This is a genomic window from Actinomadura sp. NPDC023710 (assembly GCF_040639875.1).
Classification (GTDB): Bacteria; Actinomycetota; Actinomycetes; order Streptosporangiales; family Streptosporangiaceae; genus Spirillospora; species Spirillospora citrea.
The window spans coordinates 56,891-104,162 of sequence record NZ_JBFAGB010000036.1; the positions used below are offsets into that span (position 1 = coordinate 56,891).

Consider the following 47,272-nt stretch of genomic DNA (forward strand, 5'->3'; position numbering starts at 1 on the left):
CGACGGCTACATCGACCGGATCCCCGAGGTCGCCGCCGTCTTCTCCCGTGAGGAGTCGTCATGACAGTGGAAATCCTGGACGGGAGCCTGCCGGTGGAACGCCCCGCGCCCGGCGGCGCCGCGGCCCCCGGGCAGCCGCCCGAACCCTCCATGGCCGACCCGTGCGCCGAACGGGTCCCGGCGGGCGACCTGCTGCGCGGCGGGGACGACCCGGGCCCGGCGCCCGAGCTGGACGTCTTCCTGAGCGGCCAGGTCTTCATGGACATGATCTTCACCGGGCTGCCGGGGCTGCCGCCGCCCGGGACCGAGATGTTCACCGAGGGCCTCGGCTCGGCGCCCGGCGGCGCCGCCAACATCGCGGTGGCGATGAGCCGGCTCGGCCTGCGGGTCGGGCTCGCGGCCCCGTTCGGCGACGACATGTTCGGCTCCTACCTGTGGCGGACGCTCGCCGAGCAGGAGGGCATCGACCTCGGGCACTCCCGCCGCATCAAGAACTGGCCCACCCCGGTCACGGTGTCGCTGGCCTACGACTCCGACCGCAGCATGGTCACCTACGCCAGGCCCCTGCCGGACCTCGACCCGGGCGAGACGGGCGACGCGGAGGCGGTGCTCGGCTCCCCGCCGCCGGCCGCACGCGCCTGTTTCGTCGACATCGAGCATCCGGTGCCGGGCTGGGCGAAGGAGATGCGGCGGGCGGGCGCCGCGGTGTTCGCCGACATCGGCTGGGACGCCACCGAGACGTGGTCCAGCGAGGTCCTCGACCGGCTGGAGCACGTGGACGTGTTCCTGCCCAACGCCGTGGAGGCCATGGCCTACACCCGCACGAGCACGCCGGAGGACGCCGCCCGCGTCCTCTCCGAGCGGGTCCCGGTCGTCGTCGTCAAGCGCGGCGGCGCGGGCGCCATCGCGATCGACTCGGCGACCGGCGAGGTCGCCGAGACCGACGCGCTGCCGGTGCGGCCGCTCGACGCGACCGGCGCCGGCGACGTGTTCGGCGCGGGGTTCCTGTTCGGGACGCTCGCCGGCCTCCCGCTTCTGGAGCGGCTGCGGTTCGCCAACCTGTGCGCGGGCCTGTCGGTCCGGCACCGCAGCGGCTCGCTCGGCGCACCGTGCTGGGGGGAGATCGCCGCGTTCGGCGAGTCCGGCGAGGTGCCCGAGTCCGTCCTCGAACCGTACGCCTTCGTCGTCGACTTCATCCCCGACTCGGCGACCGACACCGTCGTCCGGGCCGAGCCCACCCTTCGGGCCGACCACTAGCGCGCCGTCCCCGACCGGCGCGGACGCAGCAGGACAGAGAGCAAGAGGGAGCCGTAGGAATGCCGACACTGACGAGGAGAGGGGCGGCCGCCGCGGTCGCGGCCCTCGCGACCGTGCTCGCGGCGGCGTGCGCCCCGGGCTCGTCCGGCGACGAGCCGGAGACCAAGGCGCCCGCCGCGGTGAGCACCGACGTGGCCAAGGCCGGGAACGTGACCCTGACCGTCTGGGACCAGGAGGTCCAGGGCGGGCAGAAGAAGCAGATCGAGGCGCTGAACCAGCGCTTCGAGGCCAAGTACCCCAACGTGAAGATCAAGCGGGTGTCGCGGTCGTTCAGCGACCTGCAGAAGACGCTCCGGCTCGCGCTGTCGGGCGGCAGCCCGCCCGACGTCGTGGAGGCCAACCAGGGCTACGCGTCCATGGCGCAGTACGTCAAGGCCGGGATGCTCCTCCCGCTCGACTCCTACGACCAGGTCTACGGGTGGCGCAAGCGCTACCCCAAGGGCCTGACGGACCTGAACAGCGTCACCAAGGACGGCAAGCTCATCGGGTCCGGCAGCCTGTACGGCGTCTCCCTGAACGGCGAGATCGTCGGTCTCTACTACAACAAGGAGAAGCTCGCCAAGCTCGGTGTCCAGCCGCCGAAGAGCTGGGCGGAGTTCGACCAGGCGCTCGCCACGGCCAAGGGCAAGGGCGAGGTCCCGATCGCGTTCGGCAACCTGGAGAAGCTGCCCGCGATGCAGCTGTACGGCATCCTCCAGGACGGCGCCGCCGAGAAGGAGGCCGTCCGCAAGCTCGTGTTCGGCAGCGGCGGCTCCTGGACGGACGCCCCGAACGTCCAGGCGGCGCAGAAGCTCGGCGACTGGTCGAAGAAGGGGTACTTCACCAAGGACGCCAACGCCGTCAAGTGGGACGACACCCCCGTCAACTTCGCCAAGGGCGACGGCGTGTTCATGTTCGGCGGGACGTGGTGGGCGTCCGAGCTCAACGACAAGATGAAGGGCAAGGTCGGCTTCATGCTGCCGCCCCCGGCGCAGGCCGGGGCGCCGTCGGCGACGATGGGCGGCGAGAGCCTGCCCTGGTCGATCACCGCCAAGAGCAAGCACCCGGACGTCGCCGCCGCCTACATCAACTTCATCACCTCCCCGGAGGCGATGGACGTCTCGGTCGAGACCGGCAACCTGCCGGCGCTCGCCGCGCCCTCCAAGCAGCCGGCCGAGCCGCTGCTGAAGGAGGTGTCGACGGCGTGGGCCGAGCTGAGCAAGAACGACGGCATCACCCCGTACCTCGACTACGCGACGCCGACCTTCACCGACGCGTTCGGCGGACCGCTGCAGGAGCTCATCGCCGGGCGCAAACCGGCCGATGAGGTCATGAAGGCGGCCCAGGACGACTACTCCGCTTTCCAGAAGAAGAAGTAGGGATCGGCCATGCCCGCCTCCGTCCGCGCCTTGCCTGCGGCGCGGACGGAGGCGGGACGGCGCCGGACGCACGACCAAGGAGCCCGCACATGACGACCGTCGCGCGGCGAAAGACCTCCAGGCACAGGCGCGAGGCAGCGGCCCCGCACGCGGCCCGGCGGCAGGGCCGGCCCGTCTCCGGATCACCCGGGGAGCCCGGCCGGATCGGCTGGCTCTACACCCTGCCGGCCCTGCTGGTCTACGGGGCGTTCCTGCTGTGGCCGCTGGCGCGGGGAGCGCAGTTCTCCCTCTACCACTGGGACGGCCTGGGCGAGGCGACGTGGGCGGGGTTCTCCAACTACACCGCCACCTGGTCGGACCCGTCGCTGCGCGGCGCGTTCGGGCATCTGCTCGTCCTCATCCTGTTCTACTCCGTGCTGCCGTGCTGCATCGCGTTCGTCCTGGTCGGCGCCATGTCGCGGACGAAGATCCGCGGCCTGACGTTCTTCCGGACCGTGCTGTTCCTGCCGCAGGTCGTCGCGATGGTCGCGGTGGCCGTGGCGTGGCGGTGGGTGTACTCCACCGACGGGCCGGTCAACACCGTCCTCGGCTGGCTGCACGCCCTCGGCCTGCCGGACTGGCGGCGCGGCTGGTTCGGCGACTTCACCTTCGCGCTGCCCGCGGTCGGGGCCGTCGGGACGTGGGTGGGGATCGGCCTGGCGATGGTGCTGTTCCTCGCCGGGGTGCAGAAGATCCCGCGGGAGCTGTACGAGGCCGCGCGGATCGACGGCGCCGGGGCCGTCCGCGAGTTCTTCGCCGTCACCCTGCCGGGGCTGCGGCGCGAGCTGGCGGTGGCGCTCACGCTGACGACCATCATGGCGATCCGCAACTTCGACCTCATCTACATGGCCACCTCCGGCGGGCCGGGCGACGCGACGAAGGTGCCCGCCTACGAGGTCTACAACCGCACGTTCAACACCGGTGAGGTCGGCCTCGGCTGCGCGATCGGCGTCACGCTGGCGGTGCTGGCGTTCGCCGTCACGGCCGGCGTCCGGCGGCTCGTGGAAGGGAAGGACGCATGAACGTCCGGGCGGAACGGTTCGTCAACCACGCGATCCTGGTCGTCTTCTCGGTCATCGCGGTGTTCCCGATGATCGGGGTCGTCGCGCAGGCGCTCCAGTTGCCGCACGCGGACCTGTCCACGTTCGGCACGGCCTGGCGCGAGGGACACTTCGCCACCTACCTGCGCAACAGCTTCATCGTCACGACCGTCACCGTCGTCGTGGCCGCGGTGCTGTCGATCATGGCGGGCTACGCGCTCGGCACCATGCGGTTCCGCGGGTCCGGCGCGCTGTTCCTGCTGTTCGTGGCCGGACTGACGATCCCGACCGAGGCCATCGTGGTCCCGCTGTACTTCGACCTGAGGTCGGCCGGGCTCGACAACAGCTACGCCGGGCTCATCCTCCCGCAGGTGGCCATGTCTGTGGCGTTCGGCACGTTCTGGATGCGCGCCTACTTCCGCAGCGTCCCCCGGTCGCTGCTGGAGGCGGCCCGCATCGACGGCGCGTCCGGCTGGACGACGCTGTGGCGCGTGCTCGTGCCGGTCGGCCGCCCGGCCATCCTCACCATGGTGCTGCTGACCACCATGTGGACCTGGAACGAGTTCCTGCTCCCGCTGGTGATCGTCAACTCGGACGAGGGGCTGCGCACCGCGCCGCTCGGGCTGTCCTTCTTCCAGGGCACCCACAAGACCGACTACTCGCTGCTCATGGCGGGCGCGCTGATCATCGCCGCGCCCATCGTGATCGTCTATGTCTTCCTGCAGCGCCAGTTCATCGCAGGAATGCTCTCGGGGGCCGTCAAGGAGTAGGGAAAGAACAGGAGAGTTCATGCGAAGACTCGCCCTACCCGCAGTCCTGTCCGCCGCGCTCGCGGCCATGGCCGTCGCCCTCGCGGGTCCGCCCGCGCAGGCGGCCGACCCGGGCGGCGCCGGTTCCGCCGACGGTCGGCTCGACGTCCTGTTCGTCGGGGCGCACCCCGACGACGAGGCCGGCGCCCTGTCGACCCTCGGCCAGTGGAACGAGGACGCCAAGGCGAAGATCGGCGTCCTCACCGTCACCCGCGGCGAGGGCGGCGGCAACGCCTCCGGAACCGAGGAGGGCCCGGCACTCGGGCTGCTCCGCGAGAACGAGGAGCGCCGCGCCGTCGGCAAGGCCGGCGTCACCGACATCCACTACCTGGACAAGGTCGACTTCTACTACACGGTGAGCACGCCGCTCACCGCCGAGACCTGGGACCACGACAAGACCCTGGAGAAGGTGGTCCGGCTCGTCCGCGAGACGCGGCCGAAGGTGATCGTCACCATGGTCCCCGCGCCGCTCCCGGGCCAGCACGGCAACCACCAGCAGGCCGCCCGGCTCGCGACCGAGGCCTACTTCGCCGCGGCCGACCCGAAGTCCTACCCCGCGCAGCTCGGCCGTGAGGGGCTGCGCACCTGGGCGCCGGGACGCCTGTTCCAGACCGGCGGAGCATCGGGGCCCGTCGGCTCAGGCTGCGCCGCCAAGGGGACGCCGTCCGCCGCGGCGTCGGTCGCCTACGGCGTGTGGGGAGGACGCGCGTCCGCCCGTAACGGCGGCAAGACGTGGGCACAGGTGGAGCGCGAGGCCCAGCGGACGTACGTCAGCCAGGGCTGGGGCGGTTTCCCGGACGTCCCGTCCGACCCGGCCCAGATCGGATGCGACTACTTCCGGCAGATCCACAGCCGGGTTCCGTTCACGCTCGGGAACGCCGACCCGTCCGCGATGCTGGAGGGCGCGGTGCTGCCCGCGAAGGGCGGCCTCCCGCTCGGCAGCCGGTTCTCGCTGACGACGGACGCGTTCGGCGTGACCGCGGGTCGTCCCTTCAAGGTGACCGCGCACGCGAGCTCGCCCGAGCGGCTGCGGGCGGCGAAGGCGACGCTCGCGGTCCCGACGGGTTGGAACGTGACAGGCACCGGTGCGCTGGGGGCGGTCGGCCGCTCCGAGCGCACGGCGACCTTCACCGTCACGCCCCCGCCGGGCGTCAAGGCCGGGCGCGCGCAGCTCTCGGCGACGCTCACCGGCGGCGGCGCCGAGGGCCAGACGGCCACCTCCGTCGAGGTCCGGCCCGCCGTCACCGGCGTCCTTGAGCCGCTGCCCCGTGTTTCGGACTTCGACACCTGGGCGGACAAGACGGGCGTCCCGGCTCTGACGGGGCAGGTGAAGCGGGTCCTGACGCTGGCGTCCGGCGCGTCCCGCCAGGTGCGCGTGGACCTGTCCAACACGACCGCCTCGGCGCAGTCCGGCACGGTCAAGCTGGGCCTCCCCGCGGGCTTCACCGCCGACGCCGCGTCCAAGCCCTACACCCTCGACGCGGGCAAGACGGGCTCGGCCACGTTCACCGTCACCAACGCCGACAAGTCGCTGCCCACCTCCAACGAGGGCGGGACCGACGGCGACTACGACCTGACCATCACCACGACCTCCTCCGCGGGCGACACCGACGTGCAGAACGGCGCCCTGGAACTGGTCCCGGCGGCCGAACTGCCGAAGGCGTCGACCGCGCCGGCGGTGGACGGCAAGGAGTCGCCCGGCGAGTACCCCGGGCCCGAGCTGAACCTGTCCCGGCGCTGGGAGGGCTCGGCGTGCGAGTCCGCCGACGACTGCTCGGCCACCGGCAAGGTCACCTGGACCGACAAGGCGCTGCACGTGCTGGTCAAGGTCCGCGACGACAAGCAGGGGACGGTGCTCGGCGCCGACGACTGCAAGCGGCACTGGCGCACCGACTCGGTCGAGATCGGGATCGACCCGCGCGGCGACTCCGAGAACACCTCCACCACCTTCAAGACCGGAATCTTCCCCAAGATGTCGGACGGGAAGCCGTGCTTCGAACGCGACGCGGACGCGCGCCAGGGCCCCGGCGAGGAGACCGCGCCGGGCATGCGGGTCGCCTCGACGGTCGCCGATCCCTACGCCGGGTACGTCGTCGAGGCGGAGATCCCGTTCACGGCGCTGCCGACCGCGGTGGACCCGCGGCGCATGGGCCTGAACGTCTTCGTCTACGACTCCGACACCCAGGACAAGACCGGCCAGACCCGGATCGGCTGGTCGACCTGGGGCGGCGTCCAGGGCGACCCGTACCGGTGGGGCCTGGTGTCCCTGCCAGGCCACACCCCGCCGTCCGGCATGCCGACCACGCCCCCTCCGCCGGTCATGCCGACCGACGCGACGCGGTCGGTGAACGCGCCTGAGTCGATCATCCAGGCGGTGCGCACGGGCGTCCCGCTCGCCGCCGGACCCGCGGCGCCGCGCTCGGACACCGCGAGGATCGCCGGCCGGCCCGCCGTCTCCGGCGGCTCCACCACCGTCAGACTCCTCGCGACCGGACCGGGCACCGCGCACGTCCACGTGTGGGACGGAAGGCTGCTCGGCACCGAGCAGGTCGAGATCCGCAAGGCGGGCACCACGACCGTGACCGTGCCGGGCGCGACCGGCACCCTCACCGTGGCCTTCGAGGCGGCGAAGGGAGGAACGGCGAGCAGCGCCGTCCGCCTGGGCGGCTGATCCGACCCGCCGGGCCGGGGAGCGGAAACGCCCCCCGGCCCGGCGGCAGGACGCAGGAACACCGAGGCGCATTGAACTCCGTCCCGCCGGGGCGCGTATCCCCACGCGTAGATCGACACCCCGGAACCGGGAGGGTTCATGAGGCGCCGGAAGAGCGTGAGGAACAGTCGGCTGCGCACCGCGGTCACGATGACCGCGGTGGCCGCCGGATCTGCCGGGCTCGTCGCCGGCTCGCTGTACGTCGTGCACACCGAGGGACGGTCCGGCGGGCAGGAGGCCAGGCTCGCGGGCGACGCCCGGGCGGGCCGCGGGAAAGCCGCGCCCACGGGGCAGGCCGCCACGAAGGCCGCGAGGATCGCCGGCCGGCTCGGCGACCGCACGACCGGCGCCTACGTCGACTCGGCGGGACGCCCCGTCGTCACGGTCACCAACGCCACGGACGCCGCCGCGGTGCGCGCCGCGGGAGCCGTCCCGAAGATGACGCGGCGCAGCCCGGCGACGCTCAGGCGGGTGACCGGCGCGCTGCGCCGCTCGGTGTCGGACATCCCCGGCACCGGATGGGCCGTGGACCCCGCGACGTCCAGGGTCACGGTGTGGACGGACGCCACGGTCACCGGCACGCGGATGGCCGCCGTCCAGCGCACCGCCCGCCAGATGGGGGCGGCGGTCCGGATGGTCCGCATCCCGGGCAGCCTGCACACGCTAGCGCTCGGCGGCGACGCGATCTTCGGCCAGGGCGCGCGCTGCTCGCTCGGCTTCAACGTCAAGCGCGGCGGGCAGGACTTCTTCGTCACCGCGGGGCACTGCGGCAACGAGGTGCAGAACTGGGCCGCCGACCAGGAGGGCGCCGAGGCCCTCGGCACGACGGTGGAGAGCGACTTCCCCGGCAACGACTTCGCGCTCGTCCAGACCGAGCAGGGCGGGGCCGGCCAGAGCGCGGTCAACCTCTACAACGGCCAGGCGCAGGAGATCACCGAGGCCGGCGAGGCCGTGGTCGGCCAGCGCGTGTTCCGCAGCGGCAGCACGACCGGCGTCCACGCGGGCAGCGTCACCGCCACGGGCGCCACCGTGAACTTCGCCGAAGGGACGGTCACCGGCATGATCCAGACGACGGTGTGCGCGGAGCCGGGCGACAGCGGCGGACCCCTCTTCGCCGGCGGCACCGCGCTCGGCCTCACCTCCGGCGGCTCGGGCGACTGCCGGACCGGCGGCGTCACCTTCTTCCAGCCCGTCACCGAGGCCCTCCAGGTCTTCGGCGCCGAAATCGGCTGACCCCGCGAAAAGGAGGCCCAGGCCACATTCGGCCTGGGCTTCTTATTGCCGGCGGTATCGCCTGCGACACCTGAGCCGCGAATCGGATGACAACGAGCGGATCGGCTGAAAGGCTGTGCGCGCACCGTGTTCGGGGTGCCTTCAGGGACAGCGAGGAGGCGACGGTCGTGACCGTCTCAATGGTGAAGGGTCAGCGAATTTCGCTGGAGAAGCCCGGCGGTGCGCTCAGCATGGTCCGGATGGGCCTCGGGTGGGACGCGGTGAAGAAGAAGGGCTTCTTCGGCTCCCGGGAGCGGGAGATCGACCTCGACGCGTCCTGCGTGCTCTTCGCCGACGGCAACCTCGCCGACGTCGTCTACTTCGGCAAGCTGGTCAGCGACGACGGCTCGGTCCGCCACACCGGCGACAACCTCACCGGGGCGGGCGACGGCGACGACGAGTCCGTCATCGTCGACCTGGGCAGGCTGCCCGTGCACGTCACCTCGCTGGTGTTCACCGTCAGCTCCTTCAACGGGCAGACGTTCAACGAGGTGGAGAACGCCTTCTGCCGCCTGGTCAACGAGGCGGACGGCGGCGAGCTGGCCCGCTACACGCTGACCGGCGGCGGCGCCCACACCGCCATGGTGATGGCCCGCCTCTACCGGCACGGCGAGACCTGGAAGATGAACGCGATCGGGGAGCCCTGCCACGGCCGCACCTTCCAGGACATGCTGCCCACGATCGTCGGGCTCGCCTGACCGCCCATGGCCGAACTGTCGCCCGGCGCCAACGCACCGGTGCCCGCCCGGCGCGTGACCGCCACCGCGTCCTGCGCCGTCCCCGTCGATGTCAGCGCCCTGCTCGTGGGTCCCGGCCTGCGGGTGCGCTCCGACGCCGACCTGGTGTTCTACAACGCGCCCGAGGCGCCCGGCGTGCGCTGGTCCGGCGACGGCCGCCAGCGCGTCGAGGTCGACCTCGACGCGGTCCCGGCCGACGCCGCGGCGGTGCTGATCGCGGTCAGCCTCACCGGCGCGACGACCTTCGGCACGATGCCGCCGCCCCGGCTCGTCCTCACCTCGGGCACCGGCGACCCGCTCGTCGAGTTCACCGTCCCGGGTCTCGGCCCGGAGAGGGCCATCATCGGGCTGGAGCTCTACCGCCGCGACGGCCGCTGGAAGGTGCGGGCCGTCGGCCAGGGCTACGGCGGCGGCCTGGCCGAGCTGCTCGAAGCGCACGGCATCGAGGTGGACGACCCGGGCGAACCCGAGCCCGCCCCCGCCGTCGGCCCGCCCCCGCCGATCCCCTCACCCGCGGTCCCTCCGCCCGCGGTCCCTCCACCGGCGGTCCCTCCACCGGCGGTCCCTCCACCGGCGGTCCCTCCACCGGCGGTCCCTCCGCCCGCGAGCCCGCCGCCCGCGGATTCGCGGCCGGCGTCGCCGTCGGCCTCGGAGGTCGGCTATGTCGAGCGCTGCTGGCTCGTCTGGGAGGACGCGAGCCGGTCACTGGCGGCGTTCCACTCCTCCACCGAGCACGCGCTCGTCCTGCGCAACGAGGAGATCGCCGGACGCAAGCCGCCCGGCGGCTTCCAGCGGCTCATGGAGGCGGCCGACCAGCGGCTGCGCTCCGACGCCGCGCAGCTCCGCGACGAGCTGGCCCGGGTGGAGCCGCAGGTCACCCCGGAGGCCGCGCCCTTCGACGCGCCGGCCTGGCTCACCTGGCAGCCCCGCCCCGACCTGGCCGAGGGCATGCTGCTGGGCCGCCTGTCCACCGCCGAGCTTCCCGCCCTGCAGGTGCCGCTCGTCCTCCGGCTGCCGCTGCGGCGCGCCGTGTGGATCTCGCGGGGGACCATGCCGGGCGACTCGGCCGCCTACGCGTGGTCGCTGGTGACGCGGTTCCTGGCGGCCGTCCCGCCCGGGCTCGTCGGCCTGGAGGTGATCGACGCCGCCGGCCTGTCGGGCGCCGGCTGGCTGCACGGGTTCGACCCGTCCACCACCGCCCGCCTGCTCGGCGGCGGCGTGGCGACCGGCCCGGCGGCCGCCGAACGCCTCCGCCGCCTCCTCGACCTGGTCGACCTGCGCCGCATCGGCGGCGACGACGGACCGGCCGCGGGACCGCCGCTGCGCCTGGTCGTCGTCCTGGACGCGGGCGCCGCGCTCGACGGCGAGGATGCGCACCACCTCCTGCGCCTGGTCGAGGACGGACCGCTGGTCGGCGTCCCGGTGCTCCTGGTGGAGACCGACACCCCCGCGGCCGAGTCGGTGCGCACCATGCGCGTCCGGCAGTCCTGCAACGACCTGCCCTCCAGCGAGGGCTCCATCGGCGACTCGTGGGTGGGCGCGGAGTGGGCGCTGACCCCCGAGGTGCTCCCGGACACGGCGGGCGGCTCCCGGGTCCCCGCCCTGTTCGCCCACGTCCTCGGCATCCACGCCCGCGCCGGCACCGCGCCGTAGTCAGTCGCCCCCGGCGCCGCTCGGCGCGAGGGCGAGGATCTGCCGGGTGTGGCCGGGCAACTCCGTCTCGGTCAGACCGCCGAGCAGGTCGCGCAGGGGCACGGGCTGGTCGACCAGGAGCGCGCCGTTGGACACCAGCCGGGTGGGCACCAGCGTGTCGAGTTCGGCGTCGCTGAGCATCGGCCCTCCGAGCGAGCAGAGGGCGTCCGCCTGAAGGGCGATGCGGTCCCGGAGCCCCGCGCCGCCGCCGGCCTGCGCGATGACGCGCTCGATGGTCCAGCCCTCCTGGGCCATGCGGTTGTCGTAGGTCGCGATCGCGCCCGAGGCGACGGCGGAGACGGCGGCGATCGTGACGGCGCTGATGATGCTGACGTGCGCCAGGATCTGCTCGGCGTTCCACTCGCCCGGCGGCGGGACGGGATCGGTGTCGGCCACGCCGGCGGCGGCGTCCAGCAGCGCACGATAGGCGTCCCGCAGCGGAGCGGTGTCCATGATGTCTTCCTTCTGCTCGTGGGTCGGCCGGCTCAGGCGTGCGTTCCGGACATCTCCCACGGCACCTGCGGGAGGACGTCGCCGGTCTCCAGCAGCGACTTGAGGTTCGCCACCACGGCCGGCCACCCCTGCGAGATGCCGTTGAGCATCTCCTCGTTGGGGAGGTTCTCGTGGGTCACGGTGAGCCGGACGATGTCGTGGTGCGGCTCGACGAGGAAGGTGACGACGGACGCGTCCCTGGGCGGTTCGACGCCGGGGGAGTCCTCGAAGGTGATGGCCAGGCGCGTCGGCGGCTCGGCCACCAGCACGCGGCCGACGCCGTCGACCACGCCTGATCCGTCGGAGCGCCGGTGCTCCCAGGGCGAGCCCGGCCGCCAGTCCGAGATGTTGGCGTGCCCCCAGTAGCGCGCCGTCAGATCCGCGTCGGTCAGGGCGCGCCACACCTGCTCCGCGCTCGCGCGGATGTAGGTGACGTAGACGTAGGTCGGAACGGTCGTCGATTCGCCGGTCATCGCGTACTCCTCTGCCTGGGTTTTGAGGGCGCTGAGCGCTTGCAGCCGTGGCCTGTCGAACTCTGAGATCCAGCGCTCCTCGATCTCGTGGATGGGCGCCGGGTTGAGGTAGTGGAGCCGTGCCCGCCCCCGCCTGACGACGGTCACGAGGCCGGCGCCCACCAGGACGTCGAGATGCTGCGTCGCCGACTGACGCGCCATGTCAAGCCGCTCGCACAGCTCACGCAGCGTCTGCCCGTTCTGCTCCCGCAGCCGGTCGAGCAGCAGGCGCCGCGTGGGATCGGCCAGCGCCTTGAAGACCGCGTCCATCCCGCCCGCTTCCAGATTCACCCTCTCATTATGCAGGCATTTACCTGCCTAACGTCAAGCGCGTCCCCCGATCCGGCGGTTCACCTGGTACGCGCCCCGTCAGATGGCCCGGGCGTCCCTGGAGACGGCCAGGTGCCCGCGCGGTCGTTGTGCCCACCGGACGGCCAGTGGTGCCGCCAGACCTGTCAAGGCGAACAGGGCTCCCACGACGTACCAGCCGGGACGTCCCCACGTGATGCACAGGAAGATGAGGAGGCCGGGGCCGAGAGCCTCGGCCAGCCCGGCGCCCAGGCCGAACACGCCCAGGTACTGGCCGGTGGCATGGTCGGGAGCGAGGGCGAACGAGACCTCGAATCCCCCTGCGGAATGCCACAGCTCACCGAGTGTGTGGATCACGACCGCGGTCAGCAGCAGGACCACGGCGGCCCACGCCGGCGTCCCCGCGGAGAGCGAGACGAACGAGCACGAGAGGAGGAAGGCCGCACCCGCCCGCCGGTAGGCGCCGCCCCCGCTCGCGGGGGAGTCGATGCTGCGGCTGGCCCGCACCTGGAACACGATGACCATGACGGTGTTGAGGACCATGGTCCCCGAGACGAGCCATCGAGGCGCGGTGGTCGCCTCGACCAGCCAGAGCGGGATGGCGACGGTCAGCACCTTGAACTGGACGGCCATGATCCCGTCGATCGCGGTGAGCGCGAGGTACGGCCGGTCGCGCAGGGCGGTCCACCGCGGCCCCTCGACGACGGGCCCGGGCGGTACGGCGGGCAGGAGGAACATCACCGCCGCGGACACGGCGAAGGCGGCCGCGTTGCCGATGACCAGGAGTTGGTAGGCGGTGAGCGTACCCACCTGTACCGCCCAGCCCGCCAGCACCGCCCCGAGCGAGATGCCGACGTTGGTCACGGCGCGAAGGTAGGCGCGGAACTCCTGTGGCCGGTCCCCGCCGTAGCGCCGTATCAGCGGGCTGCGCGCCGCGAGCCCCGCGGCCTTGGCCCCGGTGGCCACGCATACCGCGACGAGGAAGGGCCAGAAGCGGTCCGCCAGCACGAATCCCGCCGTCGCCAGCGCTTGGACGACGAGGGTCGCCGCGTAGACGCCGCGCGCTCCCTTGGCGTCCGCGAGATGGCCGACGCCGATTCCCACGGCCAGCGAGACGAGCCCGGCGATTCCGAGACCGGCGCCGACCTGGCTCGCGGGAAGGTGCACCGCCTGGGTGAAGTACAGGACGCCGGCGGTCAGGTAGAGACCGCTGCCGACGGTGTAGACGAAGTTCGACGCCGCGATGACGCGCTGCGGCCCGGCGGGGGGCATCGGATGGGGCATGGGCCGGCTGCACTCCAGGAGTCGAACCGAGAAGGCATTTGTTGCGAATAGTTTGCAACAACCACCTACATGCAGGAAAGCCCCGGCGGTCCGCGATCATGCCGATTGAAGTGATCTTCGTATCGCGCCGAGGGCGATGCAGTACGGTGCCGCTCCATGAAGATCATCTTTTCGCGGGCGGCGGTGGCGGCAGGATCGCTGCTGCTGGGCGGGGTCCTGGCGACGGCCGGGTGCGGGCTGACCCCGCGGGAGGCGGTACCGGTCAAGGGTGTGGCCGAGGCGAGCGCCACCACCGCCCTTCCGTTCGACCTGCCCGCCACCGCCACCCTGCGCGCGTCCAAGCAGAAGGTGTTCGCGCACTACTTCACCCCCTATCCGGTCTCGCTGGACAACAAGGCGCCCGAGTCGGACTACTACACCCGCAACTACCTGAGCCCGGCCGGTGAGGGCGGGATCCACCAGGCCTACGGCGGACTGCTGCGCGACCGTCCGGCGCCCCGCGCACCGATCAGCGGGGACTACCAGCTGGAGGACATGAAGCGGGAGGTCCGCACGGCCGTCGCGGCGGGCCTGGACGGCTTCACCGTCGACCTGCTCAACCTCTCGGCCACCAGTCCGCACCGCAAGCGCGTGGACCTGCTCATCAAGGCGGCCGAGCAGGTCGACCCCGGGTTCAGGATCGTGCTGATGCCCGACATGACCGCCACCCAGATCAAGGGTCTGGACGCGGCGGGCCTCGCCTCGGAGCTGGCCGGGCTCGCCAAGTCGCCGGCGGTCTACAAGCTGCCCGACGGGCGCGTGGTCGTCTCGCCGTTCAAGGCCGAGAACCGCACCGCCGACTGGTACGCGGCGTTCAACACCGCCATGACGAACCTGGGCGCGAAGCCGGCGCTCGTCCCGGTGTTCCTCAACTTCGGCGCCAACTACAAGAACTACGCCTCGGTCAGCTACGGCTTCTCCAACTGGGGCAACCGGAGTCCGAACCTGCAGGGGGGCATCGGGGGCAACATCAGCGCCTCGCACGGTCTCGGCAAGATCTGGATGCAGCCGGTCGCCGTCCAGGACGAGCGACCCAACCAGGGCATCTACGACGAGGCGAACAACACCGAGAACCTGCGCACCACCTGGCAGAACGCCATCGACGGCGGTACCGACTGGGTCCAGCTCACCACCTGGAACGACTTCTCCGAGGGCACCCAGTTCGCGCCCTCCCCGCACAACGACGGCGCGTACCTGGACCTGGCGTCCTACTACCTGACCCGCCTCAAGACCGGGACGTGGCCGGCCATCGCACGCGACACGGTCTACCTGACCCACCGCACCCAGACCGCGGCCCTCAAGCCGACGTCGGGCGGCCAGACGAAGTTCATGGTCCCGCGCTCCGGCACCGCGACCCCGCGCGACAAGGTGGAGATCCTCTCCTTCCTCACCGCCGCCGCGCAGGTCAGGGCCACGATCGGAGGGACGGCGAGTAGCTACGACGCGGCTGCGGGCGTCCAGGCGCGGCTGTTCCCCCTGGCGAACGGCGCCACCGCCGCCTCGGTGCTCCGCAACGGCACCACCACCGCCACCGTCACCTCCCCGTTCACGGTGACCGCGACCCCGCAGGTCCAGGACCTCCAGTACCACGCCGCCACCAGCGGCCGCCCCTGACCCGACCCCCAAACGACCGCCGCTCCTGGCCCGGACCCCAGGAGCGGCCAAGGTCAGCAAGAAGCGCAAGACCAGGCACGCCGTTCGGCAGAGAGCGACGCTGGCCCGCGGTCTGCCTCGTGCGAACCGACTGGGTGTGGTCGAGATACCGCGCGAAGAGCCGTGCCGCGGTGCTCAGGCCGCCAAGACAAACGGCCTGGTCAAAGCTCAGGAAGAATGATGGGTGCCAGAGCCGACTGGAGGACCCTACGGCGTGCACTCAACCCAGCCCCGCACGCAGGGGGAGTGGGGGACGGAGTCCCCCACATCGGGGGTCCGGGGGTCGCCCCCCGGGAAAGCATTGCGGGCCACCGGGAAGGCGCCGAAAGCGCCGAACATGGTGGCCCGACTCGGGGGTCCGGGGGTCGCCCCCCGGGAAGGCATGGCGGGCACCGGCGAAGGCGAGCGAAGCTCGCCGAGCAGGCGCGACCGCCTCGTGGGCGATACTGGGATTGAACCAGTGGCCTCTACCGTGTCAAGGTAGCGCTCTCCCACTGAGCTAATCGCCCGGGTCCGTGTCCTCCGGGGAGGTACGGGTTGAGGTGGAGACGGGATTTGAACCCGTGTACACGGCTTTGCAGGCCGTTGCCTCGCCTCTCGGCCACTCCACCAGAAGGAGACCTTCTGGTCATAGCCCGAAAGGCCCCTCAGAGCGGAAGACGGGATTTGAACCCGCGACCCTCACCTTGGCAAGGTGATGCTCTACCCCTGAGCCACTTCCGCTTGCGCCCTGCGGCGACGGGGAAAACATTAGCGCCTCCGGGGCGGTGACGCGAACCGGATTACGCGGCGGCGCGGGGCGCGGATGCTTCGGCGCTGGTCGAAGAGCGGGTCGCCTAGGCTCGGTGGCATGGGCTCGGAACAGGTCGTGAGTGTGGACTTCGCGCCGGTCGCGGCTCTGCTGGCGGACCGGGCGCGGGCCGCGATGCTGACGGCGCTGCTGGACGGGCGTCCGCTCGCGGCGGGGGAGCTGGCGAGGACGGCCGGGGTGAGCGCCCAGACGGCGAGCGCGCATCTGTCGCGGCTGCTGGACGGCGGGTTCGTGACGGTCGTCAAGCAGGGGCGGCACCGGTACTACCGGTTGCGGGGGAGCGAGGTCGCCCAGGTGATCGAGGCGCTGTCGCGGATCAGCCCGCCGGTGCGGGTGAACAGCCTGCGGCAGTCCCGGGACGCGCGGCGCCTGCACGAGGCGCGGACGTGCTACGACCACCTCGCCGGCATCGCCGGGGTGACGTTGTTCGCGGCGCTGGTGGACGGCGGTCTGATCGTGGCGGCCGACGGCGACGCCTACGAGGTGACGGAGAAGGGCGAGGAGCGCCTTGGGGCGCTGGGGCTGGATCTTGAGGCGTTGCGGAGCGGACGGCGGAGGTTCGCCTGGCACTGCCTCGACTGGACGGAGCGGCGGCCGCACCTGAACGGGGCGCTGGGGGAGGCGCTGACCAGCCGGATGATCGAGCTCGGCTGGTTCGAGCGGGGCAGTACGCGGCGGGCGCTGGTCGTCACCGAGGCGGGGCTGGCGGGCCTGGCCGATTCGTTCGGGTGCGTGCTGGGATGAGCTTCGCCTATGCCGGGGGCCTGCTGGCCACCGGGCTCGCGGACGTGACCTCCGACCTGGGGGCGCTGGATTCGCGCGGCTGGTGGGCGGTCGTGGTGACCTACGAGGGGAAGGTCACGTGCGCCCGGTTCGAGACGGTGAGGCCCGCGCCGCATCCGGGGGGCGTGTGGGCCGGCCCAGCGGGGGAGTGGACGAGTTCACTCGACGAGGCGGCCTACGTCGCGGGGGTCGAGCGCATCCGCGGCGCGATCGCGGACGGTCTCGTCTACCAGGCCAATCTGTGCCGCGTGCTCTCCGCGGAGCTGCCCGGCGGCGCCGACATCGCCGGACTGGGGGCCAGGCTCGCCGAGCGCCATCGCGCGCCCTACGCGATGACGCTCAGGGTGCCGGGCCTGGAGGTCGCCTCCGCCTCGCCCGAGCTGTACCTGCGGCGGGACGGGCGGGTGGTCGAGTCGCGTCCGATCAAGGGGACCGGCCGGACGGCGGACGACCTGCTTCCCAAGGACCGCGCCGAGAACGTGATGATCGTCGACCTGGTCCGCAACGATCTCGGACGGATCGCGGAGACCGGCTCGGTGAGCGTGCCGGAGCTGTGCGCGCTGGAGGAGCATCCCGGGCTCGTCCACCTCGTATCGGCCGTCCGGGCGCGGCTGGCGGGGGGCGGCTGGCCGGAGCTGATCGCCGCGACGTTTCCTCCCGGTTCGGTGACGGGCGCCCCGAAGTCGAGCGCGCTGAGGCTGCTGGAAGTACTCGAACCCGTCCCCCGGGGGCCGTACTGTGGGGCCATCGGCTGGGTGGACGCGGACTCCCGGCGCGGCGCCCTGGCCGTGGGCATCCGGACCTTCTGGGCGGAGGACGGCCTGCTGCGGTTCGGCACCGGCGCCGGCATCACCTGGGGGTCCGATCCACATCGCGAGTGGCGCGAGACCGAGCTGAAGGCGGCTCGGCTATTGGAGGTGGCTTCCGGTGACGGAGCAGGCCAGGATCTGGCTGAACGGGGAACTGCTCGACCCTGAGCGGGCGACGGTGTCGGTCTTCGACCACGGCATGCTCGTCGGGGACGGGATCTTCGAGACCGTGAAGGCGACGAACGGGGAGCCGTTCGCGCTGACCCGGCATCTGCGGCGGCTGGCCCGTTCGGCGGCCGGCCTCGGCCTGCCCGAGCCCGACCACGACGCCCTGGCGCAGGGCACCCTGGAGGTGCTCGCGGCCGCCCCGAAGTGGCCGCTGGCCCGCATCCGGATCACCTACACGAGCGGACCGGGCCCGCTCGGCTCCGCGCGCGGCGACGCCGGCCCGACCGTGTCGATCATCGCCGGCCCGCAGGCACCGTTCCCGGCGACGGCGGACGTGACGGTCGTGCCGTGGCCGCGCAACGAGCGGGGCGCCCTGTCCGGCCTCAAGACCACGTCCTACGCGGAGAACGCGCTGGCGCTGTCCTACGCCAACGAGCGCGGCGGCGGTGAGGCGATCTTCGGCAACACGGCCGGAAACCTGTGCGAGGGGACGGGGAGCAACATCTTCCTCGTGCTCGGCGGGCGGCTCGTGACGCCGCCGCTGTCGTCCGGCTGCCTGGCCGGGGTGACGCGCGCGCTCACGCTGGAGTGGTGCGGCGGCGAGGAGGAGGACGTCGCGCTGGACGACCTGTACCGCGCGGACGAGGCGTTCCTGACGTCCACGACCCGCGACGTCCAGCCCATCCGGGCCGTGGACGGGACGGTCCTCCCGTCAGCCCCCGGCCCGATCACCGCGAAGGCCGTGGAGGCGTTCGCCGCCCGGTCCGCCGAGTTGATGGACCCCTGAACCAGAAAAACGATCTCTGAGTCTTTACGTGATCGAATTCTTCGTTCACGTTATGTGGTGACGCTTGTAGGAGGTCACCCATGGTCTTCTCCACTAGGGACTTCTCCAGGAGGCGGATCGGCGCGGCCGCCGCGCTCGCACTGGCGGGCGCGGCGCTCGCCGGGTGCGGCGGCGGGTCCTCGACGGACCCCGACCGGGGCAAGGACGCCAAGAACTTCTCCCTGACGATCACCCGCAACGCCATCGCGGGCGGCAAGAACGCCGAAGAGGCCGAGTGGATCACCAGGACAGTGATCCCGAAGTTCGTCGCGGCGCAGAAGGCCAAGGGCGTCACGGCGAAGGTGACGTTCCGCGGCCAGGGCGTGGACGACGAGGTGTACAAGACGAAGCTGGCGCTCGACCTGAAGTCGCGCGCCGGTGCCGACATCATGGACATCGACGGCATCTGGGTCGGCGAGTTCGCCCAGGCCGGCTACATCCAGCCGCTGTCGAAGGCGGTCGGCGCCCCCGCCGGCGCCTGGGACGGCTGGGCGCAGATCCCCGCATCGGTCCAGCGACTGGCGACGTTCGAGGGCGAGCGTTACGGCGTCCCGCCCGCGACCGACGGCCGCCTCATCTTCTTCAACAAGAGGTTGTTCGCGCGGGCCGGCCTGCCCGCCGGCTGGCAGCCGAAGAGCTGGCAGGAGATCATCGCGGCGGGACGCGCCCTGAAGAAGGTCCCCGGCGTGACCCCGATCCAGCTGAACGCGGGCACCGCGATGGGAGAGGCCACCAGCATGCAGGGGGCGCTCCCGCTGCTGGCCGGGGCGGGTGCGGAGATCTGGGCGGACGGCAGGTGGACGGGCGGCGGTCAGGCGCTCAAGCAGGTCCTCGGCCTGTACGCGCAGGTCTACGGCGGTGAGGGCCTCGGCGACCCCAAGCTCCAGCAGGAGGCCAAGGGGCGCGACAAGTCGTTCGAGGAGTTCGCCGCGGGCAAGATCGGGATCCTGTTCGAGGGCGACTACTTCTGGCGGGACGTCCTCAACCCGAAGACGGGCGTCGCGAAGATGGCCACCCGCGACCAGGACGTCGGCTACGCGCTGATCCCCGCCGTCTCCCAGGGGCGGGGCCTGCGCGGGCAGTCGTTCGTGAGCATGTCGGGCGGCTCGGTGACCGTCCTCAACCCGAATACCAAGTACCCGCAGCAGGCGTTCGAGCTGCTGGCCTTCATGAACTCCCCGGAGATGGTCAAGGCCCGGACGGCCGGCACCCCCGAGATCACGTCCCGGACGGACGTGAACAAGGAGATCCTCGCGAGCGACCCCTTCCTGACGTTCGTGTCGGAGAAGGTGCTGCCCGTCACGTCCTACCGTCCGGGCCTCTCGGCCTATCCGCAGGTGTCGACGGCCTTGCAGGAGGCCACGGCGAGCGTGGTGGCGGGCAGGAGTCCGGACCAGGCCGCCGCCGAGTACGCCAAGAAGCTGGAGGGGATCGTCGGTGGCGCCGCCCACGTCACCCCGCGCTGACGTCGCGCCCACGGCCGCGCCGTCCTTCGAGGACGACGCGGCCGGGCTGGGGCGGGGCCGCGCCGCCGCCTTCGTCGCGCCGGCGCTGGTCCTGGTCGCGGTGTTCCTGGTGTTCCCCGCGCTCTGGACGCTCTACCTGGGCACGACCGATTACCGGCTCACCGGCATCGCCGCCGGCGAGCCGCGGTTCGTCGGGACCGACAACTACCGGACGGTGCTCGGCGACGGGGACTTCCACCGGTCGCTGTGGCTGACGCTCCAGTTCGTCCTGGGGTCGGCGGTGATCGGGCAGACGGTGCTCGGCTTCTCGATCGCGTGGGTGATGCGCGACCGGTCCGGCCTGGTCAGGCGCCTGGTCGAGGGGCTGGTGCTGCTGGCCTGGATCCTGCCGTCCTCGGTCATCGCGTTCCTGTGGATCGCGCTCCTCGACCGCGACGGCGGGACCCTCAACGCCATGCTCGGCACGCCGGGCACGGCGTGGCTGCTCGACCATCCGATGGCGTGCGTCGTCGTGTTCAACGTGTGGCGCGGGACCGCGTTCTCGATGATGCTCTGCGGAGCGGCTCTCGGGAACGTTCCACCATCGCATCTGGAGACGGCGCGGCTCGCGGGCGCGTCGACGTGGCAGACGCTCCGCGACGCGGTGTTCCCGCGCATCAGGGGCCATCTGCTGACGAGCCTGCTGCTGGTCAGCCTGTGGACGTTCAACGACTTCACGCCCTTCCTGATCACCGCGGGCGGCCCGGACGGGCGCTCGGAGATCATGTCGGTGTACGTGTACCGGACGGCCCTCGGGGACGGCCGGCTCGGGTTCGGCGCCGCCATCTCGCTGCTCATGATCCTGATCAACCTGGTGATCGCGCTGGTCTACCTGCGGGCGCTGCGCGACCGCGGCCGCGCCCGCACGGCGGACGCCGGCACGGCGGAGGGGGCGGCCGCGTGAACGGCACCGTACGCGAGATCCTGCGCCGGATCGGGCTGGCCACGTTCGTCTCGGGCGTTCTCGGGTTCTTCGCCCTGCCGCTGCTCTGGCTGGCCTTCGCGCCGTTCGACGCGAACCCGGGGATCTCGGCATCGCTGCCCGAGTTCACGCTGCACAACTTCCGGGTCCTGCTGGACAACCCCTACGCTCTCGCGTCGCTGCGCAACTCGGTGCTGCTGGCCGCGGGGACGGCGGCGCTCGTCGTCACTACCGCGTCTCTGGCCGCGTACGCGCTGAGCCGGGTCCGGGTGCCCGGCCGGGACCTGCTGCTCTACGTCCTGCTCCTGCTGTCGTCGATCATCACCGGGACGGCCGCGATGGTCCCGGTGTTCCTGCTGGCCTTCAACCTGCACCTGATCGACTCGCGGCTCGGCGTGATCCTGGTGCTGACCGGCGGGCTGCTGCCGGCGGCGATCTTCCTGCTGAAGGACTTCACCGACGCCACGCCCACGTCCTACGAGGAGGCCGCGCGGGTGTTCGGCGCCTCGCCGCTGCAGGTCCTGCGCCATGTGGTCGTCCCGGTCATCCGGCCCGGGCTCGCCACCGTGACGGTCTGGACGGTCGCGCAGGTCTGGGGCGACTTCCTCATGCCGTTCCTGCTCCTGCGCGACCCGGGCAAGGCCCCCGCCTCGGTGATCATGTACACGTTCTACACCGAGGGCGGCCAGCCGGACCTGCCGCTGATCTCCACGTTCTCGCTGCTGTACTCCCTGCCGGTCGTGCTCATGTACCTGTTCGTCAGCCGCCGGTACGGCTTCCGCTTCCACGGAGGGATCAAGCGCTGATGGCGTCCATCACCATTCGGGAGCTGACGAAGGTCTATCCCGGCGGCGTCCGGGCTCTGGACGCGCTCGACCTGGACGTCGCCATGGGCGAGTTCTTCGCGCTGCTCGGCCCGTCCGGCTGCGGGAAGACCACGCTGCTGCGCACGATCGCCGGCCTGGAGGCGGCCACGGGCGGGACGATCCGCCTCGGCGACGAGGACGTGACGCGGCACCAGCCGGGGCGGCGCGACGTCGGCATGGTGTTCCAGGACTACGCGCTGTTCCCGCACATGACCGTCCTGGACAACATCGCCTACCCGCTGCGCGTCAGGAAGCAGAGCCGCGCCGTCCGGTACGGGCGCGCGACCTCGGCGGCCCAGTCGCTCGGCCTGCAGGGCCTGGAGCGGCGGCGTCCCGGGGAACTGTCAGGCGGCCAGCAGCAACGGGTCGCGCTCGCCCGCGCCGTGGTGGCGGACCCGCGGATCCTCCTGCTCGACGAGCCGCTGTCCAACCTGGACGCACGGCTGCGCCTGGAGGCCCGCACCTTCCTCAAGACGTTCCAGCACCGCCACGGGTTCACGACGGTGTTCGTCACGCACGACCAGGCGGAGGCCTTGGCGCTCGCCGACCGGATCGCGGTCATGGAGTCGGGGCAGATCCGGCAGATCGGCACGCCCGCGGAAGTGTTCCGGCGCCCGGCGAGCCTGTTCGTGGCCTCGTTCATCGGTTCGACGCCGATGAACCTGCTGCCCGGCACGGTCCGCGGCGGGGCGGTCGAGGTCGGCGCGACCGAGCTGCCCGTTCCGGAGGAGGTGCGCGGCCTCGTGATGGACGGGCAGGAGGTCGTCTGCGGGGTACGGCCCGAATACATGGAGTTCAGCACCGAGCCGGTGGACGGGGCGTTCGGCGGGAGGGTGTCCGTCGTGGAGAACCTCGGCGCGTCCTCCCTGGTGACCCTGGACGTCGACGGTGAAACGGTGCGAGCCGTGGTGGGGGAGGGCTTCGAAGCCCAGCCCTCCGCTGAGGGGTGGGCGTCGCCGCGTCCGGGACGCGTCCTGCTCTACCGCGACGGCGAGCTGGTGACGGGCGGTGGCGACGAGGCCGGGCGGGCGGCGGCGACCTTGGCCAAGGACGGGAGGAGCGGATGACCGTGCACAGCGGACGGTGGAGTCTGGAAGACCGTCTGGAGCAGGGTCTGCGCGAACTCCCCTTCGAGGTGCCGAGGGGGACGGCGTCCGTCACGGTCGAGCTGTCCTTCGAGGGCGGTGTGATCGACCTGGGCTGCCATGGGCCGGACGGGTTCCGCGGTTGGTCCGGTGGGGCGCGTCGACGGTTCACGATCGGCGCCGACTGGGCGACGCCCGGATATCTCCCGGGCGAGCTTGAACCAGGCCTCTGGCACGTCTGGCTCGGGCTGCACCGGATCCCGCCGGACGGCGTCCCGTTCGAGGTCACCGTCACCACCTCTGGGACGAACCCAAGGCGGCCGGACGAAGCGCCGCCTCCGCCGCCGGAACGACCGTCCCGCCCGGAACTCCCCGCCCCGGACGGAATGCGCTGGCTCGCCGGTGACCTGCACTCGCACACCGTCCACAGCGACGGCACGCTCACCGTCCACGAACTGGCGTGCCTCGCCGCCTCCCGCGGCCTGGACTACCTCGCGGTGACCGACCACAACACCGTCAGCCACCATCCCGAGCTGCCCGCCGCCGGGGCGCACGCCGGCGTCCTGCTGCTGCCCGGCCAGGAGGTCACCACCGACCTCGGGCACGCGAACGTCTTCGGCGACACCGGCTGGATCGACTTCCGCGCGCCGAGCGCCGACTGGGCCGCCTCCGCCGCCGCGCGCGGCGGGCTCATGTCGATCAACCACCCGCTCAGCGGCGACTGCGCCTGGCGGCGCCCGCTGCCCGCCGAGCACCGGCCGCGCCACGCCGAGATCTGGCATTCGTCCTGGTGGGACCGCCGCTGGGGCGCCCCGCTGGCCTGGGCGCAGGTGTGGCGGCCGCAGGGCGTCGTCCCGCTCGGCGGCAGCGACTTCCACGACCCGGCGCAGATGAAGGACCTCGGCGAGCCCGTCACCTGGGTCCTCGCCGAGGGAGAGGACGTGCTGGGCGGGCTCGCGGCAGGCCGGACGGCGGTGTCCGCCGGCCTGGACGCGCCGGCGCTGCTGCGCGTCGCCGACGAGCTCGTCGCCCTCGGCGCGGACGGGACCGTGCTGGTCCGGCCGGACGGGCGCCGAACCGCCGTCCGGGGCGACCGCGTCCGGATGCCGGCCGCCGAGGCGGGCACGTACCGACTGGAGACCCACGAGAACGAGGTGATCGCACTGTGCGGGTAGCAGGCCGGGCCGAGGGCTCAGAGATCGTCGTCGTGCCGCACACCCACTGGGACCGCGAGTGGTACCTGCCGTTCCAGCGTTTCCGGCTCCGCCTGGTGTCGCTGCTGGACGGCGTCATCGACGGGATGGAGGCCGACCCGCGCTGGCACTTCACCCTGGACGGGCAGATGGCCGCCGTCGACGACTACCTGGAGATCCGTCCCGAGCGGCGCGAGCGGGTGGCCGCGCTCGTCCGGGAGGGCCGGCTCGCCGTCGGGCCCTGGCAGATCCTGCACGACGAGTTCCTGTGCTCGGGGGAGAACATCGTCCGGAACCTGGAGCTCGGGCTGCGGCGCGCGGAGGAACTGGGCGCCGCGATGATGGTCGGCTATCTGCCCGACCAGTTCGGGCACTGCGCGCAGACACCGCAGATCCTCAGACTCGCCGGGATCGAGCACGCCTGCGTGTGGCGCGGCGTCCCGGACCGCGTCCGCACCCGCGCGTTCGCCTGGGAGGCGCCGGACGGAACCGCGATCCGCACCCAGTACCTCCCCGAGGGCGGCTACGGCAACGCCGCGTCGATGTTCGAGGAGTTCGAGGACGGCGCGTCCCTGCTGCCCGGCCGCGTCGCCGGGTTCGCGGAGGCGATGGGCCGCTGGTACCCGGGCGGCGGCCCGCTGCTGGCCATGTACGGGGCCGACCACACCGCGCCCGCCGCCGACCTCGCCGACCGGGTCGCCTCCGCCGGGCCCGCGATGCGCCTGGACACGCTCGCCGGGTACTTCGCGGGGGAGGAGCCGTCCGTGGACGGCCTGCCGCGCGTCCGCGGCGAGCTGCGGTCGCACGCCCGCGCCAACATCCTTCCCGGCGTGCTGTCGGCCCGCGTCCGGCTCAAGCAGCTGATGGGACGCGCCGAACGGCTCGTGGAGCGGTACGCCGAACCGCTGGCAGCCCTCTGGTACACCGGCGACGCGCAGCGGTTCCTCGACCTGGCGTGGCGGCGCCTCATCGAGGTGAGCTGCCACGACTCGGTCACCGGATGCGGCAGCGACGAGACCGCCGAGCAGGTCGCGGCGCGCATGGCGGAGGCGGAGCAGCTCGGCCGCGCGGTCTGCGACCTGGTCACCGCCGAACGCGCCGCGACGGTGCCGCTCGGCTCCCACCTGGTGTTCAACCCGACCCCCGCTCCGCGGACCGGCCTCGTCACCCTGGACGTCGCGTGCGAAGGGGAACCCGGGCTGGTGACCGGGGACGGGCGGCCGGTCCCCGTCCAGACGCTCGACATCGCGCCCACCGTCCTGGACGACGCCGTCCACCCGGCCTCCGAGCTGCCGATCCTGCTGGAACGGGTGTACGGGCGGGTGCTGTTCGGGCAGGAGATCCGCGACTGGACGGTCTCCCGGGAGGACCGCGCGCTCACCTTCCACGTCACGTCCCGCGCCGACGTCCCGTTCGACATCGGCGAGGTGCGGGAGGCGCTGCGCGACGCGGACGGGGACTGGCGCGTCCGGATCCTGGCCGATCCGCGCCGCACGGTCGCCGCGCTGGTCGACGTGCCCGCCCTGGGGCTCACCGCCGTCCGGCCCGTCGCGTCGGGCGGCGCCGCGGAGGGGCCGGTGAAGGCGGAGGGGAACGTCCTGGACAACGGGCTGCTGCGCGCCGAGGTCCGCGAGGACGGCACGCTCCAGCTGCGCACCCAGTCCGGCCACATCGTCGAAGGGGTCGGCCGCGTCGTGGACGGCGGCGACCTCGGCGACTCCTACAACTACGCGCCGCCCGCCGAGGACCGCATCGTCGGCGACCCCCTGACCGTGACCGTCCGGCCCCTGTGGGACGGGCCGCTCGTCGCCGCGCTCGACATCGTCCGGACCTACCGGTGGCCCGCCTCCGGGGACGTCCCGCGCGACGCCCGGTCCGATGCCGAGGAGGACGTGACCGTCACCACCCGCGCCGAACTGCGCGCCGGGGAGCCCTTCCTGCGGCTGCGCGTCACGTTCGACAACCGGTGCGACGACCACCGCGTCCGGCTGCACATGTCGCTGCCGCGCCGGGCCGGCTCGTCCTTCGCCGAAGGACAGTTCGCGATCGTCGAGCGCGGGCCCACGGCGGAGGGCGGCTTCGGGGAGCGGCCGGTGCCGACCTTCCCCGCGTCCGGATTCGTCGCCGCGGGCGGCCTCGCCGTCCTGCTGGAGCACGTCACCGAGTACGAGGTGCTCGGCGGACGGGAACTGGCGCTCACCCTGCTGCGCTCGATCGGCCACCTGTCGCGGGACCGCAACGCCTACCGCGACCAGCCCGCCGGGCCGCAGCTCCCCACGCCGCAGGCCCAGTGCCGGGGCGAGCGCGCGGTCGGCCTCGCGATCATGCCGTACTCCGGTGAGGCGCCCGGAGCCGACGTTCTGCAGGCCGCCGAGACCTACCGGCACGAGCTGCATACCGCCGCCGGTTACGGACGCGCCGGCTCGCCCGTCCCGGCCTCCCGGACGGGCCTCTCGATCACGGGCGACGGCGTGGCGATGACCTCGCTCCGCCTCCGCGACGGCTGGACCGAGACCCGGATGGTCGCCCAGTGCGCGCACCCCACCACGGCCGTCCTGCAAGGCGACCTCGCCGAGGCGACCCGCGTCGACCTGCGCGGACGCCCCGGCATCCCGCTCGACGTGCACGACGGGACGGCCACGCTGGCGCTGCGGCCCTGGGAGATCGCCACCGTCCGCTTCAGGACGTCCTAGCGTCCGCCGCCCCGACACGCGCGGCGTCCGCCGCCCCATCCTGCGCGGCGTCCGCCACTCCGACACGCGCGGCGTCCGCCGCCATGGCCGCTCCCACGATGCCCGCGTTGTTCACCAGCCGCGCCGGAACGATCTCCGCCCGGACGCCCTCGATCAGCGGAAGGAAGTGCTCGGACTTCTTGCTCACCCCGCCGCCCACGATGATCAGCGAGGGGGAGATCAGCGCCTCCAGGTGGCCCATGTACACGCTGAGCCGCTTCGCCCACTTCTTCCAGCTGAGGTCGTGCTCCTCCCGCGCCTTGGCCGCCGCGCGGATCTCGGCGTCCTCGCCGTCGATCTGGAGGTGCCCGAACTCGGTGTTCGGGACGAGGACGCCGTCGGTGAACAGCGCGCTGCCGATCCCCGTCCCCAGCGTGAGCACGACGACCGTGCCGCGCCGTCCGCGTCCCGCGCCGAGCCGCATCTCCGCGATCCCCGCCGCGTCCGCGTCGTTGAGCAGCGTGATCTCCCGCCCGGTCGCGTCCGCGATCAGCGACTCCGCCTCCAGCCCGACCCAGTGCCTGGACACGTTCGCCGCCGACAACGTCACGCCGCCGATCACCACGCCGGGATAGGTGACCCCGACCGGCCCGTCCCACCCGAAGTGCTCCACGACCTGCGCGAGCACCGCCGCGACCGCCTTGGGCTTCGACGGCTGCGGCGTGTCCACCCGGAACCGCTCCCGTGTGAACGACCCGTCCGACAGGTCGACCGGCGCGCCCTTGATCCCCGACCCGCCGATGTCGATCCCCAGCATCTCCCTCGCCATGCCCTCACTCTGCCCGATCTTGCCGCCGCTAAGAGCCCTCCAGCACCTGCAAACCGACCACGCCGACGACGATCAGGGCGAGGAACGCCAGCCGGGCCGGCGACGCGCTCTCGCCGAACGCGACCATGCCGACCAGCGCGACACCGAGCGCCCCCAGGCCGACGAAGACCGCGTACGCGGTCCCGACCGGCAGGGTCCGCAGCGACAGCGACAGCACGACGACGCTGAGCAGCGCGACCGACAGGCCGATGACCGTCGGCCAGAGCCGCGTCAGGCCGTCCGACTGCTTCAGCGCCGTCGCCCACACCAACTCCGTCAATCCCGCGATCAGCAGGAAGATCCAGGCCATCAGGCTGCGTACCCCCCGTCCACGGCGATCGCCGCACCGGTGACATAGTCCCCGCCCGGACCCGCCAGATGCGCGACCATCGCGGCGATCTCCTCGGCGCGGCCGTACCGGCCGAGTGCCGTGAACCCGCGCTCGAACTCGGCGTCGGGGGAGTCCGCGGGGTTCATCTCGGTGTCGGTCGAGCCCGGCTGCACCACGTTGGCGGTGATCCCGCGCGGCCCGAGATCGCGGGCCAGGCCCCGGGTGAGCCCGGTGAGCGCCGACTTGCTCATGGCGTACAGCGTCCAGCCGGCATAGGGGACGCGCTCGGCGAGGCTGCTGCCGATGTTGATGACGCGGCCGCCCGGCCCGAGATGCCGGGCCGCCGCCTGCGCCGCGACGAAAGCCGCCCGGACATGGATCGCCAGGGTCCGGTCGAGTTCGGCGGCCGTCACGTCCTCCAGAGGCCCGTAGGGCGCGATCCCGGCGTTGTTGACCAGGATGTCGAGGCGGCCCAGCTCGGCCGCCGTCCGGTCGACGGCCGCGACGACGGCCTCGGGGTCGGCGGCGTCGGCGGCGATCGCCAGCCCGCGCCCGCCCGCCGCCTCGATCTCGCGGACGACGCCGGCGGCCCGTTCCGGGGCCCGGACGTAGGTCACCGCCACGTCGGCGCCGTGCCGCGCCAGCCGCCGCGCGATCGCCGCCCCGATGCCGCGCCCGCCGCCCGTCACCAGCGCCACCCGTCCTGCCAGATCCACCGTCATCTCAGCTCCCGGCGTTAATCGGAGAAAGTTCCACTTAGCGAGCTTAACCGGAGAACTTTCCGGATACAAACCCGTTACGCTGGTCCGTGCCGAGAGGGGGTCGGATGCGGGAGTTGCCCGTGATCGGGCGGCCGCCCGCCGAGCGGGCGGACGCGGCCCACAACCGCCGCCGCATCCTGCGCGCGGCCGCGGAGGTGATCGCGACCCGCGGCCCCGAGGCCGTCTCCATGGACGAGGTCGCGCGGGCCGCCGGGGTCGGTGTCGGCACCGTGTACCGCCGGTTCGGGGACCGGGCCCGCCTCGTCTACGCCGTCATCGACGACCGCGAGCGCGACTTCCAGACCGCGTTCATCCAGGGCCCTCCGCCCCTCGGCCCGGGCGCCGCCCCCGCCGAGCGCGTCCGCGCCTTCCTGCACGCCCTGGCCGACCGCACCGAGGCCCAGGCGGATCTGCTCCTGATGGCCGAGTCCGACCCGCCCGAGGCCCGCTTCCGCGACGGCTCGTACGGGCTCTACCACCGGCATCTGTCGATCCTGCTCCGCGAGATCCGCCCGGACGCCGACGCCGACTACCTGGCCGACGCCCTCCTGGCCCCCCTCGCCGCGAACCTGTTCCTCCACCAGCGCCGGACCCGCGGCATGCCCCTCGACCGCGTCAAGGCCGGCCTGGACACCCTGGCCGGCGGCCTCCTGGGATCGGGATAGATCTGGCGAAAGCCTTATCAGCACGGTGCTCGGCAGTCAGACTGAGGGCGTGAGCGACTTCGATCTCCTCGTCCTCGGCTCGGGGCCCGGCGGGCAGCGCGCGGCCATCGCCGCCGCCAAACTCGGCCGCAGGGTCGGCATCGTGGACCGCCGCGACATGATGGGCGGCGTCTGCATCAACACCGGGACGATCCCGTCCAAGACGCTCCGCGAGGCCGTCCTCTACCTGACCGGGCTCAACCAGCGCGAGCTGTACGGGCAGAGCTACCGGGTCAAGGACGAGATCACCGTCGCCGACCTCGGGATGCGCACCCAGCACGTCATCGGCCGCGAGACCGACGTCGTCCGCAGCCAGCTCGCCCGCAACCGCGTCACCGTGCTGCCCGGCACCGGCCGCTTCCTGGAGCCCGACACGATCGCCGTCAGCGGGACCGGCGACCGCGAGCAGAAGCTCACCGCCGACCGCATCGTGATCGCGACGGGCACCCGGCCGGCGCGGCCCGAGACCGTCGACTTCGACGACCGCACGATCATCGACTCCGACGGCATCATCAACATGGACCGCATCCCCGAGACCATGGTCGTCGTCGGCGCCGGCGTGATCGGCATCGAGTACGCCTCCATGTTCGCCGCGCTCGGCACCAAGGTCACCGTCGTCGAGCGGCGCGAGCGCATGCTGGACTTCTGCGACCTGGAGATCGTCGAGGCGCTCAAGTACCACCTGCGCGACCTGGCCGTCACCTTCCGGTTCCGCGAGAGCGTCGCGTCCGTCGAGAGGATGGCGCACGGCGCGATCACCGTCCTGGAGAGCGGCAAGCGGATCCCCGCCGACACCGTCATGTACTCCGCCGGGCGCCACGGCATGACCGGCGACCTGTGCCTGGAGGCCGCGGGCCTCACCGCCGACCTCCGCGGCCGGATCAAGGTCGACGAGCACTACCGCACCGAGGTCCCGCACATCTACGCCGTCGGGGACGTGATCGGGTTCCCCTCCCTCGCGGCCACCTCGATGGAGCAGGGCCGCCTCGCCGCCCACCACGCCTGCGACGAGCCGGTCTCCCAGATCCACGAGACCCAGCCCATCGGCATCTACACCATCCCCGAGATCAGCTTCGTCGGCCGCACCGAGGACGCCCTGACCGAGGCCAAGGTCCCCTTCGAGGTGGGCGTGTCCCGCTACCGCGAACTCGCCCGCGGCCAGATCATCGGGGACTCCTACGGCATGCTGAAACTTCTCGTCTCACCGGATGACCGGCGGCTCCTCGGCGTCCACGTCTTCGGCACCGGCGCCACCGAGCTCGTCCACATCGGCCAGACGGTCATGGGCTGCGGCGGCACCATCGACTACCTGGTCAACGCCGTCTTCAACTACCCCACCCTCGCCGAGTCCTACAAGGTCGCCGCCCTGGACGCGATGAACAAGATGCGCCACATCGCGCGCCTGTCCGGCTAGGACGGCCAGAGCAGGTTCTCCAGCTCGGCGTCGATGTCGATGAACTCGCTCTCCTCGCCGGCGGGCACCGCCTGGTACGTCCGGTGGAGGAAGTCGGCGAGTGGAGAGAGCGGCACCTCGAACAGCGCGTCCCCGAACGGGGAGGACAGCGCGATGTTGAGCGTGCCGTCGTCCTCGCCGGGCCAGACCTCGACGTCCCCGTCCCCGACCTTGCGCACGATGCCGACGGTGAGCAGCTCCCGGGCGAAGATCCACTCGACCGGCTCGTCGTCGCCCACGTAGAAGGCCATCCGGATCGCGTACGGGTCGTCGGCCGCGTACTCCAGCCCGGCCAGCAGAGGGACGGTCGTGCGGTCGGGGACGACGAGACGAAGGCCCAGCTCTGCTGAGACGGTGGTACTGCTGTTCATGGCCATTCCCTCTTACGTCGGTCCCGCTGGCTCACGGGGTGCTCCGGTGGGGCGGTACTCCCTCTCACCGACATCCCCGCGATCTATGACGCCTAACTGCCTGAACTCGGCCGAACATTCCGGCGTCCCCGGCGTTTGTGATCCATCTCACCATAGCAAAACCCGCGTCTGACCTGGGCAAAAGCGGATCATTCGCAAGTTTCCTTCGCTTCGGCCCGCCTGCCCCGCAGGCCGATCCGCACGCTCCCCCGTCCCCCCGCAGGCCCATCCGCTGCCTTAAGGTAAAACCGTGGCAATAAATCATGAAAAGGATGCTCCACCGCCGGAGCCGCGCCTCTCCCACCGCTTCCGCGCCCGGATCCGGCGCAACCCCCTCCTCAACACCGCCTGGCGCGCCGCCGTCTTCCTCACCGGCGCCGCCGTCCTCACCGGCGGCCTGGTCATGATGGTGACCCCCGGCCCCGGCCTCCTCGGCATCGTCATCGGCCTGGCCATCCTCGCCACCGAGTTCGCCTGGGCCCAGCGCGCCCTCCATCGCGCCAGAACCGCCGCCGACCGCGCCAAGGAGAAAGCCCTCGACCCCCGCGCCCGCCGCCGCAACACCATCCTCGGCGTCCTGACGGCCCTGGCCCTCGCCGCCGCCCTGACCGCCTACCTGGCCGTCTACGGCCTGACGCTGCCCTGGAACATCGAAGACCCCACCTTCTGGACCTGACGTCGCAGTCGCCAAGCGTAACCACCCGGCTCCCGTCCGTCCCTCAGCCCCGCCGCCAGGCAAGGCGCCCACCGCCTCCCCAGGCGCAAAACCGGCGCGCGACCACCCCCCGACATGCGCTAGAGTTTCCGACGTCGGAACGCACGTTCCGCAGGGGCGATTAGCTCAGTGGGAGAGCGCTTCGTTCACACCGAAGAGGCCACTGGTTCGAACCCAGTATCGCCCACCCCCATGACACAGGCCCTCCCGCACACCTGCGGCAGGGCCTGATTGATCAACTGGGAGGATTTTGGGAGATCATCTCCCTCCCACCCAAACGAGGCCACAAGAACACCCCGCTCTTGCTCACTCTGCGTAGTCATGCAGCGGGGGCGGGACGAGGCCTCATCCCACCCCCACCGACATGACGGGTCGCTAGGCGCTCAAGATCGAGACCGGGCACTGAACCCGCCTCTGAGTGCTCTCCAGAAGCCCATTGAGCACGGGAACCGGCGAGCTCCCAGGGAGCCGAAGTCGCTCATGCAGCGAGATCTCCCAGCGCATCTGGAGCTTGGCCTTCAGGTCGTCTCGCATGGTGTCCGAGACGTGGGAGTACACGCCGCGGATGCCAGGCACCGTGTGGCCCAGCCGTTCGGCCTGGAGCACCTCTGGAATGGCGTCCTCCAGCATCCAGGTCTTGTGGCTGTGCCGCAGCCCGTGCGGCGTGAGCCCCTCGATGAGCGGCAGCCACACCGACGGGGAGTTGTCTTCCGTCACCACCCGAATCCCCTTGCCCTTGGGCGCCTGGAAAGGCTGCCCGGGGACGGCATCAGGCCACGGTGGAACCGGCGTCCCCGGCCATACCGTCGTGTCCGCCAGGACGCGCTTTCCGGTCTGCCGCGTGCCCTTGGGGTATCGGCCGTCCGCGGCGGGCTGGAAGACCCGCCGGGCGTAGTGGGAACGACGATGATGGGAACCCTCCGAGCTGAGGAACAGGTACTGCCCGCCCCCACCGCACGCAGGTGTCCGCCCCGGGCAGGCGCAGCGGCCAGGCGTCCGAAGGCTCTGCTGAGAGACGAGCGCTGACAGGAAGGGCGGCAGATCGACCGGCCGGTGCGAATCATCCTTGGGTGGCACCTTCTCAAGCCGTCCTGCCAGCTCCCGCAGCTGCCAGTCGATCTGGATCCGGTCGAGTCGGCACGCCGGCCGTTCCAGGCCGTGCACTTCACCCCACCGCATGCCGGTGTAGGCGGTCAGGACGATCAGGACGAAGTCGTCATCACGCCCGGACAGCAGCGCGCACCGCTCGGCCAGCAGCAGGGTCTGGAGGGGAGTGGCCCAGACCTTCTCCGGCCCCCGCACCGCGATGGCCCGGCGTGCGCGCTTCCGGCCGCGTCCTCGCCGCTTGACGGCGACGTTGGTCGCGACCATCCCGCGTTCCTTGGCATCTCCGAGGATCGTGCCCAGCAGCGACCGGGCGTCGGCTGCAGTCCGGTGCGAGAAACCTCTGGTCCGTGTCCGCTTCTCCCAGGCCACGATCTCCTCGGGGCTGGTGAGGGTGTTGACCGGCCGGTTCCCGAACGTCGGCACGATGTGGTGATCGATCAGGTACCGGTACTTGGCCTCGGTGGTGGCCTCCAGATCCTGCCCCGACCACCACAGCTCGACCCAGTCGGCCAGTAACGCCGCCCCGTCACGAGGATCGTTCCAACTATGTCGCCGGATACCGGCCTCCTGCTCTTCACCCCAGTTCAGCGCGGCCTTCTTCGTATCGAACCCCGACTGCGAGGCCGAGCTGCCATCCGGCCGCATGTACCGGACCCGCCACTTGTTTCCACGCTTTTCGGCATACGCCATGACTTGCTCCTCCTTGTTCTTCCGCGGATCAGAACCGGCCGCGTCGCCGGCGGACCACCGGCGTCTTGGCGCCGGCCGCGATGATCCCGGCGATGTCCTGATCGCTGAACCGCAGGTGCTTGCCGATGAAGGTGCACGGGATGACCCGCGCGCTGGCCTTCTTCCGCAGCCACGACTCGCGCACCTGCAACATCGCCGCCGCCTCGGTGGGCGTGTACAGCCGGACATCGGGACTGGACCTGTGTTCTGGACCGGTAACGTGCCGCTGAGCGCTCGGCTCACCCTGCAAGGTCACACCTCGCTCTCGCCACCGGACCGCAGGAGGCGCGAGGACGCGCCTGCTCCTGCAGCCCCACGTCAGGACCGAAAGCACCCTTCGCAAGAGATGGACGACCTTGACCCCAACTTTACACGGATAGTGGTCAAGCAATTACGAACGGGAAGCGTGTCGTCAGAGTCGCCCTGACAAGCCCGCCGTCAACACATCGGCTTACGCGATCTAAGCAGACGCGATTGGGCGATCTTCCTGCCGATCGAGGCTCTTCCAGGCCGCCAGCCCCGCTCCAACGGATGATGGCAAGTCGCGGCAGCGAACCCCGCACCGCCATGCGCTACGTCCGCCCGGGCTCGAGGGCGTCATGGTTACCACTAGTTACGGCGTGGCCTGGGGTCATGGGGTGGTTGGGGTGTCTGCGGGTCTGGCGTTGATGCGCAGGGCTACGTGGTCGCCGATATTCGGGTCTGTGCGTGTGCTGAGCCCGAGTTGCACGATGCGGCCGTCGAGTGGATGCCAGGGGCGATTCGGCGCCGTCCTGCCGAGGATCTTGCCGAGGGCGTCGATGGTCGGCTTCCACAGGTTCGGCCAGTGCCTGCGGGGGCCGACGACGAAGCCGATGTGCAACTGGAGCGGTCCGTCCGGGAAGACATGGGCTCTGGTGAGCTGCTGATCGATCTGTTGTTTGAACGCGGTCGTGCCGCTGGACGCGGTGGTGCGGACGTCGAAGACCTGGGGCCGGCCGTCGGCCTGGAGGGGAATCGCTGTGGTCACGCCGAGGCGGGAGTCGGGGCTGTGGCGCTTGATGCCCCACACCGACGCGAATGCCCGGCCGGTGGCTCTGCTCAGTCGGGTGCTGAGCGGGAACAGGTAGTTGTCCAGGTCGTGCTGGTCCAGGAGGGGAGTGGTTCCGGTCAGTCCCACGTCCAGGCGCAACGCGAGCGGATCCGGGAGCTGGTTGAGTTGAGGACGGTACATCTTTTCGGCTTCGCTGAGGAATTTCTTTAGCCGGATCTGGCTGGGATGCCCGGTCGCATCCCAGCTCGCCAGGCGCGGCTGTACTCCAAGCCGCTGGCCCGTCTGCGGTATGGCGTACATCGGCACGTCCACGGCGCGGACGCTACCGCGCGGCTGCGACAAGGCCCATATGGCTGGAGCGGTCACGAGGCGATCCTTGGCCCCAGGGCGGCGGGTCGGCAGGTCTGAGATTGAAAGTGCCTGCATGCGACGGACCGACAACAGCCTGTCGATCGGCCAGACGGCGCCCTGTACGATCCCCGCGTGCGCGGGGCCGACATCTGCCGGCACGGTGTCGTGGGAGGCGTTCAGGGATCATCCCCGCGTGCGCGGGGCCGACCCGTCGTAGGAGCCGGCGAGGAGGACGATGGCCGAACCATCCCCGCGTGCGCGGGGCCGACCCGGAGCCCCCTGGATCGTTCCGGCGGCCGGGGGAACCATCCCCGCGTGCGCGGGGCCGACGAAGCCGCCCGCCGCCACCACGAAGGAGACCCGGAACCATCCCCGCGTGCGCGGGGCCGACACGTCCTGAACGACTGGAGACTCGAGAGCGGTAGAACCATCCCCGCGTGCGCGGGGCCGACCCCTTGCTGACCTGCGACGCTATCACTGAGAGCGTCGGTTTCCATTCGGTTAGTTTCTGAGCATGATCGTTTTTTCAAAGGGAATGATCTTGATTTGCGAGTCGGTCGGGCGCCCTTGAAGTTGTTTTGTCAGTGGGGTCAGCTACCTTCGCGCGTGTGAGTATCGAGGGGGCGGGGCTGAGCGGTCAAGATCCGCTTGGGGTGCTGTGGGGTAAGAGTGCGGGGAGGGCAGGTGGCAGGTCCAATCTGTTGCTGCAACATCTCTTGGACACTGCGGCCGTAGCCGAGCTTATTTGGGATTATTACCTGTCTCCATCGATTCGTCGGGCGTTGAATGCTGTGGCCGGCCACGGTGAGGGGCGGCGGCTGTTCGCTTGGGTGTGCGGCATTCACGACATCGGTAAGGCCACCCCTGCCTTTCAGCACATGGATGCTGCCGGTGCTGCCCGCGTGCTGGGTGCGGGTATGGCCTGGGATCGGCGAGTGGTCCAGCGGTACCGCTGGCGGCACGATCGTGCAGGCGGGGTCTTGATCCGGAAGTACCTTGCGGAGGCCGGCTGGTCACAGGAGAGCGTCGACTGGGTGTGGCCGCTGGTGGCGGGGCACCATGGTCGGTTTCCGACGCTTGGTGAGGCAGGGGAGCCTCGGCGTGCTAGAGGCCAACTCAGTGGTAGCGGATCTGGGTGGGATGCGGCGCGCCATAAATTGCTAGTCGCCTTGACGCGGGCTGTTGGAATCGGGGGGCTCGCGGACGTCGAACCGGCGGGTGTGCCGAGTCGCGCGGTGCAGTTGCAGTTGAGTGGCTTTGTGGTAATGGCCGACTGGATCGCCAGCGATCAAAGCCATTTCAAGGGTGTTGATGCTTTGGAGCAGGTCAGTTTCCAAGCGGCTCGAGACCGTGCTCGTGAGGCATGGAAGCGCCTGGGGCTGCGCGGGGGATGGGGTGGACTGGGCCAGCCGGATGAGGACGTCTTCCGCAGGCGTTTTGAGGAGGACCCCCGGCCGTCGCAGATGGTGGTCATGGACACCGCCGCTCGGATGGATGCGCCCGGTTTGATCGTGGTCGAGGCGCCCATGGGCGAGGGGAAGACCAAGGCTGCGCTCGTGGCTGCGGAGTTCCTGGCCGCCAGGTGGGGCCTGGACGGTGTCTTCGTTGGTATGCCGACTCAAGCTACGGCCGATCCGATGTTCACTCACGTCCGTGCCTGGGTTGAGGCGATCGAGCCTTCACTGGCCCCGCAGGTGGCGCTGCTGCATGGCAAGCGGATGTTCAACAAGCAATGGCGAGAGCTATTGCAGGACCACGGGCCTGCGGCTGACAACCGGTTCGCGGGAGTCGCCGAGGACGAGTTCGGCCTCGATGATCCCTACGGGGTCTCCGACGGTGCGTGCTGCCCTGAGGCCTCGGCGGAGCGCTCGGCGCCGGCAGAGTGGTTCTTGGGCGCCAAGCGTGGTCTGCTGTGCCCGTTCGTTGTGGGAACGATCGACCAGCTGTTGTTCGCCGCCACTCGCACCAAGCACGTCATGCTGCGGATGGCGGGGTTGGCCGGTAAGGTCGTGATTCTCGACGAGGTTCACGCCGCTGACGTGTACATGTCGCAGTTCCTTGCTGAGGGGCTGCGCTGGTTGGGGCAGGCGCATGTGCCGGTCATCCTGCTGTCGGCGACCCTGCCTCCCGCGCAGCGTCGGGAGCTCGTGGCCGCTTACCTGGCTGGGGCGGGGCGCAGCGAGGAAGCGGATGCCTCGGAGGCTGCGGCAATACCCGAGCCTGATGGCTACCCAAGTGTGACAGCCGCGTGGAGGACTGAGTCCTCTGGGGGTCATATGGTCCGGAGCTGCTCGTCGTGGCGTGAAGACCTTCAGGTCAAGGTCGAGATCCTGCCTGAACGAGTAGTAAAGAAAGGGGCCTCACGCGGTGACATGTCCGAGGGAGACGCCCAGGTCCTTTCGTTGATGCGGGAGCGTCTCGCGGATGGCGGCTGTGTCTTGGTCATCCGTAACACCGTGCCGCGCGCCCAGGCGACGTTCGAGGCCCTTCGCGGGGAGTTCGGTGATGACGTTCACCTGCTGCATGGGAGGCTCAGCGCAGCCGATCGGGCTGTCCGCACCGAGAAGTGTCTGCGGCTGCTTGGGCCCCCGCAATCGGAGGTGTCTCAACGCCCTTCTCGAATGATCCTGGTGGCGACGCAGCTCGCCGAGCAGTCCTTCGATGTCGATGCCGACCTGCTGGTCACCGACTTGGCTCCGATGGACCTGCTGCTGCAGCGGATCGGCCGTACCCACCGGCATGAGGGTGTTCCGCGGCCGGAGGCGATGGCCCAGCCGACCGTGATCGTGACCGGCTTCTGCCCACAAGACGATGGACCGCCAGAGTTCCCGCAGGCTGCCGAAGGGATCTATGGACGGTATCTGTTGTTGCGTACGGCGGCTCTAGTCTGCGCCGCTGCGGGTGAGTGCTGGTCGGTCCCCGGACGGGTTCCCCAGTTGGTCACCGAGGTTTACGACTCTGGGCGCCAGATCGTCCCTGGCTCCTGGGCTGCGGCCGAAAGGGAGGCGCGGGCTTACTGGGCGGATCGGCAGCGTGCTCGCGCTGAGAGCGCCGAGCCGTTCTTGCTCACGCGAGCTGGTGAGCACGCCCAGCCGACTTTGGAAGGGCTGCATCGCGGTGGCATGCACGATGGGCTGTCGGAAGAGCAGCATCGCGCGGTGGTGCGAGACGGCGACCGCAGTGTCGAGGTCGTGCTCGTGTACCGAGACGAGCGGGGGTTCCACGCCCTGTCGGGCAGACGCCTCGGTATGGGTGGCGTGGCGTCGCCCGATCTTCTGGACGATGTGCTCGGCGGGACGGTGCGACTGCCCGCCAAGCTGACCGATGCGGCCGAGGGCACGCTCGGCCCGTTGGACGGATGGCGTGATCACCCATGGTTGCGCCACAGCCGCGCGCTGGTGTTGGGCGCCTCCGGCTCGGCACAGCTCGGTGACCACACGGTGCGCTACGACGAGCAGCTCGGACTTGTCGTGGAGGGGCCATGACGATGAAAGGGCGGGACGGCGCCGCCGTCCCGCCGCTCCCCGCATCCGCAGGGCCAACGTTCAGCTCACACAAAACCACGAGCCATCCCTGCCGACGCAGGGCGAAGGGCCCGCGGCCCTCGACGTTGAGGTGACTGGCCGCCAGAGATCTGCGCTCTGGGCGTTGTCCAGCACAAGGCCGCGTCCGGCCAACTCTGTCATACCGGCCGCGCCATGCTCCTGAGCAAAACTAGGCTTCTCGTACACAGAACCAATTGAAAGGCTCCTCATGCCGGAGTTTGACCTGGTGACCGCAGAATGGTTAGACGCGCGGTTCGGTGATGCGCAGGCCCCTGAACACGTGGGGTTGGCGGATGCGCTGCACCGCGCCAGCGAAATCACCGAGATCGTCGTCGACCTGCCCACGCAGTGGCCAGCGCTACTGCGGCAGCTTCTTCTGCCGGTCGTTGTCCATGCGCTCGGCGTGCCGGCGAACCGCCGGGAATGGTCCGCCAGGTTCGCCCAAGGCGGCTTCAGCGCGGCCGAGCTGGACAAGCTCGACGACTACTTGGACGAGCACCGGCACCGCTTCGGGTTGTTCCACCCCGAGACGCCGTTCGCCCAGGTGGCTGACCTGCATACGGCCAAAGGCGAGACCAAAGGATCGGGGCTGCTAGTCGCAGCGGAGGCGACCGGCAACAACGTGCCGTTGTTCTCTGCTCGGACCGAAGGCGACCCGCCGCAGCTCACGCCGCCCGAGGCGGCGCTATGGCTGCTGCACGCGCACTGCTGGGACACTGCGGCGATCAAGACCGGCGCCGTCGGCGACCCCATGGTCAAGTCGGGCAAGACGACCGGCAACCCCACTGGTCCGCTTGGGCAACTCGGAGTTGTCGTGCCGGTAGGCCGGAACCTCTACGAGACCCTGCTGCTCAACACTCCGATCGGAGTCCAGGGCCGACTGGGCACTCCGCAATGGACCCGACGCATCGGGCCCGCATGGGAGTCGCGGGCGGCGCAGGGCCTGTTGGACCTTTGGACCTGGCAGGCGCGCCGCATCCGGCTCATCTCCGAGCAGACCCCCGACGGCATCCGCGTCACCCGTGTCCTCGTCGCGGCGGGGGACCGGCTCACCCTCACACCCGACTGGGAACCGCACACGGCCTGGCGATCCGACACCGCGGCGAAGGGCGCGAAGAAGACCACCAAGAAGGCGTCGACATCGACCAAGCCGGCTCTTCAACGTCCGCTGCGGCACACCCCGGGCAAGGCGATCTGGCGTGGCATGAATGCCCTCCTCGCGGTGGAGGCCGACGACACCGCGTCGTTCCACACCAGTGAGCTGCTCGACCAGGTCCGGGGCCTTTCCAGCGAGGGGCTGATCGACGATCAGTATCCGCTGCGGGCGGAGACCTTCGGCATGGTCTACGGCAACCAGTCCGCGATCGTCGAGGACGTCCTGCACGACCTGACCCCTCTGCCGGTCGCCGCGCTGCGCGCCGACGCCGACGTCCACTTCGCGGTACTGGAGGCCACCGAGCAGGCCGAGCAACTCGCGCAGGCGCTCAACCACCTGTCGGCCGACCTGCGCCGCGCCAGCGGCCTGGACCCCATTCCCTGGGACAAAGGCCAACGCCCAGGCGAACGGCTGTTGTACCTGCTGGATCCACTGATGCGGCGCCTACTGCGCGGCCTGCAGACCCTCCAGGATCCCGAAACTCTCGATCGCGGTCAGCTGGCCTGGGAGCAGCATGCGCGGCGGTTGGCTTTGCAGGTCGCCGACTCGGTGCACGCCGCCGTCCCCGAGAGCGTCTTCGCCGGCCGCGCGACCCGCAAACCCGATGGGACACTGGCGGCCGCCTACCCCTTGGGCATCGCCGTGAAGGACTTCTACCGGCGGCTCAACCGCGTGCTTCCCCGCACCAAGGAAGAGCGTCAGACCGCTTCCACATCTGATCGCGAGGGGGACTGATGACTCAGCGCTACTGGAACCGCGTCGACACCAACGGCGGCTGGCTTGCCCGCGACCCGCGCACCGGCCGTCCGCTTGGCCCCCCGCCGGGCGAGGACCTGGCCGCGCTGCGCGCCGGGTTGAGCGGCGCCGCAGGAGAGATCCCGCGCATGTGGCGGTTCTACACCTGCCCAGTCGACGACAACCTCGCCCAGCGCGACCAGGTATCAGTGGAGCAGCGCGCCGAACACGCTGCACTGGCCCTCTACGGCCTGCACCAGCAATCCAAGACCACCTCGATGCATCATCCGAAGTGGCCGCTGGGCAGAGCACTGAACCAACTGCGCGCCAGCGGCCGGTTCAGCGCCCAAGCCGTGGACGCGCGGATCAACGCCGCCGCCACGACCACCAATCCCGCAGCGCTGCTGATGCGGCTGCGCGGCCTCATCGACCAGCTCCGCGTCATCAATCAGCCCCTGGACTACGACGGCCTCATGCAGCTGATCCAGGACTGGCATTACGAGGACGGCCGCCGCCGCGCCCGCCGCCGCTGGGCCATGGACTACCAAGTCTGGACTCAGAACGACGACAAAGGCGCACCCGGCGAACGCCCCCAGCCCGGCGCCGACGCCGCGTCCTGACCGGCGAGCCGCGCCACCTCACCCCCAAGACCATCACGACTGGAGCCCCCATGCCCAAGCAGCAGTACGTCGAGTTCCACATCCTGCAGACCGTCCCGCCCGCGAACCTCAACCGCGACGACCAGGGCAACCCCAAGGAGGCGTTCTTCGGCGGCGTCCGCCGCTCCCGTGTGTCCTCCCAAGCCTGGAAGCGCGCGACCCGCATCGAGTTCGACCGCCACCTGCCCGAAGCCGACCAGTCGACCCGCACCAAGCAGATCGCCAAGCAGCTGTCCGAACGGCTCAAGGGCCGCACCGGCCTGGAGGCCGAACAGGTCCAGCGGCTGGCCGGGGCGCTGCTGGAACCGCTGGGCATCAAAGCCGGACGCAAGGCAGGAGACACCGCCTACCTGCTGTACTACGGCGGCGGCCAACTCGACCGCATCGTCGACCTGATCACCGACCGCGCCACCGACCTGGCCGCCGCGTCCGACGACGACCTGACGGCCGCCGTCAAAGGCCTGAAGATCGCCGAGGAGCTCAAGACCAGCCACCCGATGGGCGTCGCCCTGTTCGGACGGATGGTCGCCGACATCCCCTCCCTCAACGTCGACGCCGCCGCCCAGGTCGCCCACGCGCTGTCGACCCACCGCGTCGAACTGGAATCGGACTACTACACCGCGGTCGACGACGCCAACGAGTCCGACGACACCGGCGCCGGAATGATCGGCAACATCGGCTTCAACTCCGCCACCCTCTACCGCTACGCCGCCGTCGGCGTTCACCAGCTGATCGACAACATCGGCTCCAAAGACGCCGCCTTGGACGCAGTCCACCGCTTCGGCCGGGCGTTCGCGCTGTCCATGCCCACCGGACACATCACCTCCTTCGCTCACCGCACCCGGCCCAGCCTGGTCGCCGTGGTCGTCCGCGACGACCAGCCTGTCAACCTGGTCTCGGCGTTCGAACGCCCCGTCCCTGCCACCGACCCCTCCGGCGCCGCGCTCGGCGTCGCCGCCGAGTCGGCAGGCAGCCTGGCCCGCGAATACCTGCGCTCGGTCCGGCAGTGGGGCGATGAGCCCGCCCACGCCGCCGTCTCGCACGCCTTCGACGGCGACGCCGACGACGACATCGCCCGCGCCTTCGGCGGCAACCTGCCCTTCGAGGAGATGCTGCAAGGCCTGGACCAGACCCTGGCCCGGACGTGGAGCTGAGGACCACCGCCATGGCAGACCAACAGCGGGTCCTGATCTTGCGGCTGGCCGGCCCCTTGCAGTCCTGGGGCGATCAGAGCCGCTTCAACCGGCGCGAGACCCGACCCGAACCCACCAAATCCGGCGTCCTCGGACTGCTGGCCGCCGCACAAGGCCGGCGCCGTGAGGACGCCCCCGGCGAGCTTCTCGACCTGGCCCTCGGCGTCCGCGTCGATCAGGCCGGGACACTGCTGCGCGATTACCACACCGTCAGCGACTACCGCGGCCGTCCACTCCCGCAGGCGGCCGTCAACGCCAAAGGCGTCCAGAAGCCCACGTCGCCCGTCAAGTACACCCACGTCACTCAGCGCTACTACCTACAAGACGCTGTCTTCGTCGTGGGTGTCGCCGGCACCGCCGATCTAGTGGACTCCCTGGCCGCCGCCCTACGGCGACCGGCGTTCCCGCTCGCGCTCGGACGGCGCTCGTGCCCTCCCACCCATCCGATCGTCCTCGGGCTGCACACCGGCACGCTCAACGACGCCCTCCGGGACCAGGACTGGCAGGCCGGGCTCGCCGCTCGCCGCGAGTTCCAACGCCGCCACGGCCGCCCGCCCCACATCGACCTTCCGGTGACCATCGAGACCCCCGACGGTGACGACGTCGTCCACGACGTCCCCCTGTCGTTCTCCCTGCGCGACCGCGCCTTCACCAGCCGGCGCGTCGCCCACTCCTGGGTCTCAGCCCCTACAGGATTCTCCGACCCCGACGAGCCCACCGGCGCGGGCCACGACCCCTTCGCGCTCCTGGGCTGGTGAACTGACCATGACCTATCTGTCGCGCATCCGCATCAACCCCCTGCGGCAGCAGTCCCGCGAACTGCTGTCCAACCCGCAGACCATGCACAGCCACGTCTGCGCCGCCATCCCCGCCACCCCCGACACCGAACGCCTCCTGTGGCGGCTGGACACCGACAACCCCCAGCGCCCTCACCTGATCGCCCTCACCCGCAGCAAACCCGACTGGACCCACCTCGTCGAAGCCGCCGGATGGCCCGCCGCCGACGACGGCGGACACTGCGACATCGCCGACTACACCCCGCTGCTGGCCCAACTGGCCATCGGCCGCGAGTTTACCTTCCGGCTTACCGCCAACCCCGTCCAGAACATGCCCCGCCCCCTAAGAAACGGCGATACAGCCGGCGCAGAAGATCCCAAGACACGGCAGCGCCGCTCTTCCGTCCGCACCGGCCACCGCACCTACGCACATCAGCTCAACTGGCTACTCAAACGCACCGCCGGATACGGATTCCAGATCCCCGACGCCCGAACCGACCCCGGCCTGTCGATCCTTCCCCTGGACGAGTCCACACCGGCCCCCGACGTGCGGATCATCCACCGCGACCGTGTCTCCTTCAACAAGAAGAACCGGCGGCAGGTCGTCCTGCACGTCGCCACATTCCAGGGACGGCTCCAGGTCACCGACACCGACCTCCTCGCCCGTGCCCTGCTCAACGGTGTCGGGCCGGCGAAGGCCTACGGCTGCGGCTTGCTCACCCTCGCGCCCTCCAGGCGGCCGAATGGCTGACATCTGGTGGAAGGCCCACCCGCACGACCTGCACCGCCTCCAAGACCGGGTCTCCAGCGTCTACGTCGAACGCAGCCACGTCGACCGCGACGAAAACGCCGTCGTGGTCCTCAACAAACGCGAAACCGTCCGCATCCCCGCCGCCCTGGTCGCCGTCCTCCTCCTGGGCCCCGGCACCCGCATCACCCACGGCGCCGTCAACCTCCTCGGCGACTCCGGCACCGCCATCTGCTGGGTCGGCCAGCAAGGCGTCCGCCTCTACGCCACCGGACTCGGCCCCGCACGCGGCGCAGGACTCCTCCAACAACAGGCCTACCTGGTCACCAGACCCAAAGAACGCCTCAACGTCGCACGCGCCATGTACGCCATGCGCTTCCCCGGCGAAGACGTCTCCACCTCGACCATGCAGCAACTCCGCGGCCGAGAAGGAACCCGCATCCGCAAGATCTACAAAACCCACGCCCAACGCACCGGCGTCCCCTGGAGCCGCCGCGAATACAAAGCCGGAGACGCACACGCCGCTGGCGACGACCTCAACCGCCTACTGTCAGCCGCCAACGCCGCGCTCTACGGCATCTGCCACGCCGTCATCGTCGGCCTGGGCGCCAGCCCCGGCCTCGGCTTCGTCCACACCGGCTCAGCGATCTCCTTCGTCCTGGACATCGCCGACCTCTACAAAGCCGAGTACACCATCCCTCTCGCCTTCGACTTAGCGGCCCAAGGACTCACCGAGGAACGCGACGCCCGAACCGGACTCCGCGACCTCATCGCCGAAAACCGCCTCCTCGGACGCATTGTCCACGACGTCAAAACGCTGCTTGCCCCCGACGAAGCCACCCGACTCCCCATCGACGAGGACATCAACCAACTCTGGGACGAGCAGGCCGGAACGGTCTCCGGAGGCGTGAACTGGTCCGGAAGCGAAGACCTCATCTCGCCGGGCATGGGCGACCAGCACCTCGCCATCATCGGCCCAGAGTTCGAACCTCCCACCAGCGACGCCACAACATGACGACCGTCATCGTCCTCGTCGCGGCCCCAGAAGGGCTCCGCGGCCACCTCACCCGCTGGATGGTCGAAGTACACGCCGGAGTGTTCGTCGGCAACCCCAGCCGCCGCATCCGCGACCGCCTCTGGGACCTGCTCGCAACCCGCATCGGCGATGGCCAAGCCATCCTCGTCGAACCGGCCGCCAACGAACAAGGCTGGTCCGTCCGCACCGCCGGAAAAGACCGCTGGAAACCCGTCGACTTCGACGGCCTCATCCTCTCCGCCCGCCGCCGAAACCAGCTAAATGAAAACCCGCCCTCCCCGAGATAACACCGCAGGTCAACAAGCCTCAGCCCCGCACGCGCGGGGATGGTTCCCAGTCGCGCGCAACGTCGCGGGTGACGTCCAACTCAGCCCCGCACGCGCGGGGATGGTTCGCCGCCGACGAAGCCGCCGCCCTTCTTCGGCTTCTCAGCCCCGCACGCGCGGGGATGGTTCCGCGTACGACTGGTTTCGGGTGCGCGGCCGGACCTCAGCCCCGCACGCGCGGGGATGGTTCGTCGGCCTGGAGCTCCTCGGCCTGGACGAGCAGCTCAGCCCCGCACGCGCGGGGATGGTTCGAGTGCTTACAGTCGGGCGCTGCCTAAGAAGGGCTCAGCCCCGCACGCGCGGGGATGGTTCCCTCCGTGGGGGGTGTGCGCGCTCTACTCAGGGCTCAGCCCCGCACGCGCGGGGATGGTTCCGCCAGGTGCGTCTTCCCGTGCCCCGACGGCCCCTCAGCCCCGCACGCGCGGGGATGGTTCCTCCTCGACACTGAGATCTTCGAGTTCTTCGACCTCAGCCCCGCACGCGCGGGGATGGTTCCGGACGTACGCCGCGCCGGGGCCGATCTGATTCCTCGGCCCCGCACGCGCGGGGATGGTTCTGCGGAGCGGGGCACGTGACCACCACCTACGCGCTCGGCCCCGCACGCGCGGGGATGGTTCGGCCTCCGACGTCGCGGCCGCCGCCGGCGCGCCCTCGGCCCCGCACGCGCGGGGATGGTTCCGCGGGGCCGGGCCCTGGCAACGAGGACAGGGGCTCGGCCCCGCACGCGCGGGGATGGTTCGTACACCGCCATGACCGTGACTCCCGCGCCGACCTCGGCCCCGCACGCGCGGGGATGGTTCGTGGGCGTAGTAGGTCAGGCTAGTGGCGGTGGACTCGGCCCCGCACGCGCGGGGATGGTTCGTGGGCGTAGTAGGTCAGGCTAGTGGCGGTGGACTCGGCCCCGCACGCGCGGGGATGGTTCGACGTGCTCGTCCAGGTGACCGCGATCGCCGGACTCGGCCCCGCACGCGCGGGGATGGTTCGCACGCAGCCGATCCCGGCACTGTCCGCGCGCTCTCGGCCCCGCACGCGCGGGGATGGTTCTGCAGATCTTCCCGTACCACCGGCCGCCCGCGACTCGGCCCCGCACGCGCGGGGATGGTTCGACGAGGGTCATCATCGCGAGCCACCCCCCGGGCTCGGCCCCGCACGCGCGGGGATGGTTCGACGGTGATCAACGTCCCGTCCGGGCAGCAGACCTCGGCCCCGCACGCGCGGGGATGGTTCGCGCTATCGGAAATCGAGACGTGGCCGCATCCACTCGGCCCCGCACGCGCGGGGATGGTTCGTTCACCGTCCCCGCCGGGGACAGCGCGCCCTACTCGGCCCCGCACGCGCGGGGATGGTTCGCCGTACCTTCGGCTCCGATTTCCCTCGTCCCGCTCGGCCCCGCACGCGCGGGGATGGTTCCCGCACCCAGACCCGGAACGCCGATCGCGGCCCCTCGGCCCCGCACGCGCGGGGATGGTCCGAGGGCGACCTGTGGGTCAACACCTCGGCCGCGCTCGGCCCCGCACGCGCGGGGATGGTCCGATGTATGTAGGTGCCCGCTAAGAGGTCATAACAAAATGTGTATATAGCGCGACATGTAGTGACGGTCGGGTGTGGTGTGGGCGGGTGCGTAAGGGCGAGCAACCCCCATGGATCGTGCCCGACAGCCTGTGGGAGCGGATCGAGCCGCTGCTGCCGAAGGTGGAGCGCCGTAAGCGCCACACCGGACGGAAGCGGTTGGA

40 protein-coding genes, 4 tRNA genes and 2 CRISPR repeat arrays (1 of these 46 only partly in view) are annotated in these 47,272 nt (G+C 71.0%); of the genes, 31 read left to right on the plus strand and 13 right to left on the minus strand.

Annotation, left to right across the window (positions count from 1 at the left end):
* From AB0H37_RS33560 to AB0H37_RS33600, 9 genes are all read left to right on the plus strand, one after another.
* Positions 1 to 64, plus strand: partial view of a 6-phospho-beta-glucosidase gene (locus AB0H37_RS33560; protein ID WP_179835765.1) — the 3' end only. The gene continues 1,307 nt to the left of window position 1, outside the view; 64 of the gene's 1,371 nt are visible here — the last part of the coding sequence; its start codon lies off the left edge, out of view; the stop codon is at positions 62 to 64.
* Positions 61 to 1,257, plus strand: a complete 1,197-nt coding sequence (locus tag AB0H37_RS33565) for a carbohydrate kinase family protein (protein WP_360616831.1) — start codon at positions 61 to 63, stop codon at positions 1,255 to 1,257. Before AB0H37_RS33560 ends, AB0H37_RS33565 begins: the two co-directional genes overlap by 4 nt.
* A gap of 59 nt (positions 1,258 to 1,316) precedes the next feature.
* Positions 1,317 to 2,675, plus strand: coding sequence for an extracellular solute-binding protein (locus AB0H37_RS33570; RefSeq protein ID WP_329089114.1), 1,359 nt, complete (start codon positions 1,317 to 1,319; stop codon positions 2,673 to 2,675).
* 89 nt (positions 2,676 to 2,764) lie between these two features.
* Positions 2,765 to 3,736, plus strand: coding sequence for a sugar ABC transporter permease (locus AB0H37_RS33575; RefSeq protein WP_360616832.1), 972 nt, complete (start codon positions 2,765 to 2,767; stop codon positions 3,734 to 3,736).
* Positions 3,733 to 4,524 carry a carbohydrate ABC transporter permease gene (locus AB0H37_RS33580; RefSeq protein ID WP_179835762.1) on the plus strand — a complete coding sequence of 264 codons (792 nt, stop codon included), beginning with the start codon at positions 3,733 to 3,735 and terminating at the stop codon, positions 4,522 to 4,524. Before AB0H37_RS33575 ends, AB0H37_RS33580 begins: the two co-directional genes overlap by 4 nt.
* Positions 4,525 to 4,543: 19 nt before the next feature.
* On the plus strand, positions 4,544 to 7,234 hold the full coding sequence (locus tag AB0H37_RS33585; RefSeq protein WP_360616833.1) for a sugar-binding protein: 2,691 nt from the start codon (positions 4,544 to 4,546) through the stop codon (positions 7,232 to 7,234).
* A gap of 138 nt (positions 7,235 to 7,372) precedes the next feature.
* The gene (locus AB0H37_RS33590; protein WP_360616834.1) at positions 7,373 to 8,506 is read left to right on the plus strand and encodes a S1 family peptidase; all 1,134 of its coding nucleotides are present in this window, start codon (positions 7,373 to 7,375) and stop codon (positions 8,504 to 8,506) included.
* Between the two features lie 167 nt (positions 8,507 to 8,673).
* Positions 8,674 to 9,243 carry a TerD family protein gene (locus tag AB0H37_RS33595; RefSeq protein ID WP_179835760.1) on the plus strand — a complete coding sequence of 190 codons (570 nt, stop codon included), beginning with the start codon at positions 8,674 to 8,676 and terminating at the stop codon, positions 9,241 to 9,243.
* 6 nt (positions 9,244 to 9,249) lie between these two features.
* Positions 9,250 to 10,935: a TerD family protein gene (locus AB0H37_RS33600; protein ID WP_360616835.1), complete on the plus strand. Its 1,686-nt coding sequence runs from the start codon at positions 9,250 to 9,252 to the stop codon at positions 10,933 to 10,935.
* Here the strand turns inward: AB0H37_RS33600 and AB0H37_RS33605 are convergent, their stop codons facing one another.
* From AB0H37_RS33605 to AB0H37_RS33615, 3 genes are all read right to left on the minus strand, one after another.
* The gene (locus AB0H37_RS33605) at positions 10,936 to 11,427 is read right to left on the minus strand and encodes a hypothetical protein (protein ID WP_229810382.1); all 492 of its coding nucleotides are present in this window, start codon (positions 11,425 to 11,427) and stop codon (positions 10,936 to 10,938) included.
* 32 nt (positions 11,428 to 11,459) lie between these two features.
* Positions 11,460 to 12,269, minus strand: coding sequence for a metalloregulator ArsR/SmtB family transcription factor (locus tag AB0H37_RS33610; RefSeq protein ID WP_360616836.1), 810 nt, complete (start codon positions 12,267 to 12,269; stop codon positions 11,460 to 11,462).
* 78 nt (positions 12,270 to 12,347) lie between these two features.
* A complete protein-coding gene (locus AB0H37_RS33615; protein WP_360616837.1) occupies positions 12,348 to 13,571 on the minus strand; it encodes an MFS transporter in 1,224 nt (407 codons plus the stop codon).
* 156 nt (positions 13,572 to 13,727) lie between these two features.
* On the opposite strand from AB0H37_RS33615, the gene AB0H37_RS33620 reads away from it, so the two are divergent.
* Entirely contained in the window at positions 13,728 to 15,224 is a 1,497-nt protein-coding gene (locus AB0H37_RS33620) for a glycoside hydrolase family 71 protein (RefSeq protein ID WP_360616838.1), read from the plus strand.
* A 476-nt stretch (positions 15,225 to 15,700) separates the two neighbouring features.
* Here the strand turns inward: AB0H37_RS33620 and AB0H37_RS33625 are convergent.
* The 3 genes from AB0H37_RS33625 to AB0H37_RS33635 form a co-directional block, all read right to left on the minus strand.
* Positions 15,701 to 15,772, minus strand: a tRNA-Val gene (locus tag AB0H37_RS33625).
* Positions 15,773 to 15,803: 31 nt separating this feature from the next.
* Positions 15,804 to 15,874 (minus strand) — tRNA-Cys (locus AB0H37_RS33630).
* Between the two features lie 40 nt (positions 15,875 to 15,914).
* A tRNA-Gly gene (locus AB0H37_RS33635) sits at positions 15,915 to 15,986 on the minus strand.
* Positions 15,987 to 16,113: 127 nt separating this feature from the next.
* Here AB0H37_RS33635 and AB0H37_RS33640 point away from each other — a divergent pair.
* The 9 genes from AB0H37_RS33640 to AB0H37_RS33680 all read left to right on the plus strand — a co-directional run bounded on the left by AB0H37_RS33640 (position 16,114) and on the right by AB0H37_RS33680 (position 26,924).
* A complete protein-coding gene (locus AB0H37_RS33640) occupies positions 16,114 to 16,818 on the plus strand; it encodes a helix-turn-helix domain-containing protein (RefSeq protein WP_329089136.1) in 705 nt (234 codons plus the stop codon).
* Positions 16,815 to 17,834, plus strand: a complete 1,020-nt coding sequence (locus AB0H37_RS33645) for a chorismate-binding protein (RefSeq protein ID WP_329089138.1) — start codon at positions 16,815 to 16,817, stop codon at positions 17,832 to 17,834. The genes AB0H37_RS33640 and AB0H37_RS33645 overlap by 4 nt, the downstream gene beginning before the upstream one ends.
* Positions 17,785 to 18,621 (plus strand): aminodeoxychorismate lyase, encoded by an 837-nt coding sequence (locus tag AB0H37_RS33650; protein ID WP_329089140.1) that lies wholly within the window; start codon positions 17,785 to 17,787, stop codon positions 18,619 to 18,621. The genes AB0H37_RS33645 and AB0H37_RS33650 overlap by 50 nt, the downstream gene beginning before the upstream one ends.
* An 80-nt stretch (positions 18,622 to 18,701) precedes the next feature.
* Positions 18,702 to 20,126, plus strand: a complete 1,425-nt coding sequence (locus tag AB0H37_RS33655; RefSeq protein ID WP_360616839.1) for an extracellular solute-binding protein — start codon at positions 18,702 to 18,704, stop codon at positions 20,124 to 20,126.
* Complete coding sequence (locus tag AB0H37_RS33660) at positions 20,098 to 21,069, plus strand: sugar ABC transporter permease (RefSeq protein ID WP_329089144.1); 972 nt, start codon at positions 20,098 to 20,100, stop codon at positions 21,067 to 21,069. Before AB0H37_RS33655 ends, AB0H37_RS33660 begins: the two co-directional genes overlap by 29 nt.
* Positions 21,066 to 21,893: a carbohydrate ABC transporter permease gene (locus tag AB0H37_RS33665; protein ID WP_329089146.1), complete on the plus strand. Its 828-nt coding sequence runs from the start codon at positions 21,066 to 21,068 to the stop codon at positions 21,891 to 21,893. The genes AB0H37_RS33660 and AB0H37_RS33665 overlap by 4 nt, the downstream gene beginning before the upstream one ends.
* Positions 21,893 to 23,020 carry an ABC transporter ATP-binding protein gene (locus AB0H37_RS33670; RefSeq protein WP_360616840.1) on the plus strand — a complete coding sequence of 376 codons (1,128 nt, stop codon included), beginning with the start codon at positions 21,893 to 21,895 and terminating at the stop codon, positions 23,018 to 23,020. The genes AB0H37_RS33665 and AB0H37_RS33670 overlap by 1 nt, the downstream gene beginning before the upstream one ends.
* Positions 23,017 to 24,213, plus strand: a complete 1,197-nt coding sequence (locus AB0H37_RS33675; protein WP_360616841.1) for a CehA/McbA family metallohydrolase — start codon at positions 23,017 to 23,019, stop codon at positions 24,211 to 24,213. The genes AB0H37_RS33670 and AB0H37_RS33675 overlap by 4 nt, the downstream gene beginning before the upstream one ends.
* Positions 24,204 to 26,924, plus strand: a complete 2,721-nt coding sequence (locus tag AB0H37_RS33680; protein WP_360616842.1) for an alpha-mannosidase — start codon at positions 24,204 to 24,206, stop codon at positions 26,922 to 26,924. Before AB0H37_RS33675 ends, AB0H37_RS33680 begins: the two co-directional genes overlap by 10 nt.
* On the opposite strand, the gene ppgK is transcribed toward AB0H37_RS33680, so the two are convergent.
* Genes ppgK through AB0H37_RS33695 form a run of 3 tightly spaced genes read right to left on the minus strand, consistent with a single transcriptional unit; the run spans position 26,911 to position 28,824 of the window.
* A complete protein-coding gene (ppgK, locus tag AB0H37_RS33685) occupies positions 26,911 to 27,732 on the minus strand; it encodes a polyphosphate--glucose phosphotransferase (RefSeq protein ID WP_329089154.1) in 822 nt (273 codons plus the stop codon). The two genes, AB0H37_RS33680 and ppgK, sit on opposite strands and share 14 nt — an antisense overlap.
* Positions 27,733 to 27,760: 28 nt before the next feature.
* Positions 27,761 to 28,081, minus strand: coding sequence for a multidrug efflux SMR transporter (locus AB0H37_RS33690; protein WP_179835747.1), 321 nt, complete (start codon positions 28,079 to 28,081; stop codon positions 27,761 to 27,763).
* Positions 28,081 to 28,824, minus strand: a complete 744-nt coding sequence (locus AB0H37_RS33695) for an SDR family oxidoreductase (protein WP_329089156.1) — start codon at positions 28,822 to 28,824, stop codon at positions 28,081 to 28,083. Before AB0H37_RS33695 ends, AB0H37_RS33690 begins: the two co-directional genes overlap by 1 nt.
* A gap of 104 nt (positions 28,825 to 28,928) precedes the next feature.
* On the opposite strand from AB0H37_RS33695, the gene AB0H37_RS33700 reads away from it, so the two are divergent.
* Positions 28,929 to 29,528, plus strand: a complete 600-nt coding sequence (locus AB0H37_RS33700; RefSeq protein ID WP_360616843.1) for a helix-turn-helix domain-containing protein — start codon at positions 28,929 to 28,931, stop codon at positions 29,526 to 29,528.
* Positions 29,529 to 29,577: 49 nt separating this feature from the next.
* Entirely contained in the window at positions 29,578 to 30,981 is a 1,404-nt protein-coding gene (gene sthA, locus AB0H37_RS33705) for a Si-specific NAD(P)(+) transhydrogenase (protein ID WP_179835744.1), read from the plus strand.
* Here the strand turns inward: sthA and AB0H37_RS33710 are convergent.
* Positions 30,978 to 31,391, minus strand: a complete 414-nt coding sequence (locus AB0H37_RS33710; RefSeq protein ID WP_089312133.1) for an SsgA family sporulation/cell division regulator — start codon at positions 31,389 to 31,391, stop codon at positions 30,978 to 30,980. The two genes, sthA and AB0H37_RS33710, sit on opposite strands and share 4 nt — an antisense overlap.
* 289 nt (positions 31,392 to 31,680) lie before the next feature.
* On the opposite strand from AB0H37_RS33710, the gene AB0H37_RS33715 reads away from it, so the two are divergent.
* Both AB0H37_RS33715 and AB0H37_RS33720 read left to right on the plus strand, forming a co-directional pair.
* The gene (locus AB0H37_RS33715) at positions 31,681 to 32,106 is read left to right on the plus strand and encodes a TIGR02611 family protein (RefSeq protein ID WP_329089168.1); all 426 of its coding nucleotides are present in this window, start codon (positions 31,681 to 31,683) and stop codon (positions 32,104 to 32,106) included.
* Positions 32,107 to 32,260: 154 nt separating this feature from the next.
* Positions 32,261 to 32,332 (plus strand) — tRNA-Val (locus AB0H37_RS33720).
* Between the two features lie 188 nt (positions 32,333 to 32,520).
* On the opposite strand, the gene AB0H37_RS33725 is transcribed toward AB0H37_RS33720, so the two are convergent.
* From AB0H37_RS33725 to AB0H37_RS33735, 3 genes are all read right to left on the minus strand, one after another.
* The gene (locus tag AB0H37_RS33725; RefSeq protein WP_360616844.1) at positions 32,521 to 33,942 is read right to left on the minus strand and encodes a hypothetical protein; all 1,422 of its coding nucleotides are present in this window, start codon (positions 33,940 to 33,942) and stop codon (positions 32,521 to 32,523) included.
* Between the two features lie 28 nt (positions 33,943 to 33,970).
* The gene (locus AB0H37_RS33730; RefSeq protein ID WP_360616853.1) at positions 33,971 to 34,162 is read right to left on the minus strand and encodes a helix-turn-helix domain-containing protein; all 192 of its coding nucleotides are present in this window, start codon (positions 34,160 to 34,162) and stop codon (positions 33,971 to 33,973) included.
* A 450-nt stretch (positions 34,163 to 34,612) separates the two neighbouring features.
* Positions 34,613 to 35,326 carry a hypothetical protein gene (locus AB0H37_RS33735; protein ID WP_360616845.1) on the minus strand — a complete coding sequence of 238 codons (714 nt, stop codon included), beginning with the start codon at positions 35,324 to 35,326 and terminating at the stop codon, positions 34,613 to 34,615.
* Between the two features lie 160 nt (positions 35,327 to 35,486).
* Positions 35,487 to 35,817: a CRISPR direct-repeat array (repeat unit 26 nt; unit sequence ACCATCCCCGCGTGCGCGGGGCCGAC).
* A gap of 201 nt (positions 35,818 to 36,018) precedes the next feature.
* On the opposite strand from AB0H37_RS33735, the gene cas3 reads away from it, so the two are divergent.
* The 8 genes from cas3 (at position 36,019) to cas2e (ending at position 45,500) form a co-directional block, all read left to right on the plus strand.
* Positions 36,019 to 38,850 carry a CRISPR-associated helicase Cas3' gene (gene cas3, locus AB0H37_RS33740; protein WP_360616854.1) on the plus strand — a complete coding sequence of 944 codons (2,832 nt, stop codon included), beginning with the start codon at positions 36,019 to 36,021 and terminating at the stop codon, positions 38,848 to 38,850.
* Between the two features lie 268 nt (positions 38,851 to 39,118).
* Positions 39,119 to 40,801 (plus strand): type I-E CRISPR-associated protein Cse1/CasA, encoded by a 1,683-nt coding sequence (casA, locus tag AB0H37_RS33745; RefSeq protein ID WP_360616846.1) that lies wholly within the window; start codon positions 39,119 to 39,121, stop codon positions 40,799 to 40,801.
* Positions 40,801 to 41,421, plus strand: a complete 621-nt coding sequence (gene casB / locus AB0H37_RS33750; protein WP_360616847.1) for a type I-E CRISPR-associated protein Cse2/CasB — start codon at positions 40,801 to 40,803, stop codon at positions 41,419 to 41,421. The genes casA and casB overlap by 1 nt, the downstream gene beginning before the upstream one ends.
* 50 nt (positions 41,422 to 41,471) lie before the next feature.
* On the plus strand, positions 41,472 to 42,614 hold the full coding sequence (cas7e, locus tag AB0H37_RS33755; RefSeq protein ID WP_360616848.1) for a type I-E CRISPR-associated protein Cas7/Cse4/CasC: 1,143 nt from the start codon (positions 41,472 to 41,474) through the stop codon (positions 42,612 to 42,614).
* An 11-nt stretch (positions 42,615 to 42,625) separates the two neighbouring features.
* Entirely contained in the window at positions 42,626 to 43,411 is a 786-nt protein-coding gene (gene cas5e / locus AB0H37_RS33760; RefSeq protein WP_360616849.1) for a type I-E CRISPR-associated protein Cas5/CasD, read from the plus strand.
* Between the two features lie 7 nt (positions 43,412 to 43,418).
* The gene (gene cas6e / locus AB0H37_RS33765) at positions 43,419 to 44,180 is read left to right on the plus strand and encodes a type I-E CRISPR-associated protein Cas6/Cse3/CasE (RefSeq protein ID WP_360616850.1); all 762 of its coding nucleotides are present in this window, start codon (positions 43,419 to 43,421) and stop codon (positions 44,178 to 44,180) included.
* Positions 44,173 to 45,192, plus strand: coding sequence for a type I-E CRISPR-associated endonuclease Cas1e (gene cas1e, locus AB0H37_RS33770; RefSeq protein ID WP_360616851.1), 1,020 nt, complete (start codon positions 44,173 to 44,175; stop codon positions 45,190 to 45,192). Before cas6e ends, cas1e begins: the two co-directional genes overlap by 8 nt.
* A complete protein-coding gene (gene cas2e, locus AB0H37_RS33775; protein WP_360616852.1) occupies positions 45,189 to 45,500 on the plus strand; it encodes a type I-E CRISPR-associated endoribonuclease Cas2e in 312 nt (103 codons plus the stop codon). Before cas1e ends, cas2e begins: the two co-directional genes overlap by 4 nt.
* Before the next feature lie 18 nt (positions 45,501 to 45,518).
* A CRISPR array of direct repeats spans positions 45,519 to 47,071; the repeat unit is 24 nt; unit sequence GCCCCGCACGCGCGGGGATGGTTC.
* Positions 47,072 to 47,272: the final 201 nt, after the last annotated feature.

What these genes read in the sequence shown, in the direction of transcription:
- AB0H37_RS33620 (WP_360616838.1), top strand. Translation starts at nt 13,728, where the DNA reads ATGAAGATCATCTTTTCGCGGGCGGCGGTGGCGGCAGGATCGCTGCTG.
- AB0H37_RS33585 (WP_360616833.1), top strand. Translation starts at nt 4,544, where the DNA reads ATGCGAAGACTCGCCCTACCCGCAGTCCTGTCCGCCGCGCTCGCGGCC.
- AB0H37_RS33640 (WP_329089136.1), top strand. Translation starts at nt 16,114, where the DNA reads ATGGGCTCGGAACAGGTCGTGAGTGTGGACTTCGCGCCGGTCGCGGCT.
- AB0H37_RS33710 (WP_089312133.1), bottom strand. Translation starts at nt 31,391, where the DNA reads ATGAACAGCAGTACCACCGTCTCAGCAGAGCTGGGCCTTCGTCTCGTC.
- AB0H37_RS33605 (WP_229810382.1), bottom strand. Translation starts at nt 11,427, where the DNA reads ATGGACACCGCTCCGCTGCGGGACGCCTATCGTGCGCTGCTGGACGCC.
- AB0H37_RS33675 (WP_360616841.1), top strand. Translation starts at nt 23,017, where the DNA reads ATGACCGTGCACAGCGGACGGTGGAGTCTGGAAGACCGTCTGGAGCAG.
- AB0H37_RS33695 (WP_329089156.1), bottom strand. Translation starts at nt 28,824, where the DNA reads ATGACGGTGGATCTGGCAGGACGGGTGGCGCTGGTGACGGGCGGCGGG.
- cas6e (WP_360616850.1), top strand. Translation starts at nt 43,419, where the DNA reads ATGACCTATCTGTCGCGCATCCGCATCAACCCCCTGCGGCAGCAGTCC.
- casB (WP_360616847.1), top strand. Translation starts at nt 40,801, where the DNA reads ATGACTCAGCGCTACTGGAACCGCGTCGACACCAACGGCGGCTGGCTT.
- AB0H37_RS33575 (WP_360616832.1), top strand. Translation starts at nt 2,765, where the DNA reads ATGACGACCGTCGCGCGGCGAAAGACCTCCAGGCACAGGCGCGAGGCA.
- ppgK (WP_329089154.1), bottom strand. Translation starts at nt 27,732, where the DNA reads ATGGCGAGGGAGATGCTGGGGATCGACATCGGCGGGTCGGGGATCAAG.
- casA (WP_360616846.1), top strand. Translation starts at nt 39,119, where the DNA reads ATGCCGGAGTTTGACCTGGTGACCGCAGAATGGTTAGACGCGCGGTTC.
- cas7e (WP_360616848.1), top strand. Translation starts at nt 41,472, where the DNA reads ATGCCCAAGCAGCAGTACGTCGAGTTCCACATCCTGCAGACCGTCCCG.
- AB0H37_RS33690 (WP_179835747.1), bottom strand. Translation starts at nt 28,081, where the DNA reads ATGGCCTGGATCTTCCTGCTGATCGCGGGATTGACGGAGTTGGTGTGG.
- AB0H37_RS33615 (WP_360616837.1), bottom strand. Translation starts at nt 13,571, where the DNA reads ATGCCCCATCCGATGCCCCCCGCCGGGCCGCAGCGCGTCATCGCGGCG.
- cas5e (WP_360616849.1), top strand. Translation starts at nt 42,626, where the DNA reads ATGGCAGACCAACAGCGGGTCCTGATCTTGCGGCTGGCCGGCCCCTTG.
- AB0H37_RS33600 (WP_360616835.1), top strand. Translation starts at nt 9,250, where the DNA reads ATGGCCGAACTGTCGCCCGGCGCCAACGCACCGGTGCCCGCCCGGCGC.
- AB0H37_RS33580 (WP_179835762.1), top strand. Translation starts at nt 3,733, where the DNA reads ATGAACGTCCGGGCGGAACGGTTCGTCAACCACGCGATCCTGGTCGTC.
- cas2e (WP_360616852.1), top strand. Translation starts at nt 45,189, where the DNA reads ATGACGACCGTCATCGTCCTCGTCGCGGCCCCAGAAGGGCTCCGCGGC.
- AB0H37_RS33590 (WP_360616834.1), top strand. Translation starts at nt 7,373, where the DNA reads ATGAGGCGCCGGAAGAGCGTGAGGAACAGTCGGCTGCGCACCGCGGTC.
- AB0H37_RS33570 (WP_329089114.1), top strand. Translation starts at nt 1,317, where the DNA reads ATGCCGACACTGACGAGGAGAGGGGCGGCCGCCGCGGTCGCGGCCCTC.
- AB0H37_RS33565 (WP_360616831.1), top strand. Translation starts at nt 61, where the DNA reads ATGACAGTGGAAATCCTGGACGGGAGCCTGCCGGTGGAACGCCCCGCG.
- AB0H37_RS33645 (WP_329089138.1), top strand. Translation starts at nt 16,815, where the DNA reads ATGAGCTTCGCCTATGCCGGGGGCCTGCTGGCCACCGGGCTCGCGGAC.
- AB0H37_RS33700 (WP_360616843.1), top strand. Translation starts at nt 28,929, where the DNA reads ATGCGGGAGTTGCCCGTGATCGGGCGGCCGCCCGCCGAGCGGGCGGAC.
- cas1e (WP_360616851.1), top strand. Translation starts at nt 44,173, where the DNA reads ATGGCTGACATCTGGTGGAAGGCCCACCCGCACGACCTGCACCGCCTC.
- AB0H37_RS33655 (WP_360616839.1), top strand. Translation starts at nt 18,702, where the DNA reads ATGGTCTTCTCCACTAGGGACTTCTCCAGGAGGCGGATCGGCGCGGCC.
- AB0H37_RS33725 (WP_360616844.1), bottom strand. Translation starts at nt 33,942, where the DNA reads ATGGCGTATGCCGAAAAGCGTGGAAACAAGTGGCGGGTCCGGTACATG.
- AB0H37_RS33670 (WP_360616840.1), top strand. Translation starts at nt 21,893, where the DNA reads ATGGCGTCCATCACCATTCGGGAGCTGACGAAGGTCTATCCCGGCGGC.